Genomic DNA, 41,935 nt, shown 5'->3' on the forward strand with positions numbered 1-41,935 from the left:
TGGGGATGGACCATGCCGGCACTGATGATCCGCGAAGACATGCCGCCTGGTGAGTTGCGTCGATTGGCGAAAGCGGAGCGAGATCTGCGGGAGGCGCGACGCCTGCTGGCGATTGCGGCGGCCCTTGAGGGTCTGAGCCGCGAGGTGGCGGCCCGCATTGCCGGCATGGCCCGGCAGACGCTGCGGGACTGGGTTATCCGCTACAACCGGGGCGGGCTGGCTCTTTCCTTAAGCTTGGCCATTCTGGCTTCTCCCTATTGACCCCAGGCTCAGCCCACAAACCGTAGGTGGGCTGCCGGGCAGGAGCATCATACTGGGCACAAGGGCCTTCACGGGGAAAAGGGAGCCGGTTCAATGCCTTGCCTGCCAAGCAAGGACTTGTGCGGACGTTGGCGGACGCACACGGATGTCAGCGGAAAGTTGAAAATGGCGGAGGGGGTGCAGCTGTTCACAAACGGCCTCCCGCAGATTTCCGCGCGGCTTCTATGGCGTCTGGAGGGGCTGCGCGAGCCAGAGCGAAAAGTAGCGTAGCCCAGCGAACCAGAGCGCAACTGGCGGACAGGGTGGGATTCGAACCCACGATACGCTTTTGACGTATACGCACTTTCCAGGCGCGCGCCTTCGACCGCTCGGCCACCTGTCCGGAGGGCAAGCCTCGATCCGGTCCTGACCGGACCGGCGTCGCTTGCCCAACTCAGCAAGATCCCTAGATTAGGTCACGAACCCGCTCCAGGGCGGCGGACCATAATCAGGCGGCCGGCGCGGGGCAAGCGGCTACGTGTCGCTTTCCGCATATGGGTTGGTCGTGCCGCGGAGCTGCAACCGGATGGGCACGCCAGGCATGGCGAAGGCCTCGCGGAAGCCATTCACCAGGTAGCGGCGGTAGTCCTCGGGCAGTTGCTCGGCACGGGTGCCGAAGACCACAACGGTCGGCGGCCGGGCCTTCGGCATCGTGGCGTAGCGTAGCTTGATCCGCCGCCCCTCGGAGAGCGGCGGCGGGTGGCGGGTCAGCATCGCCTCGAACCAGCGGTTCAGCTCGCCGGTCGGGATGCGGCGGTTCCAATGGCCATAGGCCTCGCGCACCGCCGGCATCAGCTTCTCGACCCCGCGGCCGGTCTGGGCCGAGAGCGGCACCACGGTGATGCCGCGCATCTGGGCGAGGCTCGCCGTCAGCACATCCTCGATGCGGCGGCGGGCGGCGGCGCGGTCCTCCACCGCATCCCACTTGTTCAGCGCGATGACCACGGCCCGCCCCTCGCGCTCGGCCAGGCGGGCGAGGCGCAGCTCCTGCTCCTCCATCCCCAGCAGGGCGTCAATGACGAGGATGGCGACCTCGCATTCCTTCAACGCGGCGATGGAGGCGGCGGCCGACATTTTTTCCAGCGCCTGCTCGATGCGGGCCTTCTTGCGGAGGCCGGCGGTATCGACGAGGCGGACGAGGGCGCCGGTCTCGTCCCGCCATTCGACGGCGACGGAATCGCGGGTCAGCCCGGGCTCCGGCCCAGTGATCATCCGCTCCTGGCCGAGCAGGGCGTTCAGCAGGGTCGATTTCCCGGCATTGGGGCGGCCGATGATGGCGAGGCGGAGGGGGCGGTCCGGATCCTCCTTCTCCTCGGCTTCGGCGGGGAGGTGCTCGCGGATGGCGTCGTGCAGCTCGCCCATGCCGTCGCCATGCTCGGCGGAGATCGCCACCGGGTCGCCGAGGCCGAGCTCATAGGCCTCGAAGGCGGCCTGGCCGCCGAAGCGGCCCTCCGTCTTGTTCGCCACCAGAATGACCGGCACCGATTGGCGGCGCAGCCAAGTGGCGAAAGCGCGGTCGGCCGGGGTCAGACCGGTCCGCGCGTCCATGACGAAGAGGGCGAGGTCCGCCTCGCGCAGCGCTGCCTCGGAGCTGGCGCGCATACGGCCCTGGATGGTCTCGGGCGCCGCCTCCTCGAGGCCGGCGGTGTCCAGCAGGCGGACATCGCGGCCGGCGATGCGGGCCTCGGCCTCCTTGCGGTCGCGGGTGACGCCTGGGGTGTCATCCACGATGGCGATCTTCCGGCCGACCAGCCGGTTGAAGAGGCTCGACTTGCCGACATTCGGGCGGCCGAGGATGACGATGGTGGGGAGCATGGCTGCTCCTAACGCATCGGGCGCCGAATGTCCCCCTCTCAGGCGCCCTGGAGCGCCGCCACCACCGCATCTTCCGTCAGGACATACATGACGCCGCCGGCGATGGCCGGGGGCAGCATGACGCCGTCCGGCAGGCGAACCCGGCCGGCGATCTCGCCGTTCGACGGATCGACCTCCACCAGCTGCGCATTGCTGCCGGCGACCAGCAGCCGTCCGCCGGCAAGTACCGGGGCGGCCCATTGGATGGGGTCCCGCCGCCGCCTCTCGTCCTTAAAGCGTTGCAGGCTGGTGATCCAGCGCACCCGCCCGTCGTCGCGGCCGAGGCAGGCGATTTCGGCCCCCGTCGTCAGCAGGAACACCCAGTCGCCCGCTATCCAGGGCGTCTCCGCCGCCGCCACGTCCCGCTCCCAAAGCCGCCGGCCGGAGCGCAGGTCGAGGGCGATGGTGATGCCGCCGAGGCCGCTGGCGAAGACCCGGGCGCGGTCGATCACCGGCAGGGCGGTGATGGCGGCGATGTCGGCCAGGCCGCCGCCATTGGCCGAGCTCAGCGTCTCGCTCCATTGCGCGCGGCCGTCGCTCGCCCGGATCGCCGCCAGCTCGCCGGAGCCGAAGCCGGCGACAACCGTCTCGCCCTCCACCGCTGCGGCCGGCAGGCCGAGCGCCATGGTGACGGTCGGCTGGCCGCGATAGGTCCAGAGTGTCTTCCCGTCCTCGACCGAGAGGGCGAGCAGGTGGTTCTCGGTGGTCGTCACATAGGCGCGGCCATTGGCCACGGTCAGCGCCCCGCGCGCCGGGGCGGGCAGGTCGACCCGCCAGCGCGGCTTGCCGTCGTTCGGGTCGAGCGCCATCGCCTCGGCCATGCCGGTGGCGAGGTAGAGCGTGCCGTTGTCGAAGGCGAGGGCGGTGCCGAGCGCGCCGTCGCGGTCCTTCTCCGGCCGGGTGTCGAAGGACCAGCGGCGGCGGCCGTCGAGCGCCGTCAGCGCCGTCACCGTCCCCAGCGCATCGGCCGCATAGACCGCGCCGCCGGCGACGATGGGCGGCGCCAGCAGCCGGCGGCGATAGGCGGTGCCGGTGCCGATGCCGGTCCGCCAGGCCTCGCCGAGGCGGAGGCCGAGAGCGGGGTGGCCCGGCGCATGGCCGATGGTGCCGCCGGCCTGGGGCCAGTCGGCATTCAGCATCGGCGGTGGCAGGGTGATGGCGGCTTGCGCGCCCTCGTCGATGTTCAGCGGGCGCTCGACGGCCAGCACCGGACGGCGCTCGCCGCGCAGCGGCACCTTCCGCTCGCCGAAGATGCCGTCGAAGGTGTCGGTGATCGACTCGCAGCCGGCCAGCAGGCCCACGCCGCCCAGCAGGGCGGCGCGTCGGGTGAAGGTGTTCCGCATCAGCCGCCGATCTCCGCGAGCACCTTGCGGGCCCGGTCGCGCACCCCCTGAGGGGCGGCCGGGTTGGTGGTCAGGCCGGTGAGCAATTGCTTCGCCTCCTCCGTCGCGCCGCGCTTCATGGCGGCCAGGGCCCGGATTTCCTGCACCGAGGCGCCCCAGGGGCCGGTGGCCAGGGGGGCGAGGCGGCTCTCGATCGCGGCCGGGTCGCCGCCATCGAGCGAATGCAGGCCCCACATGACCGTACCGAGGTCACGGTAGATCTGGTCGATCGCGCCGTCGCGGGCGACTTCTTCCCAAAGGGCGAGGGCCCCGGCGCGGTCGCCGGCCTCGGCCCTCAGCGCCGCGGCGCGGAGGCGGGCGAGCCCGCGATAGCCGGGCGGCGCCTCGGCGGCCATGGCGGCGAAGCGGTCGGCCGCAGCCTTGCCATCGGCGCCGGGCTCGGCGGCGGATTTGTTGACGGCCATGTAGACCTCGGCGGTCTGCGCGGCCTGGCGGGCCTGCCACCAGCGCCAGCCCTGCCACCCACCGACGCAGGCGACGGCCAGCAGCATCAACCCGGCCAGCAGCCCGCCATAGCGGGCCATCAGCCGCTTCATGCGCTCGGCGCGGAGGTCTTCCTCCACCTCGTCGAAGATGTCGGCCACGCGGTCCCTTCCCCGGAACAAGGGGCGGTGCATAGCAGCCTGTTGGCAGGGCGTTAAGTCCGCTGCGCATAGGCTGCCGGGCGATGCGATGGATGCTCCCCTTCTTCCTGATCCTGCTGGCGGGCTGCGAGTCGCTGACCATGGGCGCGGCCGTGACCGCGGGCTCGGTCGCCGTGATCGGGCGGTCGCCGGTGGATGCGGTGGTCTCGGCGGCGACGGGGCGGGATTGCTCCGTGGTGCGGCTGGACCGGGGGCAGGACTACTGCAAAGCGGCGGAGGCACCGCCGGCGCCGCCGCCCTATTGCACGCGGAGCCTCGGCCGCGTCGATTGCTGGACGGCACCGGTACCGGGCCGGCGAGGCGTGGCAGACGGGCCGGCGACCCTCAACTTGGCGCAGGAGGCCAACCGGACGCGGCGCTGGCCGGGACTCTGGTAGGCTGCGCGCTGGATCAGATCGCCACCCGCACCCCGAGCTCCACCACCCGGTCGGAGGGGATGCGGAAGAACTCCGTCGCCGGCACCGCATTGCGAGACATGAAGGTGTAGAGCCACTGTCGCCAGCGCGACATCTTCGGCACCACCGCCTGCACCAGCGTCTCCCGCCCGAGAAAGTAGCTGGACTGCATCGGGTCGAAGGCGACGCCCTCCTCGCGCAGGCTTTCCAGCTCGCGCGGGATGTGCGGGCTCTCCTGGAAGCCGTAGCGCAGGATCACCCGGTGGATGCCGGCGGCGAGCTCCTGCACCTCCCGCCGCCGCTCAGGCCCGACTTGCGGCACGTCCTCGTTCGTCACGGTGACGAAGAGCACCCGCTCATGCAGCACCTTGTTGTGCTTCAGGTTGTGCAGCAGCGCGCCAGGAACGTAGTCCGCCTGGCCCGTCATGAAGACGGCGATGCCGGGTACGCGGATGGTCCGGCTTTGCGGCAATCGGGCGAGGAAGCTCTTCAGCGGCAGGCTGTCCTGGCGGAAGCGGGCGAAGAGCAGCTGCCGGCCACGATACCAGGTGTTCATCAGCAGCATCAGCATGGCGCCGAGCACCAGCGGCACATAGCCGCCATCCGGAATCTTCAGCACGTTGGAGATGAAGAAGACCAGGTCGAGCGCCAGCAGCGGCCCGAAGACCGCAGTGACCAGGGCGATCGACCAGCCAAACTGCCGGTGGAAAACCAGCACGGCGAGGCCGGAGGTGCAGACGAAGGTGCCCGTCACCGCGATGCCATAGGCCGCCGCCAGGCTATCCGAACTCTTGAAGGCCAGCACCAGGATCAGCACACCGGCCAGCAGGGCGAAATTCACCTGCGGCAGGTAGATCTGCCCCTCCTCCGTCTCGCTCGTGTGCCGCACCTCGAGCCGCGGGCAGAAGCCGAGCTGGACGCATTGCCGAGCGATGGAATATGCACCGGAGATCATCGCCTGGCTGGCGATGATGGTCGCCATCGTCGCCAGGATCACCAGCGGCAGGCGCAGCCATTCCGGCGCCAGCAGGAAGAAGGGATTCTCCAGCGCCGCCGGCTCCGAGAGCAGCAGCGCTCCCTGGCCGAAGTAGTTGAGCGACAGGCAGGGCAGCACGAAGACCAGCCAGACCAGCTTGATCGGCCGTTTGCCGAAATGCCCCATATCCGCATAGAGCGCCTCCGCCCCCGTCACCGCCAGCACCACGCTGCCCATGGCGATGAAGGCCGCCAGCCGGTAGACGGCGCAGAAATGGATGGCATAGGTCGGCGAGAGGGCGACGAGCACCTCCGGCTCCCGCACGACTTCGATCAGCCCGAGCACCCCGATCGTGCCGAACCAGAGCGCGCAGACCGGCCCGAAGATCGCTCCCATGCTCCCCGTGCCGCGGTACTGGACGAGGAAGAGCGCGATCAGGATGACGATGGAAAGTGGGATCACCACGCCGTCGAAGCTGTCGGAGACGACCTTCAGCCCCTCCACCGCCGAAAGCACGGAGATGGCCGGGGTGATGATGCCGTCGCCGAAGAAGAGGCAGGCACCCGCCATGCCGACCAGCGCCACCCACCAGCGCCCGCGCTCCGTCCGGGCGCTGCGCTGGGCGAGGGCCATCAGCGCCAGGATGCCGCCTTCGCCCTTGTTGTCGGCCTGGAGAACGAAGACGACGTATTTCACCGTGACGGTGAGGATGAGCGACCAGAAGATCAGGCTGAGCAGCCCGAGCACCTCCCACCGCTCCACCCCATCGGCGGCGAAATGCAGGACGGAGGCTTTCAGCGCATAGAGCGGGCTGGTGCCGATATCGCCATAGACGACGCCGAGCACGCCCAGGATCATGGCGGGGGTCAGGGCGCGCCGTTGGCCGGCCTCGGAGGGAGCGTGCAAGGATTGGGGCCCGGGGGTTCAGGGGGGCGTAACGCATAGGCCCGGTCCCGGTTGGCATGCAAGGGCCGGCCCCGGAGCAGGTGGCCGGCCCGCCGGGGCTCAGTGCCCGCGGAGGATCTGGCTGAGGAAGGTCTTCAGCCGCTCGGTCTGCGGGTTCTCGAACAGGTGGTTCGGCGCGCCCATCTCGACGATCTCGCCGCGGTCCATGAACACCACCCGGTCCGCCACCTGCCGGGCGAAGCCCATCTCATGGGTGACGCAGATCATGGTCATGCCCGTCTCGGCAAGGCTGACCATGGTGTCGAGCACCTCCTTGATCATCTCCGGGTCGAGCGCCGAGGTCGGCTCGTCGAACAGCATGATCTTCGGCTTCATGCAGAGGGCGCGGGCGATGGCGACGCGCTGCTGCTGCCCACCCGAGAGCTGGCCCGGGTACTTCTTCGCCTGCTCCGGGATGCGCACCCGGGTCAGGTACTCCATCGCCAGCTCCTCCGCCTCCTTCTTCGGCATCCGGCGGACCCAGATCGGCGCCAGGGTGCAGTTCTCGAGGATGGTGAGGTGGGGGAAGAGGTTGAAGCTCTGGAAGACCATGCCGACCTCGCGGCGGATGTCGTCCAGCGCCTTCAGGTCGTCGGACAGCTCGATCCCGTTGACCAGGATCTTGCCCTCCTGATGCGTCTCGAGGCGGTTGATGCAGCGGATCATGGTGGACTTGCCGGAGCCCGAGGGCCCGCAGACCACCACCCGCTCGCCGAGCGCGACGTTGAGGGACACGTCGCGCAGGACATGCAGCGCGCCGAACCACTTGTTGACCTTGTCGAGCATGATGGCCGGCGGCGCATCCACCCGCGCGGCCGAGGCGATGTGGTCCAGGGTCTCGCTCATCGTTTGGTTCCCCTCAGCGTGCGCGGTGGCGGTTGAGCTCCGCCTCCAGGCCCTGGCTGTACTTGCTCATGGCGAAGCAGAAGATGAAGTAGATGGCGCCGACGGTCAGGTAGACCTCGATGCCGAAGCCCTGCCAGGCCGGCTCGATGATCGCTGTCTTGCCCGCGGTCAGCAGGTCGAAGATGCCGATGATGAGGACGAGGCTGGTGTCCTTGAAGAAGCCGATGAAGGTGTTCACCAGCGGCGGGATCACCAGGCGCAGCGCCTGCGGCAGGATGATGAAGCCGGTCTTCTGCCAATAGGAGAGGCCGAGCGCGTCCGCCGCCTCGTACTGCCCTTTGGAGAGGGATTGCAGCCCGCCGCGCACCACCTCGGCCAGGTAGGCGCCGGCGAAGAGGATGATGGCGATCTGCGCCCGCAGCAGCTTGTCGATGTTCATCCCCTCGGGGAGGAAGAGCGGGAACATCACGCTGGCCATGAAGAGCAGGCTGATGAGGGGCACGCCGCGGATCAGCTCGACATAGATCACGCAGAGCGCCTTGATCGCCGGCAGTTTCGACCGCCGTCCGAGCGCCACGAGGATGGCGAGCGGGAAGGCAAGGGCAAGGCCGAAGGTCGCCAGGATCAGGGTGATGACGAGCCCGCCCCAGCGCTCCTGCGGCACATAGGTGAGGCCGAGCACGCCGCCCCACATCAGCACGCCGATCAGCGTCAGCACGCCGACCCAGATCAGCGCCAGCTCCTTCCGCCAGAAGCGTCGCATGGCGGAGACGATGTAGAGGCCGACAAAGAGCGCGATGCAGAGCGCCGGGCGCCAGTGCTCCTCATAGGGGTAGGTGCCGAAGAGGATGAAGCGGTGCTTCTCCGTGATCACCGCCCAGCAGGCGCCGGTGCCGCGCAGGTCGCGGCAGGCCTGGGTCTGGTTGTTCGGCACCGACCAGACCGCGTTGATGAAGGCCCAGTCGACGAAGCCGATCGCCCAGCGGACGATCAGATAGGCCAGCAGCAGGGTGACGGCGGTCGAAAGCCAGCCGGAGAAGAGGTTGGCCCGCATCCAGCCGACGAAGCCGACTTGGGAGATCGGCGCGCTGCGCGGCGCCGCCTCGGCGACCTTGGCGCTGGCGTTGAGGGTGATGTCGCTCATGGCTCAGCGCTCCACCAGCGCGATGCGCGCATTGTACCAGTTCATGAAGAGGCTGATCGACAGGCTGATCGAGAGATAGACCAGCATGATGATGGCGATGCCCTCGATCGCCTGGCCGGTCTGGTTCAGCGTCGTGTTGGCGATCGAGACGATGTCCTGGTAGCCGATCGCGACGGCCAGCGAGCTGTTCTTGGTGATGTTGAGGTACTGGCTCGTCATCGGCGGGATGATGACGCGCAGCGCCTGCGGCAGCACCACCTGCTTCAGCACCTGGCCGGAGCGGAGGCCGAGCGCCTGCGCCGCCTCCCACTGGCCATGCGGCACGGCGAGGATACCGGCGCGCACGATCTCGGCGATGAAGCCGGCCGTGTAGGTGGTCAGCCCCAGCAGCAGGGCGAAGTACTCGGGGCTCATGTTGAGCCCGCCCCGGAAGTTGAAGCCGCGCAGTTCCGGCCAGTCGACCGTCCAGGGCGCGCCGGCCGCGGCCCAGATGGCCACCGGCAGCACGAGGAGGCAGCCGAGCGCCACCGGCCAGACCGGCCGCGGCTTGCCGTCGAGGATGCGCTTGCGGATGGCGTCGCGCCGGTAGAACCAGGTGAAGAGGGCGCCGAGGGCGAAGGCGAGCAGCGCATAGGAATGCGCGTCCTGCCACTCGATCCAGGGCAGCTTGAGGCCGCGGTTGGAGAGGAAGACGCCGCCCACCGGATGCAGCGCCTGGCGCGGACCGGGCAGGCCCTGGAGGATGGCGTACCAGAAGAGCAGCTGCAGCAGCAGCGGCAGGTCGCGGATCACCTCGATATAGACGCCGGCGATCTTGGAGAGCAGCCAGTTCTTCGACAGGCGCGCGATGCCGATCAGCGTGCCGAAGATGGTCGCGAGCACGATGCCGACGATGGCGACCTTCAGCGTATTCAGCAGGCCGATGAGAAGGGCGCGGAAATAGGTGTCGGTCGGGCTGTAGGGGATGAGGTTCTCGGCGATCGGCAGCCCCGCCTCGCGGCCGAGGAAGCCGAAGCCGGTGGCGATGCGCCGGACCTCGAGGTTGTGCACGGTGTTCGACCAGAGCCACCAGACGATGGCGCCGACGATGCCGACGACGAGGATCTGCCAGACGATGGCGCGGACCCGCTCGTCGGACCAGGAGAGCCGCAGCGGCCGCCGGGGCGGGGCGCGCAGCGAACGCGGGTCGATGGTGGTCTGGGACATGGCGCCCTCTCGCTCCAGGCCGAAGGCGGGGCCGGCCCTGTGGCCGACCCCTGTTGGGATCAGCGGAAGGGCGGCGAGTATTGCAGCCCGCCGGTGGTCGTCCAGAGCGCATTGGGCCCGCGCTGGATGCCGATCGGCTTCAGCGAGCGGTCGAACACCTCGCCATAATTGCCGACCGCCTTAAGGACGTTCACGGCCCAGAGGTTGTCAAGGCCGAGCATCTTGCCGAGCTCGCCGTTCTTGCCGAGCATACGCTGCACCTCCGGCCGCGGGTCGTTCGCCATCCGGTCGAGATTCGCCTGGGTGATGCCGAACTCCTCGGCGCTCAGCAGCAGGTAATGCGTCCAGCGCACGATGTCGGCGAAGCGCGCATCGCCCTGCCGCACGCCGACAGCCAGCGGCTCCTTGCTGATGACCTCGGGCAGGATGAGGTAGTCGTCGGGCTTCGGCTGGGCCGAGCGCGTGGCGGCGAGGCCGGAGACGTCGGTGGTGTAGGCATCGCAGCGCCCGGCAACGAAGGCGGCGACGAGCTCCTCCAGCCGCTCGATGACGACCGGGGTGAAGCGGATGCGGTTGGCCCGCGCCCAGTCGGAGAGGTTCTGCTCGGTCGTGGTGCCGGGCTGGACGCAGATGGTGGCGCCCTCCAGCTCCTTCGCCGACTTCACGCCGAGGGCGGTCTTCACCATGAAGCCCTGGCCGTCATAGAAATTGGTGGCGGCGAAGTCGAGGCCGAGCGCGGTGTCGCGCGAGAGCGTCCAGGTCGTGTTGCGGGCGAGGACATCGACCTCGCCCGATTGCAGGGCGGTGAAGCGCACCTGGGCGGTGGTCGGCACGTAGCGCACCTTGTTCGGATCGCCGAAGATGGCAGCCGAGATGGCGCGGCAATAGTCCACGTCGAAGCCACGCCAGACGCCCTGGCTGTCAGGCTGGGCGAAGCCGGCAAGGCCGGTGTTCACGCCGCAGATCAACTGCCCGCGGGCGCGGACGGCATCAAGCGTATTGGCCGGCGCCTGCTGTGCCTGAGCGAGGCCAGGCACGGCCAGCGTCAGGCCCAGGGCTGCCATGCCCAGAGCACGTTTCAAGAAAAGCCCGAAATGGGGCATCAACTCCGTCTCCCGTTCTGGACGCCCCTGTCCGGGGGCAAGTCCCTGTCCCTGCTTGTCCAGCAAATGCTGCGCCACGGAGCGTTGTCGAGGCAACGCCCTATCGCCCTCCGCATCGCCGGACTGCGGCCGATAGCAGAGCGTCATGGAATTGCGAAGCAATCGGTTAAGCTTTACCGGCTCGCGAGGCGTATTTTGCCCAAAATCCAGGCGCCGGCCTAATTGGCGGACGAATCAACCGGCGGCTGGTGCCGCCGGCAGGGTGAGGCGCAACCCGTCCGGGGCCATCTCGGCCGTGCCGCCGCTGGTGCGGGCGAGGGCGGCCAGGGCGTCAAGGCCGGGCAGCGCCATCCCTTCCGGATGTTGGACGGCCAGCGCCACGCCGCCGTCCCGTAACTCGAGCAACATGCGGAGGGCACCGCCGCGCGGCATGGCCTCCGTCGCCTGCTGCGCCATCGCCAGCAGCGCATCCTCGAAGGCGGCGCGGTCCAGCAGAACCGGCGGGTCCTCCTCCGGCAGTTCGAGCTGGAAGGCGCCGCCGGTCGGCAGCAGGAGCGTCAGCAGCGGCTGCGCGGCGCGGAGGATATCCGACATCCTGAGCGCCGCGGTCTGCCCGACGGGCCGGCGCAGCAGGCTGAGGATGGCGCGGGTCGTGCCCTCCAGCCGCTTCGCCGCCTCCTGGATGCGGTCGAGCTGGCGCTGCGGCCCGCCGGGGGCGGCGGTGCGCTTCAGCAGCTCGAGATTGGCGAAAACGACGGTCAGCAGGTTGTTGATGTCGTGCTGCACCGGCCGCGCCAGGGTGGCGACGCTGGTGAGGCGCTTCGCCTGGATCTCGGTGGCCGAATCGGCTTGGTTGGGGGTCTCGCCCGTCATGAGGCGTGATGTATCGCGGTTATCCCGCGGCTGCATCCCTTTATTAAGACAGGGACTCGGCCACCTCGCGGAACAGCCGGGCGGGGAGGGTGCCGCCGCGGACATCGTCCATCGGCCGGGCATCGTCATTGCCGAGCCAGACGCCGATCACCTGCCCGCCGACCATGCCGATGAACCAGGCATCGCGTGAATCCTGGGTCGTCCCGGTCTTGCCGGCGACGCTGCGGCCGGGCACGGCGGCGGCGCGGCCGCTGCCGCGGGCGACCACGGCCTCCAGCATCCGGCGCAGCTCGGCGGTGTGTTCGGCGGCGACGGCACGGCGCGCCGCGGCGCGGACCATCGGCAGGGGGCGGCCGGCGGCACTCGCCGAGGCGATGCCGAAGGGGGTGACGCGCATCCCGCCATTGGCGATCGCGGCATAGCCGGCGGCGAGGTCGAGCAGGTTGACCTCGCCGGTGCCGAGGGCGAGCGACGCATCCTTCGGGAAGCGGCCCTCGATGCCGAGGCGGGCGGCCATCTCCATGGCGCCCCGCGGTCCGCCGGCGCGGTAGAGGACGCGCACCGCGGCGGTGTTGACGGAGTTGGCCAGCGCCTCCTCCATCGTGATCTCGCCGCGGGCGCGCCAAGCGCCGTTGCCGGGCGACCAGCCGCCGAGATTGAGCGGCAGGTCGGACACGGCATCGTCCGGCCGCATCCCCTGCTCCAGCGCCGCGAGGTAGTAGATGGGCTTGAAGGCGGAGCCGGGCTGGCGACGCGCATCGGTCGCGCGGTTGAACTGGCTGGCGTGGTAGTCCCGCCCACCGGCCATGGCGCGGACGGCGCCGCTCGCGGCATCGAGGACGAGGACGGCGCCCTGGGAGACGCCGGCCCGGGCGCCCGGGCCGGCGAGCAGGGCTTCGAGCCGGGCTTCGACCGCCGCCTGCAGGCGGGTGTCGAGCGTGGCGCGGAGCGTGAGGTCGGCGTTGCCGGGGAAGCTCTCGCCCAGGTTCTCGAGCGCCCAGTCGGCGAACCAGCCGGCCTGGCCGGAGCGCGGCGGCGGCAGGCGCATGCGGGCGAGCTCGGCCTCCATCTGCGCACTCGTGATGGCGCGGGTGGCGACCATCGCCTCCAGCACCTCGGAGGCGCGGGCGACGGCGAGGTCGGGCGAGGCGCGCGGGTTGAGGCGGGAGGGCGCCTTCGGCAGGCCCGCCAGCAGGGCGGATTGCCAGAGCTGCAGGCGCCGCGCGGGCAGGTTGAAGAAGAGCCGCGCGGCGGCATCCACCCCATAGGCGCCGGCGCCGAGATAGACGCGGTTGAGGTAGATCTCCAGCAGCTGGTCCTTGCTGAAGCGGCGCTCCAGCCAGAGGGCCAGCAGGGCCTCCTGCACCTTGCGGCGGAAATTCCGCTCCGGCGTCAGGAAGAGGTTCTTGGCGAGCTGCTGGGTGAGGGTGGAGCCGCCCTGCACCACCTCGCCTGCGCGCCAATTGGCATGGGCGGCGCGGGCCATGCCCCAGAGATCGATGCCGGGATGGCTGCGGAAGCGGCGGTCCTCAATGGCCATCAGCGCGGCCGGGAGATGGGCAGGCAGGTCGCGCAGGCGGACGACCTCGCCATAGAGGTCGCCCTGGTTGGCCAGTACCGTGCCATCCCCCGCCAGCAGGGTGACGGCGGGGCGGCGGGTGGCGGCAGGCAGGCTGTCGGGCCGCGGCAGGTCCCAGGCGAAGACCAGCAGCAGCAGGGCGAGGGCGACGGTGCCCCAGATGCCGATCAGCAGCGGCCAGCGCAGCCAGCGCCAGCCGCCGCGGCGGGCCGCGCGGGCAGGGCTGGGGGGAGCTGCGGGGGCCGGGCGGACGCTGGCCGCGGGCGGGGGGGGCCGGCGCGGGCGCTTCCGGGCAGCCTGCGCCGGTGGCATGCGGGTTTATAGACCTGTGGGGTGGACCGGATAAAGGCTCGTGGCGCCGGGTTTGAATTTTTGAGGCGGACCGCTGCCAAGCCTTTGAAGAGCTTCGGTTCTTAAGGGAAATTTTAGATTTTAGGAGTTTAGTGGGGTGGAGCGCGGGCGCAGCGCAGGTGGCGATGCGCAGACTATAGTCCTATAGGCGACGAAACGGAAGGGCGTTCATTTCGTTTTGAGTTTGCAATTTTATGCTGCGCCGTCCATGGTTTCGCCTCATGAGATTGTGTCTCGATCTTGTCACAACTCAAGGTAGAAAGGCATCTCAAGAGCAAGAATCCCGGGGAGCGCACAGCAATGTCGCACACAGCCAGACTGCCGCAATTCGCCATGCCGCGTCCGGCCGACCTGGCCGCCGCTCCTCGAGGGCCGCTTCATCCGCGCCTCAAGCAGGCCCGGTTGGAGGCCGGGGTGACCCTGGCGCAGATGGGCCGCGCCCTCGGCGTCAGCCCGCAGCAGATCCTGAAATACGAGACCGGGCAGAACCGCCTCTGCGCCTCGCGCCTGCCCTCCTGGGCGATGACCTGCGGGGTAACGGTGGACGATCTGCTCGGCCAGGGCGTCGAGGCGCCGCCGGGGACGCTCGGCGAGGGGGTGGACAGCCTGGTGCGGGCCTTCATCTCCATTGCCGATGCCGGGGTGCGGCGGGCGCTGGTGGAGACCGCCAAGGCGCTGGCCGAGGCGGATCGGCAGCGGCGGGCGGGATCCTAGAGTGCTTGCGATGCGCCGAGGCGAACGGCGAGCGCTCCAGCCATTTGCTTGATCGGGGAAACTCCGCAGGACGCAACCACGCAGCGTCCTGGATGGGCGTCCCGGGACCCAGGCAAACGAAAGGGCGCCCGAGGGCGCCCTGCCGTGACATCCGGGGCCTTAGGCCCTGGGCTCAGCCACCCTGGCCAGTGAGGCGGCCGGCGAGGGTCGGGCTGGCCTCGGTGGCGGGGACGAGGACGAGGGCCTGCTCGCGGCCGCCGCCGACCAGGCGGGTGACGTAGCCGGTCTCGCCCTGGGTCGTGGTCGGGCCGGAATAGGCCAGGCTGCGATTGGTGGCCTCGCCGGTGATGCGGGCATAGCCGCCGCCGACGACATTCCGGCTCGGCTCCGCGTATTCGACGCGGGGGCCACCATCGGCACCGCCGCCGATCAGGCGGGGGCCGGCATCCTGGGCTTGGGCGGCACCGGCTGCGGCAAGAGCAATCACTGAAGCAAATACAGTATGGCGGATCATGGTCTGTCTTCCTGTCTGGGAGACGGGTGGAGGGGATCGGAAATCCCCGTCGGCCTCGTCTGTTGACGGGAAGATGGCCCCTTCGGCCGCGGCGGGCCAATGCGGAAGCCGGATAGGGTCCATCCATCGGATGGATGAGGCCGGGGGCTGCGCTCCGCTTAGATCGTGGGCAGGGAGGATGCCATGCCGCGTTCCGTGACCCCTGATCTCGAGGCCGCCATCGACCGCTACTGCGCCGCTTTCGGCCGCGACGCGTTGCCCTGCCTGTTCCACGCGATGCGGGACGGGGGCGAGGCGGTGGCGGCCGCCATGCTCGACCATGCGGTCAGGGCCGGGCGGCCGCTCGCCTATGCGGCGGTGGCCGCGGCGCTCGGCGCCGTGCCGGCGCTCGGCGGGGCGCTGTAGCCGGCGGCCGGAGAGATTCGCCGGGTCGCGCCGGGGCCGCCATCACCCGCATTTCGGAGTCGCAGGCATGCGGCCCGACGGAGAGGGAGATGACCGTCCGCCGCACCGGCTCGGCACCCTTCCGCGGGAGAGGAGCGTCATCTCGCAACCTTCAGCAGGGCGAGGCGCGACCGGCAGCGGCCGTCAACCACCCGGCCGTTCGCCGGCACGGCGATGCCGGTGGCGGGGAGGAGGATGGCGGAGGCCGAGAACCGGCCGCGCCAGCGGGCGATGGTGGCCTTCGGCGCCAGGGAAGGTCGGGGAAGGCGGCAGCGACGGGTTCAAGGCTCAAGCGGATCATTCCCGGATGCGGCAGCCTTCGGAATGGTCCGATTCCGCAACATGAAGGTTGCGGCTTCGAGCGATCTGGCGCGGGCGGCGGGGCGGGGGCAGGATCGGCCCATCACCTGGGAAGGAACCGCCATGACCGAGCGCTGGCAGCCGAGCGAACGCTATCCGGACCCGTCGATCGTCGCCCTCGACCCTGCCTTCAAGAAGTATCACCTGGCCCTCTCGGCGGTGGAGCGGCTGTGGACCGGCTCGCGCTGGGGCGAGGGGCCGGTCTGGCTCGGCGACATGCGCTGCCTGCTGTGGTCGGATATCCCCAATAACCGCGTGCTGAAATGGGACGAGGCGACGGGACAGGTCTGCGACTGGCAGCGGCCCTCGAACAACGCCAACGGGCACACGCGCGACCGCGAGGGGCGCATCGTCGCCTGCGAGCATGCCGGGCGGCGCGTGGTGCGCTTCGAGCATGACGGCAGCACGACGGTGCTGGCCGACAGTTACCAGGGTAAGCGGCTGAACAGCCCGAACGACGTGGTGGTGAAGTCCGACGGCTCGATCTGGTTCACCGATCCGCCCTTTGGCACCTATGCCTTCTACGAGGGCATCAAGACCGAGGCGGAACTGCCGCATACCAATATCTACCGCGTCGATGGGAAGACAGGGGCGATCACCTGCGTCGCGGACGACATCGACCATCCGAATGGGCTGGCCTTCAGCCCGGATGAGAGCCTGCTCTATGTCGTCGAGAGCCGGGGCTCGCCGCGCAACATCCTCGCCTATGACGTGGCGGGCGACAGCTTACGCAACCGGCGGGTCTTCATCGCCTGCGGGATGGAGGAGACGCCGGACGGGTTCCGCGTCGATGTGGACGGCAATCTCTGGTGCGGCTGGGGGATGACGCCGGAGCTGGATGGCGTGCGGGTGTTCAACAGCGCGGGCGCGCCGATCGGGCATATCCACCTGCCGGAGCGCTGCGCCAATCTCTGCTTCGGCGGGCGGCACCGGAACCGCCTGTTCATGTCGGCGGCGCAGTCGCTCTTTGCGCTCTACGTCAATACGCAGGGGGTGGCGGGGGGCTAGACTCCCTCGCCTTCGGGCCAGCCGTCCCGGTCGCGCAGCATCTGGACCGGGACCTGGAGGCAGAGGCTCTGCGCCGGCAGGACGTCGCGCCAGTCGGCGATGAGCTTGCGGTAGGCCTCGCCGACCGGGCGGATGCGGCGGTCGAGGTCGTAGAGGCCGAGCGGGTTGACGCGGCCGTTGCGTTCGCGGAGCGCGGTGTCCCAATCCACCTGGTCGGTGAGCGAGAACCAGGTGAAGCCGACGATCGGCACGCCGTCATTGCGGACGCGGAGCACGTTGGCCCATTGCTTCCAGAGCCACTGCACCGCCTCGTCGCCGCGCGGGCCTTGCTGCAGGTTGGTCTCGGTGTGCATCACCGGCAGGCGGTAGCGGTCGTGGTACTGCCGGGTGATGGTGGCGTAGCCGAAGATCTCGCCCGAGGCGCGGGTGCTGCCATCGGCGGAGACCAGGTGCTCGTTGGTGACGTAGTAGTCGTTGCCCATGATGCACCAGCGCTTCAGCCGGTGGACCATGAAGAAGCGGTATTCCTCACGCGTCATGCCGTTGTCGAGGAGATAGGCGTACATCTCCGAATCGACGCGGCGGCCGTAGTTGAGGTCGAGGGTGAGGAAGCGCTCGGCATTCTTCACCTCGGCAGGGCCGATGGCGGCGGGGCTGTCGGCGTGGAAGTATTCCGAGGATTCGCTCTGGATGAAGATGGCGTCGGGGCGGACCTCGAGGATGGCCTCCATCGCCAGGACATTGGCGCGGACGATATGCTTGAGGGCGGTGACGAAGCCGCGGTCGGTGGTGAGCTGCTCGTTCCACCAGCCGTAGCGGGCGGAAAAGACCGCGGTGATGAACATCTCGTTCACCGGGGTGTAGAGCTGCACCCAGGGGAAGCGCTCGGCGAAGGCGCGCGCATAGGCGGCGAAGGCGGCGGGGAAGTCGGGGTTCTGGAAGTCGCCGAGCCAGTCGGGCAGGCCGAAATGGCAGAGATCGACGATGGGGACGATCTTCAGCCGGCGCATCTCTGGGAAGACGGCATCGGCGTAGTCCCAGTCGTAGCGGTCGGGCGCATAGAGCGCGCGATGGAGCGGCGGGCCAATGCGGAGGAAGCCGCAGCCGGTCTCGGCGACCAGGGCGAGGTCCTCGCGCCAGCGGGCGTAGTGGCCGCATTCCTCCATCTGGTCGCGTCGGACGCGGCCGCCCTCGATGGTCGGGTCGCTGTTCTCGATGCCGGTGGCGAACATGAAGTAGGTCACGGCCTTGGCAACGCGTGGCGGGGTGGTTGGTTCGGGCCGTAACGATCTGTTTCATCCGGCGGCGCGGGCACTCGACAATTGGCGCGGGCGGGGCTTTGGTCCGGGGCGAATCAGCCCAGGAGCGCGCCATGCCCGTCATCAACCGCATCGCAGACTACGCCGCCGAGATGACGGCCTGGCGGCGGGACTTCCATCAGCACCCCGAACTCGGCTTCGAGGAGCGGCGGACCAGCGAGATCGTGGCGGCGAAGCTGGCGGAATGGGGGATCGAGGTGCATCGGGGCCTCGCCACCACGGGCGTCGTCGGCGTGCTGCGCAATGGAGGCAGCGGGCGGAGCATCGGCCTGCGCGCCGACATGGACTGCCTCGCCATGGACGAGGGGAGCGGGGTGCCGCATGCCTCGACCATTCCGGGGCGGATGCATGCCTGCGGGCATGACGGGCATACGGCGACGCTGCTGGGCGCCGCCAAGTACCTCACGGAGACACGGAATTTCGACGGCACCGTCACCTTCATCTTCCAGCCGGCCGAGGAGGGCGGCGGCGGCGGGCGGGTGATGGTGGAGGAGGGGCTGTTCGATCGCTTCCCCTGCGATGCCGTCTATGGAATCCACAATGCGCCGGATCTGCCGCTTGGCGAGTGCTCGGCGGGGACGGGGCCGATCATGGCGGCGTCGGATACCATCCGCATCACCGTGCGGGGCTTGGGCGGGCATGCCGCGAAGCCGCATATCGCCATCGACCCGGTGATGGTGGGGGCGCAGATCGTCGTCGGGCTGCAGGCGCTGGTGGCGCGGCGGGTCGATCCGCTGCACAACGCCGTTGTCAGCGTCACGCAATTCCATGCGGGGAGCGCGATGAATGTCATCCCCGAGGTGGCGGAGCTGGGCGGCACGGTGCGGACGCTGCTGCCGGAGGTGCGGGACGACATGGAGCGGCTGATCCCGCTGGTGGCGCGGAACACCGCGGCGGCGCATGAGGCCGAGGCGGAGGTGACCTACATCCGCAAGTATCCGGCGACGGTGAACCATGCCGGGGAGAGCGACCGCGCGGCGCGGGCGGCGGCGCGGGTGCTGGGCGATGCCAGGGTGCATCGCAACCTGCCGCCGGTGATGGGCGGCGAGGACTTCTCCTTCATGCTGCTGGAGCGGCCGGGGGCCTTCCTGTTCATGGGGCAAAAGGGAGCCGAGCGCGGCGGAGTGCCGGTGCACCATCCGCGCTATGACTTCAACGACGACCTGCTGCCGATCGGGGCGAGCTACTTCGCCACGCTTGTGGAGCAGGAGTTGCCGCGGGGTTAGGCTTTCGGCTGCGGGCCGGCTTCGGGCGTCGTCGCCACGGAATGCTCGTTGGTGCGCTTGGCCTGCTTGGTGCGGGTCCATTGCCAGACGCCGAGTGCGGCGCCGACGATGAGCGTCATGGCGAAGAGCCAGACGACGAGGCTGTCGGAATCCATGCGGGTTCTCCGGGGCTTGCGGTACCCGGGCAGACGCGGCGGGCGGGGCGGCGGTTTCGCCGCTCCCGCCTGATATCACGCTTCCGTGCGGATAAGGCCGGGGACGAGGCTGTGGCGGTTGGCCTCGCGCAGGGCGGCCGCGGCGTCGTCGTAGAGGAAGGGCAGGGTGGCGTAGCGGGTGCCCTGCGTCACCGGCGTCGCCTCATGCAGCAGCGAGCAGGAGAAGACACAGGCGCCGCCCATCGGCGGGCGGTAGCGGCGCGGGCCGAATTCCGGGAACCACAGCTCGCCGCCCTCGAAGCCGTCATTGAGGTTGATGGTGACGGCGAAGCGGCGATGCGCGGTGCCCGCCGTGGTGTTGTCGCGGTGCGCGCGGAAATGCCCGCCCTCGGCAGCGTCGTAGCAGGCGACGATGTAGCGTTCGATCCGCGTGGCGCGGAACTGGAAGGCCTTCTGGATCTCCGGCACCAGGCGGCGCTGGATGCGGGCGCGGAGCTGGGCCTGGACCTGCGCGTCCTCGATCAGCAGGTCGCGGCGGACCTTGTGGTTGCGGTCGAGCCGGCCGACCGTGCGCGCCCCAACGGCCACCATGAAGCCGCTCTCCTCGCCGCCCTGGGCCTCGTAGAGGGCGATGAGGTGGCGGCAGAAATCGGGCTCCAGCACGCGGGGGAGGAGCAGGACGGGAGCGGGGGTCTCCTGGCCGGCATGCAGCGCGGGCGGCGGCAGGTGGGCGAGCCGGGCGAGAAGGGCGGGCAGCTCCGCCAGCGGGCCGCAGGCGATGACGCGCAGCAGGGGGTCGAGCAGGAAGGCGAGCGGGCGGTCGGCGGCGCCATAGGCGGCGGCGACCTCGCGGCCGGGATCGAGCATGGTGCGGAGGCCGGGGATGGCGTCGGGCAGCGCCTCGGCGAAGCCGGCGGCCGGGCTCAGCAGCATGGCGGTGGCGCGGCCGTCGTCCAGCAGCCCGGCGCGGCGGGCGGCGAGCAGCGCCTGGTAGGCCGCCTCCTGCTCCCCGGCGCCGGGGAAGGCCAGCACCACGTAGCGGCCGGCGATGGAGGCGAAGGCGAAGCGCGGGTTTCCGCTCTGCGCGGCATGGAACCAGGGCGCCGGGTCGCCAGGGAGGAGGCGGGGCGGGGCTGTCGCGGACATCCGGGGAGCATAGCGCATCCGAGCGCAAAATGAGCGTTACGGCCTCGCCACCTGGGCTTGCGGCGGGAAGGGCGCTACACAAGGGCCCGGACACCGAACAGTTGGAGACATACGGATGCGTCGTCGGGCCCTGCTTGTCACCATGGCGACGCTCGCTTGCCCCGCCGTCCTGCGGGCGCAGGGGCGGCAGGGGCCGCCGCATGAATGGGTCTTCGGCGCCTGGACGGGCGGGCTCTTCCCGCCGAACGATGCCGACACGCCCGCCTGCTTCGGCAGCCCGACGGTGGTCTTCACCAAGGACATCGTCATGCGCGCCAGCCTGCTCGACACGCCCTACCGGCAGCGGGTGATCGAGACGGTGGCCCTGCAGCCGAACGGCCTCGAATTCCGCTTCCTGCCGGCGGCGCCGACGGGCAGCGCCTTCGCCGGCCGCCTGCCGCCGGATATCGGCTTCGGCTGTGGCGGCAACCCGGACGTGCTGCGCATCGAGCGGCGCGGGCCGGACGAGATCGTCTTCACCGATTGCAGCGACTTCCCCGCGACGCTGCGGCGCTGCACGAGGCGGGGCTGATGCGCATCGCCCTGATCCATGCGCTGCGGCATTCGCCGCCGCCGATCGAGGCGGCCTTCCGGCGGGCCTGGCCGGAAGCCACGCTGATGAACCTGCTGGACGACAGCCTCTCGGCCGACCTGGCGCGGGCGGGGGCGCTGACGCCGGCGATGACGGAGCGCTTCCTCACCCTGTCGCGCTATGCGGCGGGGACGGGGGCGGATGCGATCCTCTTCACCTGCTCGGCCTTTGGTCCCTGCATCGAGGCGGTGGCGGCGGAGCGGGCGCCGATGCCGGTGCTGAAGCCGAACGAGGCGATGATCGAGGCGGCCGTCGCCGAGGCGCGGCGGGTCGCGGGTGGAAGGCGGCCGAGGATCGGGCTGCTGGCGAGCTTCCCGCTGACCTTGGAGACGATGCCGCCCGAGTTTCCCGGGGATGTCGAGGTGGTGACCTGCCTCGCCGAGGGGGCGCTCGCCGCGCTCGATGCGGGCGATGCCGAGGGGCATGACCGGCGGGCCGCCGAGGCGGCGAAGGCGCTGGCCGGTTGCGACGTGGTGGCGCTGGCGCAGTTCAGCCTGGCGCGGGCGGCGCCGCTGGTCGAGGCGGCGACGGGGCGGCCGGTCTTCACCACCCCCGACAGCGCGGTCGCCAAGCTGAGGCGGCTGCTGGCTGGCTGATGGCGGCGCGGGCCTGGGTGCGGCTGCCTTCCGGGCGGCGGCTCGACCTCCTTTCGCCGACGCCCTTCGACTGGACCGACGAGGACCTGGCGATCGGCCTGTCGCGGACCTTCCGCTGGGGCGGGCATTCGGTCTGGGCGGGGGCGCCGCTCTCGGTCGCGCAGCATTCGCTGGCGGTGCTGGCGTTGCGGCAGGGGAAGGCGCGGCTGAGCCCGGACCAGGCGCGGCGGGAGCTGCTGCACGATGCCGAGGAGGGGCTGCTCGGCTTCGATTGCATCTCGCCGCTGAAGCCCTTCCTCGGTGCCGGCTTCGCGGAATTGCAGGCGCGGCTGCAAGGGGTCGTCGCGCTGCGCTACGGGCTGCCCGCCTGGACCCCTGAGGAGAAACGCGTGCACAAGGCCTGCGACATTGCCCTCGCCGCGGCGGAGGCGGTGCATGTGGCGGGGTGGACGGCAGCCGAGGTGCGGGGGACGCTCGGCATCAAGGCGCGGGTGATGGCGGAGGACCCGCTGGCGGCCGCCTATGGCGGAGAGCCGTGGCGGCCCTGGGCGCCGGAGCTGGCGGCGGAGCGCTTCCTCACCGCGCTGGCGGGCCTGTGAGGGGCTTGCCGGCAAGCGCAACAATGCGACATCGGCGCGGCGCGCGGCACATCCTCGGTTGAAGGAGAGGATTGGGCGCGGCATGGTCGGGCGCCTGCCGGAAAGGATCGGAGTGAAGGCGCATAGCGAGGCCGGCCAATGAGCTTCGACCGCGGGACGGAGGCGCTCGACCTGGCCAGCGAGGCGCTGTTCCAGGCACTCGGCGACAACGCCTATGAGCTGGACCGCGAATTCCGCTTCCTGACCTTCAACGCGGGTTGCGTGGCCTATTACGGCCGGCCGGCCGAGGCGACGCTGGGGCGGCCGATCTGGGAGGTGCTGGACGGCGCGCGCGGCAGCTGGCTCGAGCCCTGGCTGCGCGAGGCGATGGCGACCCGGCGGCCGATGCGCGTCGAGCGCGAAGGCGTGGCCCGCCCGGACCGCTGGCTCGAGATCACCGCCTTCCCGACCGCCCGCGGCCTTGGCGTCGCCTTCCGCGACCGGACGGCGGAGCACCATGCAACCGAGGCGCTGCGGCAGAGCGAGGCGCGGCAGACCTTCCTGCTCGCGCTCGAGGAGCAACTGCGCGGCCTTGCCGATCCGGATGAGGCCATGGCCGCCGCGGCCGAGATGCTGGGCCGGCATCTCGACGCTGTGCGCGCCGGCTATGCCGAGGTGGATGCCGCGACCGGGATGCTGCGGGTGACCCGCGGCTGGACCGATGGGCGCATCCCGGTGCGCGCGGGAGAGCAGCGCCCGCTTGACGCCTTCGGCCCGGCCGCCGCGGCCGAGCTGCGCGCCGGGCGCGTGCTGGCGGTGGAGGACTGCCTCGCCGACCCGAGGACGACGGGTGAGGCGGTGGCGGCGACCTGGGCGGAGATCGGTGTCCGCGCGCTCCTGGTGGCGCCGCTGGTCAAGGCGGGGGCCCTCAACGGCTTCTTCTACGTCCATGAGATGGCGCCGCGGCGCTGGTCGGCGGCGGAGGCGGAACTCGTCCATGAGGTCGCCGAGCGTACCTGGGCGGCAGTCGAGTGGGCGCGGGCCGAGGCCGAACGGCGGGAGAGCGAGGCGCGGCTCGCCCTCGCCGCGGAGGCGGCCGGGCTCGGCATCTGGGACTGGGACCTGCTGACCAACCGCTTCGTCTATTCCCCGCGGGCCAAGGCGATCTGCGGCTTCGACCCGGCGCGGGAGCCGAGCTACGAGGACGTGTTGCGGGCGACGCATCCGGAGGATTTTCCCGAGACCTCGGCGGCGGCGCGGCGGGCCTTCGACCCGGCGCTGCGGGAGCGGCCGGTCTTCAACTATCGCGTGGTGCGGCCGGATGGCAGCCTGCGCCGCGTCATCGCGCATGGCCGGGCGCTGTTCGAGCGGATCGGCGGCGAGGAGCGGGCGGTGCGCTATGTCGGCACGCTGCAGGATGTCACCGAGGCCTGGGAGGCGGCGGAGGCCCTGCGCGAGAGCGAGGCGCGGCTGCGACTCGCGGTCGAGGCGGGGCAGATGGCGGTGTGGGAATACGACGTCGCCACCGACGAGGTCACGCGCTCGCCGGAGCTGAACCGGCTGCTCGGCTTCCCCGAGGATGCCACCCCCAGCATCGCCGAGATGCGGGCGCGCTACTGGCCGGGCGAGCAGGAGCGGCTGCAGGCGATCGGCCGGGCGGCGCTGGCCCGGGGCGAGCGGCATTTCGAGGCGGAGTACCGGTATCTCTGGCCCGATGGCTCGGTGCGCTGGCTGATGATGCGGGCGGAGATACGGTTCGGCACCGGGAAGGCACCAAGCAAGGTCGTCGGCGTGGTGCTCGATGTCAGCGCGCGTAAGGCGGCGGAGGAGCGCCAGGTCCTGCTGATGCGGGAGGTCGACCACCGGGCGAAGAATGCGCTCGCCGTGGTGCAGGCGGCGGTGCGGCTGACCCTGGCGCCGGACCTCGAGAGCTACCGGCGGGCGATCGCCGGGCGGGTCGCGGCGCTGGCGCGGGCGCAGACGCTGCTGGCGGAGGACCGCTGGTCCGGGGCGGAGTTGCGGGCGCTGGTCGAGGGGGAGCTGGCGGCCTTCGTCGGCGGGCGGCAGCGGGCGATGATCGAGGGGCCGTCGGTGGCGCTGCCGGCACGGGCGGCGCAGCCGTTGGCCATGGCGATCCACGAGCTGGCGACCAATGCGGTGAAATACGGGGCGTTCTCGGTGCCCTCGGGCTGCGTCGCGGTGCGCTGGTCGGTGGAGCGCGGCGTGCTGAGCCTATGCTGGGTGGAGACGGGCGGGCCGGCGGTCGCGGCGCCGCCGGCGCGGCGCGGATTCGGCTCGCGGGTGCTGGAGGGCACGGTGCGGGGGCAGTTGTCGGGGAAGGTGACGCTTGCCTGGGAGCCCGGCGGGCTCGTCTGCACGCTGGAGGTGCCGCTGCGGCGGGAGGAGGGGGCCGAGTCGGAGCCAGCCGGGGCGGAGATCGGCTAAGCGGCGGACGGCTGGGCGGAAAAGGGCTGGACTTTCCGGCGGTTGCGCAGGAATCTTCACGCTCCGTTCCAGGCACCTCCGGCAAGGACCTGCACGCCGATGATGGCGGGCTCCCATGTTGCGCTCGGCATGGCGGCCTGGATGGCTGCTGCGCCCCATCTCGGCCAGCCACCGCTGGCGCCGGGGGCGCTCGCGCTGGCGACGCTCGGCGGGCTGCTGCCGGATATCGATCATCCGAAATCCTGGGTGGGGCGGCGGGTGCGGCCGGTCTCCGACCTGCTGGCGGCGCTGCTCGGGCACCGGGGGGTGACGCATTCGCTGCTGGCGGTGCTGGCCTGCGGCTGGCTGCTGAAGCGGGGCGAGGTGCCGGCCGACTATGCCGGGCCGCTGGTGATCGGCTATCTCAGCCATCTCGGGGCGGATCTGCTGACGCCGGGCGGGTTGCGGCTGGGCTGGCCGCTGAAGGGGACCTGGGCCTTGCCGCTGGTGCGGACGGGCTCGGCCTTCGAGCCGCTGGTGGTGGCGGCGCTGATCGCCGCGGCCTGGCTGAGCCTGCCGCACCGGCCGGACCCGCGGGCGCTGGCGGAGCGCTGGGGGCTCTGCATCGCCTGCGAGGCGCTGCCCCTGCCGCCGCCGCCGCCACCCATGCCGCCCCGGCGCCGCGTGGCGTGACATCGACGGGGATGGCGGGGAGGGACGGAGCGCCGCCAGAATGCCGGCATGACAACGCTCCTCGCCGATATCGGCGGCACCAATGCCCGCTTCGCCCTGTCCGAGGGTGAGGTTCCCACTGACCCGGCCAGCCTGGCGCTCGACGGCTTCCCCGGCATCGTCGAGGCGATCGCGCATTTTCTCGGCGGCGCGGCGCCGCCGGAAGCCGCGGTGCTGGCCGTTGCCGGCCCGGTCGTGCGGAACAGCGTGCGGTTGACCAACCGGGACTGGGTGGTGGATGGGGCGGCGATCGGGCGGGTGCTCGGCATCGGGCATGTGCGGGTGGTGAACGACTTCGCGGCCCAGTCCTGGGCGCTGCCGGACCTCACGGGGGCCGACCTGCATCCGCTGGGCGGCGGGGCGGCGGAGGCGGGGGCGCCGCTCGCCGTGCTGGGGCCGGGGACGGGGCTCGGCATCGGGGCCTTCCTGCCGCCGGGGCAGGCGCTGGTGACGGAGGGCGGGCATGCGAGCATCGCCACCCACGATCCGCGCGAGGCGGCGGTGGTGGAGTGGCTGCGCGGGCGGCATGGGCATGTCTCGGCGGAGCGGGTGCTGTCGGGGCAGGGGCTCGAGAACCTGCATGCCGGGCTGGCGGCGGTGGACGGGGTGACGGTCGAGTCGCTGGAGGCGGCGGAGATCACCCGCCGGGCGCTGGCGGGCGAGGATGCGCGCTGCGCCGAGGTGCTCGACATGTTCTGCGCCATGCTGGGGAGCGTGGCGGGGGATCTGGCGCTGCTCTACGGGGCGAAGGGCGGGGTCTATGTGGCGGGGGGGATCTGCCCGCGCTTCCCCGACTACCTGGCGGCATCACGGTTCCGGGCGCGGTTCGAGGCGAAGGGGCGGTTCCAGGAATGGCTGGCGGCGGTACCGGCCTGGCTGGTGATGCGGCCCGATCCGGCGATGCTCGGCCTGGCGGCGATCGCGCGCGGCTGAGCGAAATGACTTGCGGGGCGGCGGTGGCGATGCTTGCATCATGCAAGTTGGAGGAGCGCCGAGCCCATGGGCCGCACGGATTTCACCCAGATGCGCTGCCCGGTGGCGCGCGCCATGGCGGTGCTCGGCGAGCGCTGGGCCATGCTGGTGCTGCGGGAATGCTTCTACGGCACGCGGCGCTTCGACGAGTTCGAGCGCAATCTCGGCATCGCGCCCAACATCCTCTCGGCCCGGCTGCGTGATCTCACCGCGCATGGGCTGATCGAGCGGGTGCCGGCGGCGGGGCGGCACGAGTACCGGCTGACCGGGAAGGGGCGGGATGTCTTCCCCGTCTTCCTGGCGCTGAAGGGCTGGGCGGATCGCTGGATGACGGGGCCGGAGGGGCCGCCAGTGGTGCTGGAGGAGCGGGGGACGGGGGCGCCGGTGCGGAGCCCGCCGGTGCTCGCCTCGACGGGCGAGGCGTTGCGGCCGGAGGATATCCGCGTGCTGGCGGGGCCAGGGGCGAGCGAGGCGCTGCGGGCGCGGTTCGGGGCGCTGGTCGATGGCTGACGGCACGGCGGCGCTCGCGGCGCCTTCCTCGCGCGAATTGCTGCGGCGGGTCTGGGTGCTCGCGGCGCCGACCACGGCGGTCGCCGCGCTGCAATCGGCGGCGCAGCTGGTGGAGCCCTGGCTCGCCGCAAGGCAAGGGACGACGGCGCTGGCCGGCTGGGCGGTGGTGCTGCCCTTCGCCCTGCTGATGCAGCAGATGTCGACGGGGGCGATGGGGGGCGGCGTCGTCTCCGCCATTGCCCGGGCGCTGGGGGCGGGCAGGCGCGAGGAGGCTTCGACACTCGTCGTGCATGCCATGGTGATCGCGCTCGGCTTCGGGCTGGCCTTTGCAGTGGCGCTGGCGGGGTTTCCGCGGGCGATCCTCGGGGTGATCGGCGGGGCGGAGGCGGCGGAGGCGGCCGCCGCTTATTGCGCCTGGCTGTTCGGGGCGGGGGCGGTGCCGGCCTGGATGGCGAATACCCTCGCCTCCGTGCTGCGCGGCGGCGGGCGGCATGCGCTGGCCTCGCGGGTGCTGCTGCTGGCCTGGGTGGCTTATCCGGTGCTGGCCTGGCTGCTGATGGAGCGGGCCGGGTTCGGGCTGGCGGGGGCGGGGATGGCCTTCGCCCTCAGCATGGCCGCCGCCTCGGTCGGGATGGCGGTGGTGGTGGTGCGCGGCGGGGCGGGCTTCGTGCCGCAGCTCAGGGTGCGGCTGCAGGGGGCGCTGTTCGGGCGCATCCTCTCGGTCGGGCTGGTGGCCTGCGCGATGGCGACGGTCGCCAATCTGGCGACGATCCTGGTGACGGCGCGGGTGGCGTCTTACGGGGCGGTGGCCGTCGCGGCCTATGGCGTGTCGGCGCGAATCGAATTCCTGATGGTGCCGCTGGCCTTCGGCGTCGGCTCGGCGCTGACGGCGCTGGTCGGGCGCGCGGTGGGGGCGGGGGACTGGGCGACGGCGCGGCGCACCGCATGGGCGGGGGCGGCGATGGCGCTGGCGGTGACGCTGGTGGTCGGCGTCTTCGTCGCGGTGGCGCCGGGCTTCACCGCCTCGGCCTTCAGCGACGATCCGGCGGTGGTGGAGATCGCCACGCAGGCGCTGGCGGTGATCGGCTTCGCGCTGCCGGGCTTCGGCGTCGGGATGGCGCTCTACTTCGCCAGCATGGGGGCGGGGCGGATGGCGGGGCCGGTGGTGGCGGCGCTGTCCCGCATCGGCTTGGCGGTCGGGGGCGGGGGGGTGCTGGGGGACTGGCTGGGCTATGGGTTGCAGGGGCAGTTCGTCGCCGTCGCGCTCGGGATCAGCGCCTATGGGCTGATCACGGCGCTGTCGGTGCGACCGGGGGTGTGGGCTGCACGGTGATCAACCGCGCTGCACCCAGGGCGTGCGCTGCCAGAGGCCGCGGTAGTCGGCTTCCTCGCGGCGGAGGCGTGTGAACCAGGCCTCGCCGGGTTCGTAGGCCGGTTCGGTGAAGCGGCTTTCCAGGGCGCCGGTGAATTCCGGGTCGCGGGCGATGTCCTCCGTCGCCTCGCGCAGCCGGGCGAGGATGGCGGGCGGCGTGCCGGCCGGGACCACGAGGCCGCGCTCGGAGGCCATGGTGACGGGGTAGCCGAGCTCCTTCAGCGTCGGCACGTCCGGGCCGAAGCGGCTGCGGCTGGCGGCGGCCTGGGCGAGGATGCGGAAGCCCTGCGGCGCGGCGGTGACGGCGCCGAGGTTGAGGCCCATCAGGTCCACCTGCTTGCCGAGCACCGCGGTGCGGAGCTGCGGGTCGCCCTGGAAGGAGACATGGGTGAGGCGGATGCCGGCGGCCTGCTGCAAAAGGACGAGTTGCAGGTGGTCGTCGGTGCCGATTCCCGGCGAGGCGTAGGTGATGCTGTCGGGCGCCGCCTTCGCGCGCGCGATCACGTCCTGCAAGCTCTTGTAGGGGCCGTCGGCATGGGCGGTGATGGCGCTCGGGTCCGTCACCAGGTTGGCGATGGGGGCGAAGTCGTCGAGGCGGAACTGCGCCTGGCGCTCGATGGGGATGGTGAGCAGACCGGGGTAGTTGGTGGTGCCGATGGTGTGGCCGTCGGGCCTGGCGCGGGCGACGGCGCCGAGCGCCAGCTCGCCGCCGGCGCCGGGCCGGTTGGTGATGACGACGGTGCCGCCGAGCCGCCGCTCCAGCGCGCGGCCGTAGCTGCGGGCGTCGAGGTCGGTGCCACCGCCGGCGGTGAAGCCGACGACGATCTCGATCGGGCGGTCCGGGTAGCGCGTGGTCTGGGCGAGTGCGGGGGTTGCCAGCGTCGCGGCGAGGAGCGTGCGGCGGGTGGTGCTCATGTGCCCTTGCCCTCGTTGCTGTCGCGCCAGGCGATGAGGCGGCGGAGGCCCTCGCGCATGTCCACCTCGGGCGACCAGCCGATCGTCGCCTTCGCCTTCTCATGCGCGATGCGGAAGGCGCCGCCGGAGGTGAGGCGGACCTTGCCCGGCTCGTTGCCGATGAACTCCGGCGCCGGGCCGCCGCCGAGCAGCTCCGTCACCATCTGGACCAGCTCCAGCGTCGTGGTCGGTGCGGGGCCGGAGGTGTTGACCGCCACATCCGTCGCCGCGCTCTCGAAAGCCATGCGGTTGGCCCGCGCCAGGTCGCCGACATAGACGAAGTGCTTCGTCTCCGAGCCGTCGCCGAAGACCTGCGGCGCCTCGCCGCGCTTCAGCCTGTCGATGGTCTCGATGATGTAGAGGGCATTGGCGGCGCGGTAGTGCTGGCGCTCGCCATAGACCGTGCTGTAGCGCAGCACGACGTAGTCCTGGCCCCATTTGCGGTGGGCGTCGCGGCAGAGCTGCTCGCCGATGATCTTGCTGGCGCCGTAGAGGATGGCGGCAGGCGGGGCGCCGGCGGAGTGGAAGGGCGTGTCCTCCACGAGGTCGCCGGCGACGCCGGGGCCGTAGCCATAGGTGGCGTTGGAGGAGGCGAAGACGACCTTGCGCACCCGGTTGGCGCGGCAGGCTTCCAGCATGTTCTGCACGCCGCGGATGTTGACGTCGAGCCCGCCCCAGGGGTCGCGGTCCATCGAGAGCGTCATGTAGGCGGCGAGGTGGAGGACGCCAGCCAGGCCCTCCGTCGCGCGCAGCAGGTCGGCCAGGCGCATCACGTCGCCGCGGACCAGCTTCAGGCGCGGGTGGTCCTTGAGGTGGGCGATGGCGGCGTCGGAGCCGAAGGCGAAATTGTCGAGCAGCACGACCTCGGCGGCGCCGTGGTCGAGCAACTCGCCGGCGGTGGCGGAGCCGACCAGGCTCGCCCCGCCGATGATGGCGAAGCGGTTGCCGACGATGGGGACCGAGGCCATGCGTTTCTCTCCCGATAATCCTTGGATGCTATCCAAGCGCGATGCGCGTTGCAGGCCAAGCGGTTGTTGTGTCCCCGGCCCGGGGTTCGACCCGTGCCGAGTCCCGCGTTAGAAGGCGCCCAAAACCGGATGAGGAAGACCATGTCAGCCATCACACGTCGTACCGCGCTCGGGGCCAGCCTCGGCGCCATCGCCTTCGCCCGCCGTGCCGCGGCCCAGGGCGCCTGGCCCAGCCGGCCGGTGCGGATCATCGTGCCCTTCAGTGCCGCCGGCACCACGGATATCGTCGCCCGCCTCCTGGTGGAGCCGCTGAGCGCCCGGCTCGGCCAGTCCGTCGTGGTCGAGAACCGACCCGGCGCGGGCGGCAATATCGGTGCCGAGGCGGTGGCGAAGGCGACCGACAACCACACGCTGCTGATGACGACGATCGGGACGGCGGCCATCAACTACGGTCTGTATCGCACCACCATGCCGTACAAGCCGGAGGATCTCGTCGCGGTCTCGAACATCGCGGCAGTGCCGAACGTCATCATCGCGGCGCCTGGAGTGCCGGTGAAGACCCTGCAGGAGGCGGTGGCGCTGGCAAAGCAGCGGCGCGACGGGCTGACCATCGCCAGCTCGGGCAACGGCACCAGCCTGCACCTCACCGGTGAGCTGTGGAAGCAGGTGGCGGGCATCAACCTGGTGCATGTGCCCTTCCGCGGCTCGGGCCCGATGCTGACCGAGGTGATCGCCGGGCGGGTCGATCTGGCGGTGGACAACCTGCCCTCCTCGCTCGGGCATATCCGCGATGGGCGGGTGCGGGCGCTGGCGGTGACGACGCCGGAGCGCAGCCCTGCCGTGCCTGACGTGCCGACGACGCGTGAGGCGGGCTATCCCGGGCTCGACGCGACGGCCTGGTTCGGCATCCAGGCCCCGGCGCGCATGCCGGCGGAGGTCGTGCAGCGGCTGTCGCAGGAGTTGCAGGCGATCGTGAAGGAGCCTGCGGTGCGGGCGAAGATCGAGGAGCAGGGCGCGCAGCCGGTGGGCGACACGCCGGAGCATTTTGCCGGCTTCATCCAGGGCGAGATCGCCCGCTGGGGCGAGGTGATCCGCAAGGGCAACATCCAGCTCGACTAGGCGGGGCGGCGTGGGTTCCCTTACCCTTCCTGGAGGGAAGGGAACCACGCCGATGAAGATCGACCATGTCTCGCTGACGCTCTTCGCCTGGGAGGGCATTCCGCCGACCAAGTACCATGCGGCGAGCCGGCTGGATTCGGGCAGCTCGGCGCTCGGCCTGCTGCGGATCGGGACGGATGCGGGAATCACGGGCCATGCCTTCCTCGGCTCGGCCACGCATACGGCGGCGAATGACGGGCCGGGGCTGATCCGCTACCTGAAGCCGCTGCTGATGGGGCAGGACCCGATGGACCGGGAGCGGCTGAACGCGGCGCTCTGGCCCTGGTCGCGGCTGATCTCGGTGCGCTCCATCGGCGCGGTCGATGTGGCGCTCTGGGACATCGCGGGGAAGGCGGCGGGGATGCCGGTCCATCGGCTGCTCGGCACCACGCGGCATTCCATCCCGGCCTATGCCAGCTCGGCGATCCTGCCGAGCATGGAGGCGTATGCCGAGGAGGCGGTGCGCTTCCGCGAGGCGAACTGGGCGGCCTACAAGATCCATCCGCCACAGCGGCCGCGTGAGGACATCGCCGTCTGCCAGGCGGTGCGGCGGGCGGTCGGCGACGAGTACACGCTGATGCTCGACAGCACCTGGGCCTATGATTTCCCGGCGGCGATGCGCGTCGGGCGGGCGATCGAGGAACTCGGCTTCCTCTGGTACGAGGACCCGCTGCACGACCAGGACATCACCAGCTACGTGAAGCTGCGGCAGAAGCTCGATATCCCCATCGTGGCGACCGAGTATCCGGCGGCGGGGCTGGAGAGCTACGCGCCCTGGATCATGATGCAGGCCACCGACTACCTGCGCGGCGACGTGGCGGTGAAGGGCGGCATCACCACGCTGGTGAAGACGGCGCATCTCGCCGAGGCCTTCCGCATGAATTACGAGGTGCACCATGGCGGCAACTCGCTGAACAACGTCGCCAACCTGCATGTCTGCTGCGCCATCCGCAACACCAGCTTCTTCGAGGTGCTGCTGCCGGACGGGGCGCACAAGTATGGGTTGGCGGAGGACATCACGGTCGGGCCGGACGGCATGGTGCATGCGCCGCAGGGGCCGGGTCTCGGGGCCGCCATCGACTTTGAATTGATCGAGCGGAAGCGGATCGCGGTGCTGGAGTAAGGGGCCGCTCATTGTAGAAGCGGCGCCATCGACAACGGATTCGAGGACGCCGGGCATGACCGATATCGTACAAGGGATTTCGCGCCGCGGCGCATTGGCGGGGGCGATTGGCCTCGGCCTCGCCACGCCGGCCATCGCGCAGGGCGGCTATCCGAACAAGCCGATCACCGTGGTGGTGGGCTTCCCGCCAGGCGGGCAGACGGATTTCGCGGCGCGCATCCTGCAGCCGGGGCTGTCCAACGCACTTGGGCAGAGCGTCGTCATCGACAACCGCGGCGGCGCCGGCGGCAATCTCGGCACGGAGACGGTGCTGCGGTCGCGGCCGGACGGCTATACGCTGCTCGCGGGCAATGCCAACCCGCTGACCATCAACCCGCATACCTTCCAGGGGATGACGATCGACCCGCTGCGGCTGACGCCTGTCGGGCTGATGCTGCAAAGCTCGCTCATCCTCTGCGTGCATCCCTCCGTGCCGGCGAAGACGCCGCAGGAATTCGCCGCCTGGGCGAAGACGCAGCCGAATGGCGTCGATTATGGCTCGGCGAGCGCGGGCAGCCTCTCCCACGTCGCGATGGAGATGCTGAAGAACCGTATCGGCAACCCACCGATGGAGCACATCCCCTATCGCGGCAGCGGGCCGGCGATGCAGGACTTCATCGCCGGGCGCTTCAGCATCATGTGCGACGCTTCCTCGGTGGTGGCGCCCTTCCTGCGGGCGGGGCAGATCCGCGGGATGCTCTCGACCGGGGCGGCGCGCATCCCGGCTTTCCCGGATATTCCGGTCGCGGCGGAGGCGGGGCTGCCCGACTATGTCTTCAACGCCTGGATCGGGCTGTTTGGCCCGCCGGGGATGCCGGCCGAGATCGTGCAGCGGCTGAATGCGGCGCTGAATCAGGCGGTGCAGGATGCGGCGATCCGCGAGAAGATCACCAGCCAGGGCGACGAGCCGGGCGGCGGCACGGCCGAGTCGCTGGGCGAGACCATGCGGCGCGACCATGCGCGGTGGGGTGAGGTGGTGCGGGCCAACAATATCCGGGCCGACGGTTGACCCATGTGAGAGGGGCGCTGCCCCTCTCATGCTCTCCCCGCCAAAGGCCGAAGGGCCTTTGGAAACCTTGAGTTTTTACTCGCCCTCTTTCGCCAGGGCGTCCAAGGCCGCGGTGAAGCCGCGGAAGGAGACGGGGATGGAGGCGTCGCCGCCGGCGGCGTCCTTCCATTCCAGCCGGCCGGCGGCCTCGGCGGGGCGGGCGCGCAGGCGGCGCAGCACCGCCTCGTCGCGCAGCTCCAGCTCGGCGAAGCAGCCGCGCGGCATGCAGTTGCGGAAGGCGACCGTCAGCGGCGCCTCGGCCGGGCGGTTCGGGATGTCGAGCACCAGCTTCGCCGGCTGACCGACCTGCAGGTTCACCGGAACCTGCGCCACCAGCCGCAGCGGCTCACCTTTCGCGGTGCGGCCGATGGCGAGCACGGCCACCGGCTGCTGGCGCTGGTCCTGCGTCGTCTGCGCCATCTCGCAGAGCCGGGCGGCGGGTGTGGTGCCGCTGGCAGCGCGCGTCTCGCAGCGGACCACCCAGTCGGCGAAAACGGCCATGGTGCGGTCGGGGCTGCTCTCGCCGGCGGGTGCGGGGTTGGGCGCCGCCTGGGCCGGCGGGGCTGCCGGGCGCTGGGCGGTCTGGGCCTGGCCGATGGTCGGGGCGGAGGCGGCGAGCATCGCCGTTGCAGCCAGAGCCTTGAACGTCACGCGCATGTATTCCTCGGCACCCTGTTGGCCGGATGCCTGTAACCCGCGCCGGGGTCTTCACACAACCTTGAGCTGACGGTTCAGAGCCCGTGTTGCGGTTCGGGCACGGGGCGGCGGACGATGCCGCCCCATTCCTGCATGATGTCGCCGCCGGCCAGCGTCTCCGGCGCGCGGCCGGGGTCCTGCACCAGCACATCCGGGCGGAGCATGCGGATCAGGTCGAGCGCCGTCTCCACGCCGTAGCGGATGACGAGGTCGACGCTGTTGCGCTCGGCCAGCGCCGACGCCGCCGGGTCGCCATCGGCGATGCCGACGACCAGCCGGTCGCACCAGTCCTGCGCGCGGTCGAGCAGGTGTGGTTCGGCCGCCGCGGTGCTGGCGGCGAGGAAGCCGACGCGGTGGCCGGCGCGGCGCCAGCCCTCGACGCGCTCGGCGGCCTGGCCGCGGGTGACGAGCTTGCGGGCGGCGAGGCGGCCGGGGGTGAGGACTTCGAGGAATTCGTCCTCGCGCACCACGCCGATGCCGGACTTACCCATGGCGATGCCGGCGGCGAGCGCGGCGAGGCGGGCGACCACCGGCAGCGGCAGGCCGACCGCGAGGCCGGTGGCGGCGACGGAGATCACCGCGTCGCCGGCGCCGGCCGGGTCGACCAGCTCCGCCACATCGGCGGGCAGGTGCTGCGGCACCGCATCCTCGCCGACGAGCATGACGCCCGCCGGGCCACGGACGACGAGCACGGCGCCGAAGCCGTGGGCCGTACGGAGCGCCGTGGCGGCGGCGGCGATCTCCACATCGGTGCCAGTGGGCAGGCCGGTGGCGGCGGCGAGCTCGGCGCAATCGGGGATGATGAGGTCGGCGCCGGCGAAGCGGCCCGGGTCGCCGCCGCGCGGATCGACCACCACCTTGCGCCCGGCGGTGCGGGCGGCGGCGATCAGCCGTGTCGCGGTGGTGCCGGCGAGCACGCCCTTGCGGTAGTCGGAGAGCACCATGACCGTGGTCGCCGCCACCGCATCAGCGGCGATGCGCACGAGGCGGTCGGCGAGGCGGGGATGGATGGGCGCCGCCTCCTCATGGTCGGCGCGGAGCAGTTGCTGGCCGCTGGCGACGAAGCGCGTCTTCACCGTGGTGGCGCGGCCGCCCTGGACCAAGAGCCAGGGCTCGACGCCCGGCTGGCCGCCGATCAGCCCGGTGAGGTCGCTGCCCGCCTGGTCGTCGCCGACGATGGAGACGAAGGCGACGGCGGCGCCGAGGGCTGTCAGATTCCGTACAACGTTGCCGGCGCCGCCGGGCAGCGCGACTTCCCGCTCCACCGCGAGGACGGGGATGGGGGCTTCGGGGCTGATGCGCTCGACGCGGCCATAGACGTAGCGGTCGAGCATCGCGTCGCCGACGACGAGGACGGTGCCGCGCTTCAGCTGCCGCACCGCCTCCAGCAGATCGGCCGGGATGGCGCCGGAAGGGCTCGGGCGGGGTTCGGGCGCGGGGCCGTGCATCCCACTGCGGTAGCCCAAGCCAGGGCTCACGCGCAAGGCGAGAGGTGCCAAATCTTGTAATGGGTGAGGCATCCCTCCGTCATGTGGAGAGGAAGCGCAGGCGGTGGCCCTCCAGCACCACGCAGCTCAGCGTGCCGCCGAAGCAGGCTCCGGTGTCGATGCCGATGCGGTGCGGGCGCACCACGGGCATCTCGCTCGGGGTGTGGCCGTGGACGACGACCAGCGGCAGGTCGCCGTCGAAGGAGAGGAAGGGCTCCCGTATCCAGACCAGGTCGAAGGGGTCCTGCCGCTCGGTCGGGATGCCGGGGCGAACGCCGGCATGGACGAAGAGGTAGTCGCCGGCGGCGTATTGCAGCGGGCAGTTGCGCAGCAGGTCGAGATCCTCCGGCAGGACGGCGGCAGGGGCCTCGGGATCCTCCGGGTCGGCGCCGTAGCTGGCGAGTGTCGCGGCGCCGCCATTGTCGAGCCAGAAGGGCAGCGCGCCGGGGTGGGCCTCCGGGTCGCAGGCGTCGAGCATCATCACCTCGTGGTTGCCCAGGAGGTTCACCACCTCGACCTCGGCGAGGGCCTCGCCCAGCAGCGGCGCCGGGTCGAGCAGGCGGCGCAGCACGGCGGCGCTGTCCGGGCCGCGGTCGATGTAGTCGCCGAGATGGACGAGGGTGATGCGCTCCGCCGGGCGGGCGGCGGCGTCCTCGGCGATTAGGGCATGCATGGCGGCGAGGCGGTCGGCGCAGCCATGCACATCGCCCACGGCATAGATACGCCAGCCCGGCGGCAGGGCGCCGGGGGCGAGCTGGCCTGGCCAGGGCGAGGACCAGGGAGCAGCGGTGGGGCGCGCCGATCTCGGGGCGGCGCTTAGGGCATCGTTCACCATCCGGCGCGACTTTAGAGGATGACGCGCCGTACCGCACCGCGCCAGGACAGCGCATGATCGTGACCGGACCCCGCCTCGCCGGCTTTCCCGCACCCCCGCCGGCCTCCCCGCCGATGGCGGGGCTGCTGCCCCTGCTTCGCCAGGCCCTGCCTGGGGCGGAGGGCCGTGTTGCCTTGCTTTTGAGCCCGGCCGGGCGGCTGGCCGGGCCGCCGGCGCGGCGGCGGCTGGCGCGGGCCTTGTTGCAGGACGCGGCCGAGACGGGCGGTGGCGCGGTCTATGACACGACGGCCGGGGAGCTGCTGCTGCTCGGCGCCATGCCGGCGGCGGCGCAGCGGGCGGCGGCGGCGCTGGCGCGGCTGGCCGGGCCGGAGGTGCCGCCGGCGACCATCTGGGCCCTGCCGAGGGATGCCGCCGCGCTGCTCGCCTGGGCCGCCGCGGCGCAGCTCGCCGGACCGGAGGCGGTGGCGCCGCCGCCGGTCGAGGGCTTGGCGGGGCTGGAGGGGCGGCTCGATTCGCTGCCGGCCGATACCGTGCTGCGGCACCGGCATGTGATCCGCCCGGGCTCGGCGGTGCCGGGGCGGGGGCGGCGGCTGCGGCTGTCGCGGCCGGCGCTCGCCGCGGTGCTGGGGCCGCTGGCGGCGGATGCCGATTTGATGGCGCATGCGGCGGATCGGCTGGCACGGCGTCTGCTGCCTGGCCTCGCCACCTGGGCGCGCGACCTGCCGGGCCGACGGCTGCTGCCGCTGCCATCGGGGGGGCTGCCGCCGCCGGCCGTGGCTCCGGGGCTGTTCGGCGTGCTGCCGCTTTCCGCCGCGGCCTGGCCGGGCTTGGCCGCGCAGCGGGAGGCGCTGGCGGCGCGGGGCTGGGGGCTGGCGCTCGAGGGGCTGGATGCGGAGGGACTTGGGCTGCTCGCCCCGGCCGGGTTGCCGGCGGATCTGCTGCTGCTGCGCTGGTCGCCGGCGCTGGAGGAGCGGGCGGCGCTCGCCGCGCTGCGTGGCCTGCCCGGGGAGCGGCTGGTGGTGACGGGCTGCGATGGGACGGCCGCGCTGGATTGGGCGGCGCGGCTCGGGGCGATGGCGACCGGGCCGGCGGCGGAGGCGGCATCAGCATGACGACGGCGGAACCTTCCCTTGCTCCGCTGCGGCCCTTCGCCGGGCCGCGTGGGGCCGATGCGCTGGCCCTCGCCCATTTCCTGCGCGAGGCGGTGGCGGCCGGCACGGTGCGGGAGGCGCTGCATCTCCGCCTCGGCACCCTGACCGAGGGGATGCGGCGGACCCATCACCACCGGCTGGTGCGGGATGCGCTGGCGCCACTGATGCGGCCGACCAGGGCACGTGTCTTCGAGCTGCCGAATGGCGATGTCGTCGCCATCGCGCCGCCGGAGGGGCGCCACCTGGGCGAGGTGCAGGAGGCGCTCGGCATCCTCTTCGCCGCCGAGGGGCCGATGCCTTTCACCCGGCGGCGGCTGCCGGAGGCGGCGGCGCTGCTGGCCGCGGTGGAGGAGAGCCTGACGTCGAGCCCGGCCGCTCCACGCTGGCCGGTGCCGGAGGAGGAGCGGCCGCCGATCTCGGCCGCCGACCTCGTCGCGTTGGAGCGGGGGCTCGGCCATGCCAGCCTGGCCCGCTTCCTGGTGCGGCGGCCGGTCTGTCGCCTGGCGCCCGGCGAATCGGGGCCGGAGACGGAGTGGGAGGACTGGTCGCTCGATTGGACGGAACTCTGCGCCACACTGCTGCCGGGGGCGGACACGGCGCTGGCCCCGGCGCTGTTCCGCCGGCTGCGGCGGCTGGCCGACCGGCGGCTGCTGAGCGAGCTGGCGCGGCCGGAGGATGCCAGGCGGCTCGGACGGGCCGGGCTGTCGCTGGCGCCGGAGACGGTGGCGGAGGCAGAATTCCTCCGCCTCGACGCGGCGCTGGGGCCGGAGCGGCGGGGGCGGATGACCGTCTGCTTCGCCGCGGGGGATGCGCTGGCAAATCCGGCGGGCTTCGCCTTCGCGCGGGACTTCTGCCGGCTGCGGGGGTGGCGGGTGGCGCTCGACCTCGCGGCGCCGGCCTTGCTGTCGGGGCTGCCGCTGGCGGGGCTGCAGGTGGATCTGCTGCGGCTGCGGTGGTCGGCGGCGTTGCCGGGCTTCGCCGCGGCGCTGCCGGAGGACCGCGCCGCGGTGGTGCTGGCGGGGGCGGACCGGGCGGCGGCGATCGGCTGGGGCTGGGAGGCGGGCATCACCTTGTTCGAAGGGCGGTTGCTGCGGCCGCGGGGGTGACGCATATGGCGGGCGCATGGAAACGCCCGCTATCCTCGCCGAGGCGCTGAGCAAGCGCTACGCGCCCGATGCGCCGCCGGCGGTCGATGCCCTTTCCTTCTCGATGCCGCGCGGGGCGACCTGGGGGCTGCTCGGCGGCAATGGGGCGGGCAAGACGACGACCATCGCCATGCTGCTCGGCCTGCTGGTGCCGAGCGGGGGACGAATCAGCGTGCTCGGGCATGACATGGCGCGGGACCGGTTCTCGGCGCTGGCGCGGATGAATTTCTCCTCGCCCTACATCGCCTTGCCGGCGCGGCTGAGCGTGGCGGAGAACCTGCGGGTCTATGCGCATCTCTACGACGTGCCGGAGGCGGAGCGGCGGATCGGCGAGTTGGCGGCGCAATTGCAGCTCACCGGGTTGCTGGACCGGCCGGCGGGGGAGCTTTCGGCCGGGCAGAAGACGCGGGTGGCGCTGGCGAAGTCGCTGGTCAACCGGCCGGAGCTGCTGCTGCTGGATGAGCCGACCGCGAGCCTCGACCCGGATACGGGGGATTGGGTGCGGAGCTGGCTGGAGCGGTATCGCACGGAGACCGGCTGCTCCATCCTGCTCGCCAGCCACAACATGGCAGAGGTCGAGCGGCTCTGCGGTCATGTGCTGATGCTGAAGCAAGGGCGGGTGGTCGACAGCGGCAGCCCGGCGGAGCTGCTCGGCAAGTATGGGCGGGAGGATCTGGAGCAGGTCTTCCTCGACATCGCCCGTGGGCGGCAGCGGGTGCCGGCGTGAATCGGGCTGCCTTCCGCCGGGTCTGGGGGATCATCTACCGGCATCTCGCGCTCTACCGGCGGTCCTGGCCGCGCGTCCTGGAGCTGATGTACTGGCCAGTGCTGCAGATGGTGGTGTGGGGGTTCGTCACCTCCTATCTCGCGGGCGTGCAGGGGAATACCGCCAGCGTCGCCGCGGGCGTGCTGCTCGGCGGTGTGCTGCTGTGGGAGGTGGCGCTCAGGAGCCAGATGGGCTTCTCGCTCTCCTTCCTCGAGGAGATCTGGTCGCGCAACCTGGGCCATGTCTTCGTCAGCCCGCTTCGGCCGCGCGAGCTCGTGGCGGCGCTGATGGGGATGAGCATCATCCGCGTCCTGGTCGGCGTGCTGCCGGCGATGCTGCTGGCCTGGCTGCTCTACTCCTTCGGCATCCTGACGATGGGGCCGGTGGTCGTCGGCTTCTTCGCGGCGCTGCTGGTGATGGGCTGGGCGGTGGCGCTCGGCGTCACCGCGCTGATCCTGCGCTATGGGGCGGGGGCGGAGGCGCTGGCCTGGTCGATCCTGTTCGGGCTGACGCCTTTTTCCGCAGTGTTCTATCCCGTCGCCATCCTGCCCGGCTGGTTGCAGCCGGTGGCACTCGCCCTGCCCTCGGCGCATGTCTTCGAGGGGATGCGGGCGGCGCTGCGCGACGGGACGGTGGAGACGGGGCACCTGCTGGCGGCCTTCGCGCTCGATGCCCTGTGGCTGGCGCTGATGGGGTACGTCTTCCTCCGCCAATTCGAATCGGCGCGGGTGCGGGGCGCGCTGCTCAATATCGGGGAATAGCGGCGCGATGCCGGAGACACGCTTCCACCTCATTCGCCATGCGCTGGTCGAGCCCAAGGCGCGGACGTTGTTCTACGGCGCGATGGATGTGCCGCTCTGCGACCTGGCGCTGAAGCAGGATGCCTCGCTGTTCCGCTGGCTGGCGGCGCGGCTGCCGCGGCCCGCGGTGTGGGTGACCTCCAACCTGGCGCGGACGCGGGCGACGGCGGCGGCGGTCTTCGCGGCGGGCTATCCGGAACAGGACATGGCGACGGAGCCGGGGCTGGCCGAGCAGCATCTCGGCGAGTGGCAGGGGCTGCCGCATGAGGCGCTGGCGGCGAAGCTGCGGCACCCGGCACATCCCTTCTGGCCGCATGCGGCGGAGGAGGAGCCGCCGGGGGGCGAGAGCTTCGCCACCGTCACCGCCCGCGTCGGCGAGGTGCTGGACCGGCTGGCGGGGGCACATGCGGGTGAGGATGTGGTGGTGGTCGCGCATGGCGGCTCGATCCGGGCGGCGATCGCCCATGCGCTGGGGCTGACGGGACACCAGGCGTTGGCCTTCTCCATCCGCAACCTCGGGGTGACGCGGATGGAGCGGCATGGCGGGGACTGGCGCGTCTCCGCCGTCAACGAGGAACCCTGGGTGATGCCGGAGTTCGTATAGGCTCCGGCTACAGGATTTTCACCCACTGCGTCAGGTGATCGAGGAAGACATCCTTGTCCATGCCGTTCAGGACGATGGTGTTGTCGCCGATGGTGATCTTCGTCACCCCATGGTCGCCGCTGACATAGGGCGCCAGGTCCTTCGGCGTCATGATGCCGGAGCCGTTGATGTCCTGGGCGAACATCAGCTTGTCTCCGGTCGAGAAGTCGGTGATCCGGTCGTAGCCGAAATCGTCGCCGAAGTAGAAGAAGTCGTGGCCGTCGCCGCCGGACATGACATCGTTGCCGGCACCGCCCGAGAGGACGTCGTCGCCTGTGTCGCCGATCAAGGTGTCGTTGCCATCGCCGCCGTTCAGCAAGTCGTCATCCTTGCCGCCGATGAGGGAGTCGTTGCCGGCGCCGCCGTAGAGGTCGTCGTCTCCCTTGCTGCCGTCGAGCGTGTCAGCGCCGGCGCCGCCGTTGAGGAGGTCGTTGCCGTCGTCGCCGGCGAGGAAGTCCTGCCCACCGCCACCCCAGATTTCGTCGTCCCCCTTGCCGCCGGCTCTGTTGCACAAATGAGCTGACGGTTAGGGTTCCCCTTTCCCCGGACAGCCTCATCCTACGGCTTCGGTGACGGGTATTCCGAGCGCGGTGAAGCCGTTCAAGACGGCCACACGAACCTGGAACTCGGCGACCTGGCGGTCGAAGTCTCTTGCCGTCAGGCGTTGGCCCAAGAGTTTGATGCAGTGCATTTTGGTCTCTGCGCGGCTTCGGCGGTGATAGCCGCTCCATCGTCGCCAGATAGTCCGACCAAAGCGCCGCGATGCACGGAGGGCTTCATTTCGTGCGATCGCCCCGGCGCC

The 41,935-nt window shown here is 71.3% G+C and carries 41 protein-coding genes, 1 tRNA gene and 2 pseudogenes; 22 read left to right on the plus strand and 22 right to left on the minus strand.

Annotation, left to right across the window (positions count from 1 at the left end):
* Positions 1-12: 12 nt before the first annotated feature.
* Positions 13-219 (plus strand): annotated as a pseudogene (locus EP26_RS21335) (helix-turn-helix domain-containing protein); the annotation flags it as partial.
* A 333-nt stretch (positions 220-552) separates the two neighbouring features.
* Here EP26_RS21335 and EP26_RS21340 read toward each other — a convergent pair.
* From EP26_RS21340 to EP26_RS21355, 4 genes are all read right to left on the minus strand, one after another.
* Positions 553-643 (minus strand) — tRNA-Ser (locus EP26_RS21340).
* Positions 644-774: 131 nt separating this feature from the next.
* On the minus strand, positions 775-2,115 hold the full coding sequence (gene der, locus EP26_RS21345) for a ribosome biogenesis GTPase Der (protein WP_043341680.1): 1,341 nt from the start codon (positions 2,113-2,115) through the stop codon (positions 775-777).
* 38 nt (positions 2,116-2,153) lie between these two features.
* On the minus strand, positions 2,154-3,497 hold the full coding sequence (locus tag EP26_RS21350; protein ID WP_043341681.1) for an outer membrane protein assembly factor BamB family protein: 1,344 nt from the start codon (positions 3,495-3,497) through the stop codon (positions 2,154-2,156).
* Positions 3,497-4,141 carry a tetratricopeptide repeat protein gene (locus tag EP26_RS21355; RefSeq protein WP_052389472.1) on the minus strand — a complete coding sequence of 215 codons (645 nt, stop codon included), beginning with the start codon at positions 4,139-4,141 and terminating at the stop codon, positions 3,497-3,499. The genes EP26_RS21350 and EP26_RS21355 overlap by 1 nt, the downstream gene beginning before the upstream one ends.
* 92 nt (positions 4,142-4,233) lie before the next feature.
* On the opposite strand from EP26_RS21355, the gene EP26_RS38220 reads away from it, so the two are divergent.
* Complete coding sequence (locus EP26_RS38220; protein WP_157033658.1) at positions 4,234-4,578, plus strand: hypothetical protein; 345 nt, start codon at positions 4,234-4,236, stop codon at positions 4,576-4,578.
* Positions 4,579-4,591: 13 nt separating this feature from the next.
* On the opposite strand, the gene EP26_RS21365 is transcribed toward EP26_RS38220, so the two are convergent.
* The 7 genes from EP26_RS21365 to EP26_RS21395 all read right to left on the minus strand — a co-directional run bounded on the left by EP26_RS21365 (position 4,592) and on the right by EP26_RS21395 (position 13,580).
* The gene (locus EP26_RS21365) at positions 4,592-6,430 is read right to left on the minus strand and encodes a potassium transporter Kup (protein WP_043341682.1); all 1,839 of its coding nucleotides are present in this window, start codon (positions 6,428-6,430) and stop codon (positions 4,592-4,594) included.
* 147 nt (positions 6,431-6,577) lie between these two features.
* Positions 6,578-7,363 carry an amino acid ABC transporter ATP-binding protein gene (locus tag EP26_RS21370; protein WP_043341683.1) on the minus strand — a complete coding sequence of 262 codons (786 nt, stop codon included), beginning with the start codon at positions 7,361-7,363 and terminating at the stop codon, positions 6,578-6,580.
* A 13-nt stretch (positions 7,364-7,376) separates the two neighbouring features.
* On the minus strand, positions 7,377-8,507 hold the full coding sequence (locus EP26_RS21375; protein WP_043341684.1) for an amino acid ABC transporter permease: 1,131 nt from the start codon (positions 8,505-8,507) through the stop codon (positions 7,377-7,379).
* Positions 8,508-8,510: 3 nt separating this feature from the next.
* On the minus strand, positions 8,511-9,713 hold the full coding sequence (locus EP26_RS21380) for an amino acid ABC transporter permease (RefSeq protein ID WP_043341686.1): 1,203 nt from the start codon (positions 9,711-9,713) through the stop codon (positions 8,511-8,513).
* A gap of 59 nt (positions 9,714-9,772) precedes the next feature.
* The gene (locus tag EP26_RS21385) at positions 9,773-10,777 is read right to left on the minus strand and encodes an amino acid ABC transporter substrate-binding protein (RefSeq protein ID WP_169747441.1); all 1,005 of its coding nucleotides are present in this window, start codon (positions 10,775-10,777) and stop codon (positions 9,773-9,775) included.
* A 273-nt stretch (positions 10,778-11,050) separates the two neighbouring features.
* Positions 11,051-11,689, minus strand: a complete 639-nt coding sequence (locus EP26_RS21390; RefSeq protein WP_043341691.1) for a histidine kinase dimerization/phospho-acceptor domain-containing protein — start codon at positions 11,687-11,689, stop codon at positions 11,051-11,053.
* A gap of 43 nt (positions 11,690-11,732) precedes the next feature.
* Positions 11,733-13,580, minus strand: coding sequence for a transglycosylase domain-containing protein (locus EP26_RS21395; RefSeq protein WP_043341693.1), 1,848 nt, complete (start codon positions 13,578-13,580; stop codon positions 11,733-11,735).
* Positions 13,581-13,919: 339 nt separating this feature from the next.
* Between EP26_RS21395 and EP26_RS21400 the strand changes: the two genes are divergently transcribed.
* On the plus strand, positions 13,920-14,333 hold the full coding sequence (locus EP26_RS21400; protein WP_052389474.1) for a helix-turn-helix domain-containing protein: 414 nt from the start codon (positions 13,920-13,922) through the stop codon (positions 14,331-14,333).
* 172 nt (positions 14,334-14,505) lie between these two features.
* Here the strand turns inward: EP26_RS21400 and EP26_RS21405 are convergent, their stop codons facing one another.
* A complete protein-coding gene (locus EP26_RS21405) occupies positions 14,506-14,847 on the minus strand; it encodes a hypothetical protein (protein WP_043341695.1) in 342 nt (113 codons plus the stop codon).
* Between the two features lie 183 nt (positions 14,848-15,030).
* Here EP26_RS21405 and EP26_RS21410 point away from each other — a divergent pair, with 183 nt between their 5' ends.
* Positions 15,031-15,252 (plus strand): hypothetical protein, encoded by a 222-nt coding sequence (locus tag EP26_RS21410; RefSeq protein ID WP_043341697.1) that lies wholly within the window; start codon positions 15,031-15,033, stop codon positions 15,250-15,252.
* A 462-nt stretch (positions 15,253-15,714) separates the two neighbouring features.
* The gene (locus EP26_RS21415; RefSeq protein ID WP_043341744.1) at positions 15,715-16,659 is read left to right on the plus strand and encodes an SMP-30/gluconolactonase/LRE family protein; all 945 of its coding nucleotides are present in this window, start codon (positions 15,715-15,717) and stop codon (positions 16,657-16,659) included.
* Here EP26_RS21415 and EP26_RS21420 read toward each other — a convergent pair.
* Positions 16,656-17,903 carry a family 1 glycosylhydrolase gene (locus EP26_RS21420; RefSeq protein WP_211259502.1) on the minus strand — a complete coding sequence of 416 codons (1,248 nt, stop codon included), beginning with the start codon at positions 17,901-17,903 and terminating at the stop codon, positions 16,656-16,658. The genes EP26_RS21415 and EP26_RS21420 overlap by 4 nt on opposite strands.
* 128 nt (positions 17,904-18,031) lie before the next feature.
* Between EP26_RS21420 and EP26_RS21425 the strand changes: the two genes are divergently transcribed.
* Complete coding sequence (locus EP26_RS21425) at positions 18,032-19,204, plus strand: M20 aminoacylase family protein (protein WP_043341699.1); 1,173 nt, start codon at positions 18,032-18,034, stop codon at positions 19,202-19,204.
* Here EP26_RS21425 and EP26_RS35080 read toward each other — a convergent pair.
* Positions 19,201-19,359 (minus strand): hypothetical protein, encoded by a 159-nt coding sequence (locus EP26_RS35080; RefSeq protein ID WP_157033660.1) that lies wholly within the window; start codon positions 19,357-19,359, stop codon positions 19,201-19,203. The two genes, EP26_RS21425 and EP26_RS35080, sit on opposite strands and share 4 nt — an antisense overlap.
* Before the next feature lie 75 nt (positions 19,360-19,434).
* On the minus strand, positions 19,435-20,505 hold the full coding sequence (locus EP26_RS21430; protein ID WP_043341701.1) for a 2OG-Fe(II) oxygenase: 1,071 nt from the start codon (positions 20,503-20,505) through the stop codon (positions 19,435-19,437).
* Positions 20,506-20,620: 115 nt separating this feature from the next.
* On the opposite strand from EP26_RS21430, the gene EP26_RS21435 reads away from it, so the two are divergent.
* The 8 genes from EP26_RS21435 (at position 20,621) to EP26_RS21470 (ending at position 28,281) form a co-directional block, all read left to right on the plus strand.
* Complete coding sequence (locus EP26_RS21435) at positions 20,621-21,076, plus strand: hypothetical protein (RefSeq protein ID WP_052389475.1); 456 nt, start codon at positions 20,621-20,623, stop codon at positions 21,074-21,076.
* Positions 21,028-21,732, plus strand: coding sequence for an arylsulfatase (locus EP26_RS21440; protein WP_342669123.1), 705 nt, complete (start codon positions 21,028-21,030; stop codon positions 21,730-21,732). The genes EP26_RS21435 and EP26_RS21440 overlap by 49 nt, the downstream gene beginning before the upstream one ends.
* The gene (locus EP26_RS21445; RefSeq protein WP_043341705.1) at positions 21,732-22,331 is read left to right on the plus strand and encodes a phosphohydrolase; all 600 of its coding nucleotides are present in this window, start codon (positions 21,732-21,734) and stop codon (positions 22,329-22,331) included. Before EP26_RS21440 ends, EP26_RS21445 begins: the two co-directional genes overlap by 1 nt.
* Before the next feature lie 138 nt (positions 22,332-22,469).
* The gene (locus EP26_RS32225; protein WP_052389476.1) at positions 22,470-24,755 is read left to right on the plus strand and encodes an HWE histidine kinase domain-containing protein; all 2,286 of its coding nucleotides are present in this window, start codon (positions 22,470-22,472) and stop codon (positions 24,753-24,755) included.
* 99 nt (positions 24,756-24,854) lie between these two features.
* Positions 24,855-25,427, plus strand: a complete 573-nt coding sequence (locus tag EP26_RS21455) for a metal-dependent hydrolase (protein WP_052389477.1) — start codon at positions 24,855-24,857, stop codon at positions 25,425-25,427.
* Between the two features lie 48 nt (positions 25,428-25,475).
* Complete coding sequence (gene glk / locus EP26_RS21460; RefSeq protein ID WP_043341707.1) at positions 25,476-26,399, plus strand: glucokinase; 924 nt, start codon at positions 25,476-25,478, stop codon at positions 26,397-26,399.
* A 66-nt stretch (positions 26,400-26,465) separates the two neighbouring features.
* The gene (locus tag EP26_RS21465; RefSeq protein ID WP_043341709.1) at positions 26,466-26,948 is read left to right on the plus strand and encodes a winged helix-turn-helix transcriptional regulator; all 483 of its coding nucleotides are present in this window, start codon (positions 26,466-26,468) and stop codon (positions 26,946-26,948) included.
* Entirely contained in the window at positions 26,941-28,281 is a 1,341-nt protein-coding gene (locus EP26_RS21470) for an MATE family efflux transporter (RefSeq protein WP_043341711.1), read from the plus strand. Before EP26_RS21465 ends, EP26_RS21470 begins: the two co-directional genes overlap by 8 nt.
* Here EP26_RS21470 and EP26_RS21475 read toward each other — a convergent pair whose 3' ends face one another.
* Together EP26_RS21475 and EP26_RS21480 are read right to left on the minus strand one after the other, a co-directional pair.
* Positions 28,282-29,235, minus strand: a complete 954-nt coding sequence (locus tag EP26_RS21475) for a tripartite tricarboxylate transporter substrate binding protein (protein WP_043341713.1) — start codon at positions 29,233-29,235, stop codon at positions 28,282-28,284.
* Positions 29,232-30,242, minus strand: a complete 1,011-nt coding sequence (locus tag EP26_RS21480) for an NAD-dependent epimerase/dehydratase family protein (RefSeq protein ID WP_043341714.1) — start codon at positions 30,240-30,242, stop codon at positions 29,232-29,234. The genes EP26_RS21475 and EP26_RS21480 overlap by 4 nt, the downstream gene beginning before the upstream one ends.
* Before the next feature lie 141 nt (positions 30,243-30,383).
* Here EP26_RS21480 and EP26_RS21485 point away from each other — a divergent pair, with 141 nt between their 5' ends.
* The 3 genes from EP26_RS21485 to EP26_RS21495 are packed head-to-tail and all read left to right on the plus strand — an operon-like array spanning position 30,384 to position 33,571.
* On the plus strand, positions 30,384-31,361 hold the full coding sequence (locus EP26_RS21485) for a Bug family tripartite tricarboxylate transporter substrate binding protein (protein ID WP_043341716.1): 978 nt from the start codon (positions 30,384-30,386) through the stop codon (positions 31,359-31,361).
* Between the two features lie 52 nt (positions 31,362-31,413).
* Positions 31,414-32,523 carry an enolase C-terminal domain-like protein gene (locus EP26_RS21490; protein ID WP_043341719.1) on the plus strand — a complete coding sequence of 370 codons (1,110 nt, stop codon included), beginning with the start codon at positions 31,414-31,416 and terminating at the stop codon, positions 32,521-32,523.
* A gap of 55 nt (positions 32,524-32,578) precedes the next feature.
* Complete coding sequence (locus EP26_RS21495) at positions 32,579-33,571, plus strand: Bug family tripartite tricarboxylate transporter substrate binding protein (RefSeq protein ID WP_043341722.1); 993 nt, start codon at positions 32,579-32,581, stop codon at positions 33,569-33,571.
* Positions 33,572-33,646: 75 nt separating this feature from the next.
* On the opposite strand, the gene EP26_RS21500 is transcribed toward EP26_RS21495, so the two are convergent.
* The 3 genes from EP26_RS21500 to EP26_RS21510 all read right to left on the minus strand — a co-directional run bounded on the left by EP26_RS21500 (position 33,647) and on the right by EP26_RS21510 (position 36,628).
* Positions 33,647-34,261, minus strand: a complete 615-nt coding sequence (locus tag EP26_RS21500; RefSeq protein ID WP_169747442.1) for an invasion associated locus B family protein — start codon at positions 34,259-34,261, stop codon at positions 33,647-33,649.
* Positions 34,262-34,341: 80 nt separating this feature from the next.
* Positions 34,342-35,754, minus strand: coding sequence for a bifunctional heptose 7-phosphate kinase/heptose 1-phosphate adenyltransferase (locus EP26_RS21505; protein WP_052389478.1), 1,413 nt, complete (start codon positions 35,752-35,754; stop codon positions 34,342-34,344).
* A 79-nt stretch (positions 35,755-35,833) separates the two neighbouring features.
* On the minus strand, positions 35,834-36,628 hold the full coding sequence (locus EP26_RS21510; protein WP_084112731.1) for a metallophosphoesterase family protein: 795 nt from the start codon (positions 36,626-36,628) through the stop codon (positions 35,834-35,836).
* Positions 36,629-36,687: 59 nt separating this feature from the next.
* Here EP26_RS21510 and EP26_RS21515 point away from each other — a divergent pair, with 59 nt between their 5' ends.
* The 5 genes from EP26_RS21515 to EP26_RS21535 are packed head-to-tail and all read left to right on the plus strand — an operon-like array spanning position 36,688 to position 41,094.
* Positions 36,688-37,740: a hypothetical protein gene (locus EP26_RS21515; protein WP_157033661.1), complete on the plus strand. Its 1,053-nt coding sequence runs from the start codon at positions 36,688-36,690 to the stop codon at positions 37,738-37,740.
* Positions 37,737-38,885, plus strand: coding sequence for a hypothetical protein (locus EP26_RS32230; protein WP_157033662.1), 1,149 nt, complete (start codon positions 37,737-37,739; stop codon positions 38,883-38,885). Before EP26_RS21515 ends, EP26_RS32230 begins: the two co-directional genes overlap by 4 nt.
* A gap of 16 nt (positions 38,886-38,901) precedes the next feature.
* Positions 38,902-39,651, plus strand: coding sequence for an ABC transporter ATP-binding protein (locus EP26_RS21525; protein WP_043341729.1), 750 nt, complete (start codon positions 38,902-38,904; stop codon positions 39,649-39,651).
* Positions 39,648-40,451: an ABC transporter permease gene (locus tag EP26_RS21530; protein ID WP_043341731.1), complete on the plus strand. Its 804-nt coding sequence runs from the start codon at positions 39,648-39,650 to the stop codon at positions 40,449-40,451. The genes EP26_RS21525 and EP26_RS21530 overlap by 4 nt, the downstream gene beginning before the upstream one ends.
* Positions 40,452-40,458: 7 nt before the next feature.
* Positions 40,459-41,094 (plus strand): histidine phosphatase family protein, encoded by a 636-nt coding sequence (locus tag EP26_RS21535; RefSeq protein WP_052389480.1) that lies wholly within the window; start codon positions 40,459-40,461, stop codon positions 41,092-41,094.
* 7 nt (positions 41,095-41,101) lie between these two features.
* Here the strand turns inward: EP26_RS21535 and EP26_RS21540 are convergent, their stop codons facing one another.
* Positions 41,102-41,647, minus strand: a complete 546-nt coding sequence (locus tag EP26_RS21540) for a calcium-binding protein (RefSeq protein WP_052389481.1) — start codon at positions 41,645-41,647, stop codon at positions 41,102-41,104.
* 39 nt (positions 41,648-41,686) lie between these two features.
* Positions 41,687-41,935: pseudogene (locus tag EP26_RS33375) on the minus strand (IS5/IS1182 family transposase); the annotation flags it as partial.

Origin of the sequence: Belnapia moabensis DSM 16746 (assembly GCF_000745835.1) — a bacterium.
Lineage (GTDB): Bacteria > Pseudomonadota > Alphaproteobacteria > Acetobacterales > Acetobacteraceae > Belnapia > Belnapia moabensis.

Excerpts from the sequence above, each read along its gene's own strand:
- EP26_RS21525 (WP_043341729.1), top strand. The coding sequence starts at position 38,902 with ATGGAAACGCCCGCTATCCTCGCCGAGGCGCTGAGCAAGCGCTACGCG.
- EP26_RS21415 (WP_043341744.1), top strand. The coding sequence starts at position 15,715 with ATGACCGAGCGCTGGCAGCCGAGCGAACGCTATCCGGACCCGTCGATC.
- EP26_RS21375 (WP_043341684.1), bottom strand. The coding sequence starts at position 8,507 with ATGAGCGACATCACCCTCAACGCCAGCGCCAAGGTCGCCGAGGCGGCG.
- der (WP_043341680.1), bottom strand. The coding sequence starts at position 2,115 with ATGCTCCCCACCATCGTCATCCTCGGCCGCCCGAATGTCGGCAAGTCG.
- EP26_RS21400 (WP_052389474.1), top strand. The coding sequence starts at position 13,920 with ATGTCGCACACAGCCAGACTGCCGCAATTCGCCATGCCGCGTCCGGCC.
- EP26_RS21485 (WP_043341716.1), top strand. The coding sequence starts at position 30,384 with ATGTCAGCCATCACACGTCGTACCGCGCTCGGGGCCAGCCTCGGCGCC.
- EP26_RS21445 (WP_043341705.1), top strand. The coding sequence starts at position 21,732 with ATGGCGGCGCGGGCCTGGGTGCGGCTGCCTTCCGGGCGGCGGCTCGAC.
- EP26_RS21480 (WP_043341714.1), bottom strand. The coding sequence starts at position 30,242 with ATGGCCTCGGTCCCCATCGTCGGCAACCGCTTCGCCATCATCGGCGGG.
- EP26_RS21505 (WP_052389478.1), bottom strand. The coding sequence starts at position 35,754 with ATGCACGGCCCCGCGCCCGAACCCCGCCCGAGCCCTTCCGGCGCCATC.
- EP26_RS21455 (WP_052389477.1), top strand. The coding sequence starts at position 24,855 with ATGATGGCGGGCTCCCATGTTGCGCTCGGCATGGCGGCCTGGATGGCT.
- EP26_RS21405 (WP_043341695.1), bottom strand. The coding sequence starts at position 14,847 with ATGATCCGCCATACTGTATTTGCTTCAGTGATTGCTCTTGCCGCAGCC.
- EP26_RS21510 (WP_084112731.1), bottom strand. The coding sequence starts at position 36,628 with ATGGTGAACGATGCCCTAAGCGCCGCCCCGAGATCGGCGCGCCCCACC.
- EP26_RS21475 (WP_043341713.1), bottom strand. The coding sequence starts at position 29,235 with ATGAGCACCACCCGCCGCACGCTCCTCGCCGCGACGCTGGCAACCCCC.
- EP26_RS21535 (WP_052389480.1), top strand. The coding sequence starts at position 40,459 with ATGCCGGAGACACGCTTCCACCTCATTCGCCATGCGCTGGTCGAGCCC.
- EP26_RS21425 (WP_043341699.1), top strand. The coding sequence starts at position 18,032 with ATGCCCGTCATCAACCGCATCGCAGACTACGCCGCCGAGATGACGGCC.
- EP26_RS38220 (WP_157033658.1), top strand. The coding sequence starts at position 4,234 with ATGCTCCCCTTCTTCCTGATCCTGCTGGCGGGCTGCGAGTCGCTGACC.
- EP26_RS21470 (WP_043341711.1), top strand. The coding sequence starts at position 26,941 with ATGGCTGACGGCACGGCGGCGCTCGCGGCGCCTTCCTCGCGCGAATTG.
- EP26_RS35080 (WP_157033660.1), bottom strand. The coding sequence starts at position 19,359 with ATGGATTCCGACAGCCTCGTCGTCTGGCTCTTCGCCATGACGCTCATC.
- EP26_RS21435 (WP_052389475.1), top strand. The coding sequence starts at position 20,621 with ATGCGTCGTCGGGCCCTGCTTGTCACCATGGCGACGCTCGCTTGCCCC.
- EP26_RS21395 (WP_043341693.1), bottom strand. The coding sequence starts at position 13,580 with ATGCCACCGGCGCAGGCTGCCCGGAAGCGCCCGCGCCGGCCCCCCCCG.
- EP26_RS21410 (WP_043341697.1), top strand. The coding sequence starts at position 15,031 with ATGCCGCGTTCCGTGACCCCTGATCTCGAGGCCGCCATCGACCGCTAC.
- EP26_RS21370 (WP_043341683.1), bottom strand. The coding sequence starts at position 7,363 with ATGAGCGAGACCCTGGACCACATCGCCTCGGCCGCGCGGGTGGATGCG.
- EP26_RS21495 (WP_043341722.1), top strand. The coding sequence starts at position 32,579 with ATGACCGATATCGTACAAGGGATTTCGCGCCGCGGCGCATTGGCGGGG.
- EP26_RS32225 (WP_052389476.1), top strand. The coding sequence starts at position 22,470 with ATGAGCTTCGACCGCGGGACGGAGGCGCTCGACCTGGCCAGCGAGGCG.
- EP26_RS21380 (WP_043341686.1), bottom strand. The coding sequence starts at position 9,713 with ATGTCCCAGACCACCATCGACCCGCGTTCGCTGCGCGCCCCGCCCCGG.
- EP26_RS21430 (WP_043341701.1), bottom strand. The coding sequence starts at position 20,505 with ATGTCCGCGACAGCCCCGCCCCGCCTCCTCCCTGGCGACCCGGCGCCC.
- EP26_RS21350 (WP_043341681.1), bottom strand. The coding sequence starts at position 3,497 with ATGCGGAACACCTTCACCCGACGCGCCGCCCTGCTGGGCGGCGTGGGC.
- EP26_RS21385 (WP_169747441.1), bottom strand. The coding sequence starts at position 10,777 with ATGGCAGCCCTGGGCCTGACGCTGGCCGTGCCTGGCCTCGCTCAGGCA.
- glk (WP_043341707.1), top strand. The coding sequence starts at position 25,476 with ATGACAACGCTCCTCGCCGATATCGGCGGCACCAATGCCCGCTTCGCC.
- EP26_RS21465 (WP_043341709.1), top strand. The coding sequence starts at position 26,466 with ATGGGCCGCACGGATTTCACCCAGATGCGCTGCCCGGTGGCGCGCGCC.
- EP26_RS21365 (WP_043341682.1), bottom strand. The coding sequence starts at position 6,430 with ATGATCCTGGGCGTGCTCGGCGTCGTCTATGGCGATATCGGCACCAGC.
- EP26_RS21390 (WP_043341691.1), bottom strand. The coding sequence starts at position 11,689 with ATGACGGGCGAGACCCCCAACCAAGCCGATTCGGCCACCGAGATCCAG.
- EP26_RS21490 (WP_043341719.1), top strand. The coding sequence starts at position 31,414 with ATGAAGATCGACCATGTCTCGCTGACGCTCTTCGCCTGGGAGGGCATT.
- EP26_RS32230 (WP_157033662.1), top strand. The coding sequence starts at position 37,737 with ATGACGACGGCGGAACCTTCCCTTGCTCCGCTGCGGCCCTTCGCCGGG.